The sequence below is a fragment of the Sediminibacterium sp. genome (assembly GCF_030695065.1).
GTDB lineage: Bacteria > Bacteroidota > Bacteroidia > Chitinophagales > Chitinophagaceae > Sediminibacterium.
The window spans coordinates 1-57,671 of the sequence record NZ_JAUYTR010000009.1 but is presented as its reverse complement, the minus strand read 5'-3'; the positions used below and the strand labels follow the sequence as shown (position 1 = coordinate 57,671).

Sequence of the window (57,671 nt, the reverse complement as noted above, 5' to 3'; positions counted from 1 at the left end):
AAATGTTGGCCAAGAACTATATGAAGTAATGGAATACTCATTGGCCACTAAGATAATTGTTGTTGCATTTTTTTAATTCGGTCTTCTAGTTTTTCCGAAGAAAGATTATTTCTATTTAAGCCATCTACCACAATGGGGAAGGAGAGGGGAGTTAGTTTTTTAGGAAAACGCAATACAATGGTACTCTCTTCAATTCTTTTTAAAGCTAATCTTAGCCTTACTTCATCCATTTGTTGATCTAATACTTCATTGTATGCTTGCCTCAATAGAATATTGTTTGGATCAAATTCTTCAAACACTTTAAATAATAATGCGGCAGAGGATTGTAAATGCCTTGCTTTGGTTTTTTCTCCTGGCATACCCTGAAAAATTAGTCCTCCAATTACGGCGATATCCCTGAATTTTCGTTTGGCCATTTCTGTATTATTAATACTCTGCTGAATATGTTGTAATAAATGGTTGGCACTAAATAATTCGTGAACATTACTGTCATCAACAGGAATAGGGGAATCACTTAATAATTCAAATCCATAGTCGTTCATTGAAATGGAAAAACTCATTGGTTGAATTTGAGCAATTCGATATGCTAAAATTGCACTCAATGCTTCATGAACTTGCCTCCCTTCAAATGGATAAACCAATAAATGATATCCATCCTTATCTTCAATTTGTTCAATCAATATTTCATTGTGTTGTGGAATATGTGATAATTGTTTTTGAAGCAAAAATAGTTGCGTTAAACTTTTAAGTTCTACTCCTGCACTGGGTGTTAGGGCTTCAGAAAAAGTTCTTCTTAATACAGCCCCTAAATTTGCAGTCAAACTCATTCTTCCACCCATCCAAGCAGGTATCAATGATTTTTTAGCAGATGATTTTTTAACTAAAACAGTCATCTCTTTTATCATTACTAATTCTACGTTTCTACCAGCTAATGTAAATACATCTCCTGGACTTAGTTTACTAATGAAATATTCTTCTATAACACCAATATATCCCCCACTTAAAAACTTTACTTTTAGCATTGCATCGCTTACAATGGTGCCAATATGCATTCGATGTCGCATAGCAATTCTTCTATTGGTAATTTTATATACGCCTTCAATAGTTTCTACTTTTTTATAATCATCATACGCCTGTAATGCATTCCCTCCAGTTGTAATATGCTGCAATAATTCTTGCCATTCCTGTTCTTGAATATCTGCAAAGCAGTGTGTTGATTTTACTTCTTCAAATATCTTTTTTGCAATAAATCCTTCTCCTGTTGCCAATGTGCATAGGTATTGTAATAATACATCAAAACAAAGAAGTAGGGGAGTCTTACTTTCTACATTGCCTTCTTTAAGTGCCGATTTTAGTGCGGCAGCTTCTACTAATTCTAAACTATGCGTTGGTAGAAAATAGATTTTACTGATTTCACCTGGTCTATGTCCACTTCTTCCAGCTCTTTGTAAAAAGCGGGCAATGCCTTTGGGTGATCCAACTTGAATAACTGTATCGACAGGTCTAAAATCTACCCCTAAATCTAAACTAGCCGTACACACTACTGCTTTCAGCTTCTCAGTATGTAAAGCATCTTCAACCCAAAGCCTTAATTCTTGTTCTATGCTGCCATGGTGTAATGCAATGGCTCCAGCTAATTCTGGTGCAACTGTTAGTAGTGTTTGGTACCAGGTTTCACTCATCCCTCTGGTATTGATGAATATGAGCGTGGTTTTGCTTGCTGCAATTATTGGAATGAGGGTATGCGCAAGTTTGATACCTAAATGGCCTGCCCAGGGGTATTGGTCAATTTCTTCGGGTATAATTGTATGAACTTCAATTGGTTTGTCAATTTTCGCTTTGATGATGATGCCTTCTTTTTTTAAGGGAGCAAGCAAAACATTTTTTGCTTCTGCTAAATTTCCAATGGTAGCACTAATGCCCCATACTTGTAATTCATTAGTACAATGTGCAATTCTGCTTATGGCTAATTCTGTTTGTACACCTCTTTTACTTCCCATTAATTCATGCCATTCGTCTACTGCAAGTATTTTTAAACTACTAAAATAATTTGGATAATTTTTTTGTGTTAAGAGTAAATGCAAACTCTCAGGAGTAATGATCAATACTTCAGGCATTTGCTTTTTTTGCTTTGCTCTATCGGCAGTGGATGTATCCCCATTTCTTATTGCCACTTTCCATTGTACCCCTAATTGTTCAATTACTTCTTCCATAGCCCTCCCAATATCTTTGGCTAAAGCTCTTAGTGGGGTAATCCAAAGTATTTGTAGCCCATTATTGTTTTTCTTTTCCCAATTGATTGGATTTGATTGAATAAACTGTATTAATGCACCTAAGAAAACAGAATAGGTTTTTCCACAACCAGTGGGTGCATTTATTAGCCCGCTTTGGCCATTTAGTATGGCTTTCCAAGCTTGTTCCTGAAATTCGAAAGGAGTAAGTTGATGTTGTTTAAGCCACTGATGTATAATATCATTTCCCTTGTTGGCCTGCATTTCCTTTATTTGAATTTCTGCATCTATCACTACAATATTTTACTTCAGCCCAGCTCTTCTCCCATTTTTTTCTCCAAGTAAATGGCTTGCCACAAGTAGCACAGTTCTTTTGGGGTAAGTATGATTTATTTCCTTTATTTCCTGCCATACTTAATGTAACAGTTTCAACACTAAACAGTTTACTGAATTGATTTAATTACCCCATCTGTTTTTTTGATAAAATATATTCGTTTGTTTTCTAAATAGGCAGGAAGATTTTCGCCGTTGTTTTTTACAGGAACAAAATCGAATTCATTGAATAGCTTAAAACTATTGTCTGATAATTGGGTGGCAATACTATTTTGGTGTTTTATAAGCAACTTTCCAAAATGATACATTGCTTCAAACCCTTTAAATACCATATCAGAGGGTCTTCCAGCTACTTTGTTTCTATAGTTTTGATTAATATACTGTGCCAACTTATCTGTCCTATTGTAGTTATAGGGGGTAGAATAAATAATTTCTGTACCCTTCCCCAAATCTTTAATAGCATCCCAGGTAGGCATACCAACCAGAATTGATTTATAAGTTTTGTTTGCTGCAGCAGATTTAACCAAGTTAATGCCAAAATTTTCATTTAAGCTACCACAAAAAATAATATTTGTTTTAGTGCTATCCATGATTGTGTTAAAAGCAGCAATATTGGTACTGTCGGTTACACTAATAGTTCTGATTTTCAATGGCAATGCTGGAGTTTTTTTATTTAGCTCTAAGAATAAACCCTCAATCATATCTTCTAAGCCTCCAGACTTTTTTACATAAATGATTGGTTCAGTTGGATAGTTTTTTTGTAAGAATTTAAATACCCCTTCTACGTGAGTTGTAAGTGTTGGATTAACCAAAGCAAAGTAAGGATTGTCCTTAACACCGCCATCATTGGGGTAAGTCATTGAAATCAATGGAATCTGTTTATTTAATGCAAAATCTGCTATGGTTTTAACGTCATTCCTATTATTGAAGGAAGCAATAATCATTGAAATATCCTGTAAAGCTTCAGTTGCTAAAATTTGTTTTATAGATTGTGAATTGCTTTTGCTGTCAAAAAATAGAACAGTTAAAGACTGCCCTTCTGCATTCAATGAGTCAATAGCCAATTGTACGCCGTTGTAAAAATCTAAGCCAGGTAAAATAGTCCTTGGTAAATTGTTGTTACCTAAAATATAGTTACTTCCATTGAATACCGTATCTAAATATATAGGCGCAAATACGGCAATTTTCATTGGAGCGGATTGTTGTGCTATTAAGCTATTGCTAGCTACTAGAATCAATAAGCTTACTAAGTATCTTTTTAACCGCATTACTGTTTTAATTATGTTAGACTATTCCCACTCAATAGTTGCAGGTGGTTTACTACTAATATCGTAAACGACTCTATTTATACCTCTTACGTTATTAATAATTTCGTTTGAAATATCAGCTAAGAATTCATATGGTAAATGTGCCCAATCTGCAGTCATTCCATCTACTGAAGTCACAGCTCTTAATGCAACAGTAAATTCATAGGTTCTTTCATCGCCCATTACACCCACACTCTTCACTGGTAAAAGTATAGTACCTGCTTGCCAAACTTGTGTGTATAAACCCGCTTTCTTTAAACCATTTATGAAAATGGCATCAGCTCTTTGTAATAAATCTACTCGCTCTGCATTTACCTCACCTAAAATTCGAATGGCTAAGCCTGGTCCTGGAAAAGGGTGTCGGTTAATCATATCTGATGGTATGCCAAGCTCTAGTCCAACCTTTCTAACTTCATCTTTAAATAAGTACCTCAATGGTTCAACTAAAGAAAGGTGCATCGTGTCGGGCAAACCTCCAACATTGTGATGACTTTTAATGGTTTGTGATGGTCCATGAACACTTACACTTTCAATCACATCTGGATAAATGGTTCCCTGACCTAAAAATGAAATATTGGGTAATTGAAGTGATTCAGATTGAAATACATCAATAAATAATTTCCCTATTGCTTTTCGTTTTGCTTCTGGATCGGTTTGGTCTTTTAACGCCGCATAAAAAAGATCTTTAGCGTCTACCCCTTTTACATTTAATCCTATTGCATTATAGGTTTCTAATACTTGTTCAAATTCGTCTTTTCTTAATACGCCATTGTCTACAAATATTCCATGTAATCTTGGCCCAATTGCTTTTGCAATTAATGTTGCGGCTACAGTACTATCTACTCCACCACTTAAAGCCATGATAACTTGCTTGTTGCCAATTTCTTCTTTTAATTTGGCTACCGTTTCTTCTACAAATGAGGCAGGTGTCCAGTTTTGGCTACATCCACAAATATCTACCAAGAAGTTTTTAATCATTTTTTTGCCCTCTGTTGAATGATAAACTTCTGGGTGAAATTGAAAACCATATAGCGGATGAGTATCGGTGCCATCTTTCTTAAAAGCGGCTACTGGTATGCTTTCTGTTGTTGCTAAAATGGAGAATCCCTCTGGTAAACTTTTAATGGAATCGCTATGGCTCATCCAAACTTGAGACTTTAAGCTAATGCCATTGAATAGTTGGTCTTGCTGTTGAATATCCAATTGCGCTCTACCGTACTCTCTTTTATTTGACTTGTCAACTTTCCCTCCAAATACTTTAGCTGTTAATTGTGCACCATAACAAACGCCCAATACAGGTAGTTGAGTTATAAATGAAGCAATTTCAACCGAAGGTGCATTTTCTTCATTCACACTGAACGGAGAACCGCTTAAAATGATCCCTTTTAAAGAGGGGTCAATGGTAAAAGCTTTGTGAAAAGGGATTATTTCGCAATAAATATTCGCCTCACGTACAGCACGGGCAATTAACTGGGTATATTGACTACCAAAATCGAGAATCAGTATTTTTTCTGTCATGGGGTCAAAGTTAATTCAATTTTACTTGTTCCCATATTTATGCGCTTTTTTGCTACCTTTCGGGTACCATAATTTATTTAATATGAAAAGCAACGTTTTTGCTGCTGTTTTACTATCCATGGTGTTCATTTCCTGTAACTGGATGGGGAAATCTATACATGGCAATGGAAATATTGTAACAGCCGATAGAAAGGTTACGAAAGCTGAAAAAATTGTATTAAAAGGAAATTTCGATATTATTTTAGTGCCGGGTAAAACCACGTCTGTTTCAATTGAAACAGACGTGAATTTACAGAAATATGTGATTCTATCAGAAAGCAACGATGAATTGGTGTTTAAAACCAAGTCTAAATTCAATTTAAAGTCGGATCATGGTATAAAAATTACTATCACTACGCCCATTTTAACCGGGATATTTTTGGCAGGATCTGGTAATGTAAAAGGAACTGACAAGTTTACTGGAAGCGATGAATTAAAAATTGATATAGCAGGGCAAGGTGATGTAGACTTATCTGTAAATACCCCTAAGTTAGAAGTGGGAATAAAGGGATCTGGAAATGTGAATTTGCAAGGAGAAACTAAAACTGCATCTTTTGATATTGCGGGTACTGGAGATTGTAATGCAGAACTACTTAAATCGGAAAATGCTTCCATTAAAATTGCAGGAAATGGAAATGTGAAAGTTTATGCTGATGTTTCACTTAATATTAAAATCATGGGATCTGGAGATGTTTTTTATAAAGGGAATGCAGTAGTAAGTCAAAAAATTGTTGGTGCCGGTAATGTTAAAAAAATTGATTAATGGAAAAAAAATATAAAATATTATTGGCTGAAGACGAAGCTAAATTGGCTAAAGCCATACAAGATGAATTGATAAGGGTTGGTTATGAAGTAGACGTTGCTGAAAATGGACTTCAAGCCGATAAAATGTTTATGGAAAACGATTATTCCATGGCTTTACTCGACATTAATTTGCCTGGTAAAAATGGAATGGCACTTTGTAGTGATATTAGAAAAAGAAGTGCCAATATTCCCATTGTTATGTTAACTGCAGTTGGTGAAATACATGATAAAGTGGCTGCTTTTAATATGGGTGCCGATGATTATTTAGTAAAGCCATTTCATTTTGATGAATTATTTGCCCGGCTTAAAGTATTGTTTAAAAGAACCGATTCTGTTGAGAATCATGAAAAAATAGTTTACGGTGATTTAGAAATTGATTTCAAACTTAAATCGGTAATTCGAAGTGGCGTTATCATTAATCTAACTTCTAAAGAGTTTACCCTATTAACATTATTAGTAAGAACACCTGAGAGAGTTATTTCAAAGCAGGAAATTTTAGAGAAAGTTTGGGATTTGAGTTTTGATACAGGAACCAATACCATTGAAGTGTATATCAGTTTTTTAAGAAATAAAATTGATAAGCCTTTTAATACCAAGCTCATTCATACTAAGCCAGGTTTTGGTTACTTTATAAAGTAATTACATGAATTTAAAACTTCGGTTTGCACTGCTTTTTACAAGCTTTGTTGCTGCCATTTTACTTATTGCCTGTACCAGTATTTATTTTTTGTATTCTTCCTATCGCGAAGATGACTATTACAATCGGGTAGAATCTGAGGGTGACGAGTTATATGACATTTATAGTAATTTAAAACAAAAATCGCCTGTTGTAATTCAAGAAGATATTTTGCGAGTTCATAGGATTGCGTTGGTTAACGAACGATTATATATATTAGATTCAACTGGTTCGCTAATCTTTAGTTTAGGTAATAAAAAAAACATCAATTTCCCAATACTTGATTTTAAAAAAGTAAAAAAACAAGGAGTAACTCGATTTACCGATATAGATAATCACCAGATTATAGTGGCCTATAAGCCAATTCATCAACAATATTTAATTACTACTGCTTTTGATAGAGTTGGTTTAAGGAAACTTAATACCATGAAATTAATTCTTGCAAGCGTTTTTGGAGGATCGTTGTTGCTAACCGCTGTTATGTCTTTTCTATTTGTTCGTCAAGCTATAAAGCCCATAGTTGAATTAAGTAATCAAATGCAAAGAACTAATGAGCTGAATTTGTCTGAACGAATTTTTGTAAAGCCAGCAAAAGATGAAATAAATGCGATTGCACAAAATTTTAACTCAATGCTTGAGCGTATTAAAACTGCTTTTGAATTCAGAAAAAGTTACGTGCATCATACCTCACATGAATTAAGAACACCTCTTGCAGTAATGTTATCTCAAACAGAAGCGGCCTTAAATAGTAACTATGATGTTGAAGGATATAAAAAAGTATTGATGTCTTTAAAAGAAGACCAGCAGAATTTGATTGAATTAACTAATTCTTTGTTATTAATTTCTCAAAATGAGCAAATTGAATTCATGGAAGAATGGCCTTATCTGCGAATTGATGAATTGTTATTTGATACTGTTGCTTATTTTAATAAAAGTTTTCCTGATGCTAAAACTGCTTTTTCTTTTGATAATTTACCCTCTGATGATGAGCAATTGATGGTAAAAGGCAATGAGGCTTTATTGAGAGCTGCGTTTATAAACCTAATGAAAAATGCTTATTTGTATTCAGACGACAAATCGGTGAGTATTCGATTAATAACCGACAATAAAACAGTAAAAATTAAATTTCAAAATAAAGGAGATCAATTAAGTATAGAAGATGCAGAAAAGATGTTGATTCCTTTCTTTAGAGGAAGCAATGTAGGAAAGAAAAAAGGTTTTGGGCTCGGTTTAGCTATAATTAATCGCATCATTATTATTCACAAAGGAAGCTTAACCTATAAAGCCATATCAGAGAAGCTGAATAGTTTTGTGGTAATCTTACCGGTAAAAAAGTAGTTGTCCCTTTTTTAGGGGTTTCAAAATAAAAAAAGCCAATCAATTGATTGGCTTTAACTATTTAATGTAAATGAGCAGTTATGCTAATGCAGTTGCTTTCTTCACTAATTTGCTCTTAAGGTTGGCTGCTTTGTTCTTATGGATGATTCCACGTTTTGCCAACTTATCGATCATAGAAATAACATCAGGGAGTTTTTCTTCGTATCCTTTCTTTTCTGCGCTTGTTTTTAGGTCGCGGATTGCGTTACGGGTAGTTTTACCATAGTAACGGTTACGGTCACGGCGCTTAGCGGCTTGTCTGACGTCTTTCTTTGTAGCTGAGTGATTTGCCATTTTCTATTTTTTTCAGGACGGCAAAGGTAGGGGCTTTCTAACAAATTTCAAATTTAAATTACAAAAAACTAGAAAATTACTGATTTTAAGTAAAATGACTCCTGTGTATAAAATAGTGGGTTTTAGCTTATTTTTTGGTTTATTTTCTGCCCCCAATGACCGATATTTGCGAACAATTTAGATTGAAAAGCTGCATAAATAAGCCAAATGAAGGATTTTTCGTACATCACCAATTCACATCCGGCGTTCATAGAGGGTCTATACCAAGACTTTTTAACCAATCCCGAGAGCGTTGACCCCGATTTGAGGAAGTTTTTTGAAGGTTTTGACTTTGCTGTTGCGGGTAATTATACCGCGGGTCAAGCTTCTGTTGAGGGGGGCGCAACCGCTTCTGCTGATTGGTTGAAAGAAATTAAAGTATATAGGCTTATTCTGGGCTACAGAAACAAAGGACATTTAATTGCTAAAACCAATCCTATCAGAACCAGAAAAGATAGAGGAGCAAATTTAGACTTGTCATTTTTTGGGTTATCTGAGGCAGATTTAAACACAGTTTACCAAGCCGGCAACTTAATTGGCTTAGGAGCTGCAACACTAAAAAACATTTTATCTCATTTGCAAAACACTTATGCCAACCATGTTGGTATAGAGTTTAAATACATAAGTGATCAAAAAAGAGTTGATTTTTTGACAGCCGAAATGGAGCAAAATTTTGCAAAGCCTTTGCCATTAAATAAAAAACAGCGGATCCTTGAAAAATTGAATCAGGGAGTGATGTTCGAAAAGTTTTTACATACTAAATACATTGGACAAAAAAGGTTTTCATTAGAAGGAGGAGAAACAACCATTGCTGCACTAGATGCAATCATAAATACAGCGGCCAACCACGACATTCAAGAAGTAGTTATTGGGATGGCGCATAGAGGAAGATTAAATGTGTTGGCTAATATCATGGGGAAAACCTATGAGCAAATTTTTAGTGAGTTTGAAGGTACAGCTACCATTGATCAAACCATGGGTAGCGGTGATGTGAAATACCATATGGGGTATGGTAGTGAAATAAAAACAATGGATGATAAAACCATTCATTTAAAATTGATGCCCAATCCTTCGCATCTTGAAGCGGTAGATCCAGTTGTTGTTGGTTTTGCTAGAGCAAAAGCAGATCTTATATCTGAAAGTCATTTTGAAAATATCTTACCCATTTTAATTCATGGGGATTCTTCTGTAGCAGGCCAAGGTATTGTATATGAAGTATTGCAAATGAGTAAGCTTCGTGGATATTATACTGGTGGAACCATTCACTTTGTAATTAATAACCAGATTGGTTTTACAACCGACTTTGACGATGCTAGAAGTGCAGACTATTCTACCTCTGTTGCAGCTATGGTTCAAGCTCCTGTTTTGCATGTAAATGGAGACGATGCAGAAGCAGTTGTTAAATGCGCAGAAATTGCTACTAGATATAGAAGAGAATTTAATTCAGATATATTTATTGATATGGTATGCTATAGAAAGCATGGCCATAACGAAGGTGATGACCCGAAATATACTCAACCTCAATTGTATGCACTCATAGATAAGCATCAGAATCCTAGAGAAATATATACTCATTATCTTATTGAAAACGGCACGCCTGATGCTCAAGAATTGGCCAAGGGCATGGAGAAAAAATTCTGGTCCGATTTGCAAGAAAGATTAGATGAAGTAAAACAAAATCCACTCCCATATAAATATCAACAACCAGAATTAATTTGGAAGTCTTTTGTAAAAGCAACTCCTTCAGATTTCGAATACTCCCCTTCAACGGCCATTGATGAAGATCAGTTTGGTTTATTATTTAATGGGTTAATGAAATGGCCAGCCGATTTAAAGCCATTGAAGAAAATTGAGAAATTAATTCAAGATAAAATTAAGTTATTCGAAACCGAAGGAAAAATAGATTGGGCAACTGCAGAATTAATGGCTTACGGTTCTATTTTAACAGATGGGAATATTGTAAGAATGAGTGGTCAAGACGTAAAGCGAGGAACTTTTAGTCATAGACATGCAGTAATTAGGGATGAGGAAACGAACCGCGAATACAATCGATTAAATCACTTTAAAGAAGGCCAGCAACAGTTTAGAATTTATAATTCTTTATTAAGTGAATATGGGGTATTAGGATTTGAATATGGATATGCAATGGCCAATCCTAATGCATTGGTTATTTGGGAAGCTCAATTTGGAGATTTTTGTAATGGAGCTCAAACCATGATTGATCAGTTCATAGCAGCTGGTGAGCAAAAGTGGCAACGCCAAAATGGTTTAGTTATGTTATTGCCTCATGGATATGAAGGTCAAGGCCCTGAGCACAGTAGTGCAAGAATGGAGCGTTTTCTTCAAATGTGTGCAGAGCTGAATATGGTAATTACCAATATCACCAGTGCTGCTAATTTATTCCATGCTTTTAGAAGACAAGTGAGTTGGAATTTTAGAAAGCCTTTAATTAATTTTTCTCCTAAAGCTAATTTGAGAAATCCAGGCACTTATAGTGCAAAAGAAGATTTTACTTCAGGAGGTTTTAAAGAGCTAATTGATGATGCATTTGTTGCAGATGCTTCTGCTGTAAAAAAGGTTTTATTCTGTTCTGGTAAATTATATTTTGAGTTAGCAGATAAGCAGCTGAAAGAAAATAGAACAGATATTGCAATAGTTCGTTTAGAACAAATTTATCCATTGCCTTATCAACAACTTGACTTATTGTATAAAAAATACCATAAAGCAACCTGGTTCTGGGTGCAAGAAGAGCCTTTGAATATGGGTGCAGCCGGATTTTTGCAAACCAATTTAAAAACCATCAATTTTGGTGTAATCAGTAGAAATGCTAGTGCTGCAACTGCAACTGGTTATGCAAAAGTGCATGCACAAGAGCAAGCAGAAATTATTGATACTGCATTTAATATTTAAAGCATTTAATAACTAGAACTATCTATAATACCATATTAATACATCGTTATGATCGAAATAAAAGTACCAACAGTTGGAGAGTCAATAAATGAAGTAACCCTTTTGAAGTGGACTAAAAAAGATGGAGAATGGGTAGAACGTGACGAAGTGATTGCTGAACTAGAAAGTGAAAAAGCCACTTTTGAAGTGAATGCAGAGAAAGCTGGAATTCTTACAACTATTGGTAAAGAAGGGGACACCCTTAATATTGGTGATGTATTAGCTAATATTGATGAAACTGCAGTAAAGCCTGAAGGAATGGCTGCTCCTGTTGTAGCCCCTACAACGGCATCAACTCCTGCTGCCACAGTTAATCAAGCTGCAGTTACTGCAGTTCCAAATGATATCAAAGCAAGCCCTGTGGCTTCTGCTATCATTGCCGATAAGAAGGTAGATACTAAATCAATTACTCCTTCTGGAACTGGTGGAAAAATAATGAAGCAGGATGTATTAGACGCATTAAATAACCCAGGCAAAAAGTCTTTTGCTCCAGATGGGGCATTGTTCAGTAGAAATGTGCGTCAAGAAAAAATGAGTGCATTGCGAAGAACCATTAGCAGAAGATTAGTTGAATCTAAAAATACTACAGCCATGCTCACCACTTTTAACGAAGTGGATATGACACAAATAATGGAAATAAGAAAACAGTATAAGGATAAATTTAAAGAAGGACATGGAGTTAATTTAGGCTTTATGAGTTTCTTTGCTAAAGCATGTGCAATTGCTTTGGGAGAGTGGCCTTCTGTAAATGCTTATATTGATGGAGACCAAATTATTTATCATGATTATGCCGATATAAGCATTGCTGTGAGCACACCAAGAGGTTTAACAGTGCCTGTTATGCGCAATGTAGAGAGCCTTAGCATGGCTGATATTGAAAGAAAGGTTGTAGAATTAGCTGGAAAGGCAAGAGACAGTAAGTTAACAGCAGAAGAATTACAAGGTGGTACATTTACCATCACCAATGGAGGTGTATTTGGAAGTTTAATGAGCACACCTATTATTAATATTCCTCAAAGTGCCATTTTAGGAATGCACAAAATTCAGGAACGCCCAATGGCAATAAATGGTCAAGTAGTTGTTAGACCAATGATGTACTTAGCTTTAAGCTATGATCACCGCATTATTGATGGTAGAGAAAGTGTTAGTTTCTTGGTTCGCGTAAAGGATCTTTTAGAAAACCCTGCTTTATTATTAATGGGCAAAGATCCTGTAAAGGCATTATTAGAATTATAGTGAAGTACGCCGAAAATTATTTACGTTCTGCCGCTGCAATTATTACTGCTTATAACGGAGATACGCCCTTTGCTGGGTATTTAAAAACACATTTCGCAGCAAATAAAAAATTTGGCTCAAAAGATCGGAGGTACATTTCTCAAATATGTTATTCCTATTTTAGAACTGGAAATTCCATGGTAGGAATTGATATGGAGTTGGCTTTAAAAGCTGCTCTGTATCTGTGTAATAATGAACCTGGGGTATGGGCTGATTTATTTGATCAAAATTGGTTAAAAGATTGGTCTTCATTGGTAACTAAGCGGATTGAATTTGTAAAAAATCATCTAGCTTATTTTAATCCAACTCAAATTTTCCCTTTTGTTTCTTACTTGAGCAAATCCATAGACGTTGAGCGTTTTAGTGCGTCACATTTAATTCAGCCCGACTTATTTATTAGAGTCAGGCCAGGTAGAATAGCCAATGTTGTAAATGCATTAACAAGTGCTGATATTGAATATAAAATAGTTACTGAATCTTGTTTTGCATTGCCTAACGGTACAAAGTTAGAAGGTATAGCAGAATTAGACAAAGACTATGTAGTTCAAGATTACAGTTCTCAACAAACGGCTAGCATTATGGAAGCGGGGAAGCAAATGCGAAAAGGAAAAGATGCTTCTGTTGATGTGTGGGATTGTTGCGCTGCAAGTGGTGGCAAATCAATTTTAGCAAGAGACGTTTTAGGAAATATGGAGCTAACTGTATCTGATATTCGTAAAAGTATTATACAGAATTTAGCACAAAGATTTGACAGGGCGGGTATAAGAAAATACCAATCTTTAATTGCCGACTTAAGTAAGCCTATTACAGCTCCTGAATTAGCGGGAATGCAATTTGATTTAATTATTTGTGATGCACCTTGTAGTGGTAGTGGTACCTGGGGTAGAACGCCTGAACAGTTGACACAGTTTGGAAATCAAGAAATAAATGATTTTCAGCAATTGCAGCAACAGATTGTTCGTAATGCTTTGCCTAAACTTCGTAGCAATGGATATTTTTTATATATAACCTGCTCCGTTTTTGAAGCTGAGAATGAAGCAATCATTCCATTTATTGAAATCAGTTTCCCTTTTATGAAACTGATAGAACAATCAGCAATTAAAGGATATGATGTAAAGGCCGACACCATGTTTGCAGCCCTCTTTAAGAAAATTGATTAGCTGTTCAAAATCAGTTCACCTCGCTGAATGATGCCTCCGCCAATTACATCATTGCCTTCGTAAAAAACGGCACTTTGCCCAGGGGCTATGCTCTTTACATTTTCGTAGAATCGTGCACGTATAATACCATTGGGTTCATTGTATAAATTACTAAGTGCACCCTTGTCTTTATAACGAATTCTTGTATTTGCTTCCATTCCATCGGAAACGCCATCGTATTTAATCCAATTTAATTTCCCAACCATCATATCATTTTGCTCCAAATCAGATTCGTCGCCTAATACAACAGTATTGGTATCAGGGTTAATTGAAGTTACATAAACCGGATGCCCCATGGCTATGTCTAATCCTTTGCGTTGTCCAATTGTATAAAAAGGATAACCTTTATGCTGTCCCAGTTTTTTCCCAGATTTGTCTACAAACCATCCCCCTGCAACTTGTTCTTCTAATCCGTCTACTCTTCTTTTTAAAAATCCTCTATAATCGTTGTCTGGAACAAAGCAGATTTCATAGCTCTCACTTTTCTTTGCTAATTCTGGGTATCCCATATCCATAGCCATTTGTCTAATAGCCGATTTGTGGTAACCCCCTAAAGGCATCATGGTTCTACTAAGTAGTTCTTGGTCCAATCCCCAAAGAACATAACTCTGGTCTTTAGTGTCGTCTAATCCTTTACTAATAACATAACGTCCATTGGTATGCTGTCTAATTTCGGCATAGTGTCCGGTTGCAATAAAATCACAACCTAATGCATTGGCCCTTTTTAGTAGTGCCCTCCATTTAATATGCGTATTGCACATTACACATGGGTTAGGGGTTCGTCCAGCTAAATATTCTTCAACAAAGTTTTCAATTACAAAATCACCAAATTCTTCGCGTATATCTAAAATAAAATGAGGGAATCCATGATGAACTGCCGCTTGTCTAGCATCATTAAATGAATCAATATTGCAACATCCTGTTTCTTTGGTACTGCTACCGCTGCTGGCATAATCCCAGGTTTTCATAGTAATGCCAATTACTTCATACCCCTCATGGTGCAGCATTAAAGCCGTAACGGTACTGTCTATACCCCCGCTCATTGCCACCAGTACTTTTCCTTTACGGCTCATTTTAATAATTATTTCTGCAAAAGTAGAACATCAAACCCAAAATAGGGCAGTAGAATGCCCTATAAACAGTTAAAAACAAAAAGGATTTACGGTTAATACGCATTTTACTTAATTTCAATTATTAGACATTGATAAAAAAACAGCTATGATTAAATTAACCGCAATCGGTAATCTGGGAAAAGATGCCATTTTAAATAATGTAAATGGCAAAAATGTGATCAATTTCACCGTTGCACATACCGAACGTTATAAAGATGCTCAAGGGAACCAAAAGGATAAAACCACATGGGTAGACTGTGCTTATTGGACAGAAAGAACAGGCATTGCTCCTTATTTAAAGAAAGGTACTCAGGTATATGTAGAGGGCCAGCCTGATGTTAGAACATATACAACTAAGGAGGGTACCAATGGAGCTACTTTATCATTAAGAGTTAGTAGTGTTCAATTATTAGGAAGTAAAAGTAATGATGCTGCCCCTTCAGCAGGTGGTTATAGTTCAGGCGGATACCAACCTGCACCTGCAGTGAATACAACATCAGCTCCGGCCTCAAACGATATTACAGAGCCGTTTGATGATTTGCCGTTTTAATAAGCATTAAATTGCTTCGTACATTGCAGTTATGGAAAAGGTATTCCAATACGAGCAACTATATTCTTTCACCCATGCTGTATTCATCGGCATGGGTTGTTCTTTAGAGCATGCTACCATTGCAACTAAAGTTTTACTATCAGCAGACTTGCGGGGAATAGATAGCCATGGTGTTGCGAGGTTAAGTGGCTATGTTCGGTTATGGCAAGCAGGAAGAATTAATGCACAGCCCAATATTCGAGTGATTCATGAAACACCTTCTACTGCTGTTGTAGATGGGGATCAAGGCTTAGGCTTAGTGGTAGCCCCCTTTGCTATGACCATTGCTATGCAAAAAGCAACAGCCGTTGGAACTGGTTGGGTAGCCGTACAAAACTCTAATCACTTTGGTATTGCTGGTTATCATGCTATGATGGCATTAGAAAATGATATGATTGGGATGGCCATGACCAATGCAAGTGCGTTGGTTGCTCCTACTTTTTCAGTTGAAAAAATGTTGGGTACTAACCCAATTGCTGTTGCAATTCCTGCTGAACATCAACCTCCATTTGTGGCAGACTTTGCCACAACTACCGCAGCCAATGGTAAGTTGGAAATTTTACAACGAAAAGGCTTAGATACGCCAGTAGGATGGTCGCAAGACCATCAAGGACATATTAGTACCGATGCCAATATTTTAAAGAAAGATGGTGCATTATTGCCATTGGGCTCAGATAGGGAACATGGTAGTCATAAGGGGTACGCATTAGGGAGTATTGTTGATATTCTTTCTGCTGTATTAAGTGGCGCATCTTATGGTCCATGGGCACCACCATTTCCTGCTTATATTCCAATGCCAGCCAATATGCCTGGTAAAGGATTAGGTCATTTTTTGGGTGCCATGCGAGTAGATGCTTTTAGACCAGCAGCGGATTTTAAAAACCATATGGACAATTGGATTAGTCGATTTAGAAATGCAACTCCAATTGAAGGGCAAACAAAAGTATTGATTCCAGGTGATCCAGAACGCGAAATGGTAACAAAAAGAATGGCCGAAGGCATTCCTTTGTTACCTGTGATAGTGGAAGATCTTGATAAAATAGGTGCGCTGTTTGAAGTTACATTAACTAAATAACTCCTTATGAAATCAACACAATATTTATTGTTTCTAGTTTTTGGGTTATTATTAATTCAAGCATGTGTTACTAATAAAAAAGAGGATAATGATTCATTTCCACTTTTGTCTGAAACAGAATGGAATCAGTTGTTCCCGCATATGAATGGTGGTGATAGCTTGGGTAAACTTTTTTATAGTTATACCGCTTTTGTAAAAGCCACTAAAAGATTTCCGCAATTTTTAAATGAAGGTTCTACCCAATTAAAGAAAAGAGAACTAGCTGCATTTTTAGCAACTATTTCACACGAAACTGGAGGGGGTAATGAAAACGATATGGTCCATTTTTATGATTTTGGTTTGTACTATAAAGAAGAGTTAGCGTGTTTAAATGGTTGTGCAAGTTACTCGGATACCACTAGTTTAAATTATCCACCTGCGAAAGGTAAATCTTATCATGGGAGAGGCCCTATTCAATTGAGCTGGAATTATAATTATGGTTTATTTAGTGAAACGGTTCTTGGAAATAAAGACAGTTTATTAAACAATCCTGATTTGTTAACCATAGATCCAGAATTAAGTTTTACTTCCGCTATTTGGTTTTGGGTAACAGCCCAAGAACCCAAACCTTCTTGTCATGATGTAATGTCTGGAAAATGGGTGCCTAATGAAACGGATAGCTTAGCTGGACGCAAACCTGGCTTCGGTGCAGTCATGAATATTGTTAACGGAGGTCTTGAGTGCGGGGGTATTGAGTCTGTTAAAAATAAATTTAGGCTTGAATACTATTTAGCTTTTTGTAAAAAAATGAAAGTTGATCCAGGCCCAAATATTAGCTGTAATTCTCAACAGCCATACGGCCAATAATTCCTTTGATAGCGTTACATTTGCAGCAAATCAGTTGCAATGATGAAAGTTATGAAGTTTGGTGGCACTAGTGTTGGTAAGCCAGAACGTATGCATGAAGTGGCCAAATTAATCACAAGGAATTCTGATAGTAAAATTGTGGTTTTAAGTGCCTTAAGTGGAACAACCAATTCATTAGTAGAAATCAGTAATTTTTTAGCTCATGGAAATAGAGAGGGTGCAAAAAATACTATTGAGAAATTACACCAACATTATAAACAGTTTATTGAAGAGCTGATTCAAAAAGAAGATAGCAGGAAATATGCCAATCAGATTATTGATGAGCATTTTGACTTTCTAAATATCATTTTACGCATTTCATTTAGTGAAGCGCTAAATAAAGACATTTTGGCTCAGGGTGAATTAATGAGTACCAAATTATTCTCTGTTTACTTAACTGAAATAGGCGTAGACCATGAATTACTACCCGCATTAGAGTTCATGAGTATTGACGTGAATGAAGAACCACAGTTAGGTGCTATTCGTATTAAATTGAATGATTTACTTAAAAAGCATTCCAATAAAAAGATATTAGTTACTCAAGGTTATATCTGTAGAAATGTAAGAGGTGAAGTAGATAATTTAAAAAGAGGGGGGAGTGATTATACCGCTTCATTAGTAGCCGCTGCATGTAATGCTTCTGTTTGTGAAATTTGGACAGATATTGATGGGATGCACAATAACGATCCAAGAATTGTAAATAAGACTGTTGCTATTGAACAATTGAGTTTTGACGAAGCTGCGGAGTTGGCTTATTTTGGGGCTAAAATTTTACACCCTACTTGTATTTGGCCCGCTCAGCAAGAAAATGTTCCAGTAAAATTGTTGAATACCATGCAACCAGATGCGCCTGGAACAGTCATAACTAAAGAGGCTGGAAGTGTTGGAGTAAAAGCGGTAGCTGCAAAAGATGGTATCATTGCAATTAAAATCAAAAGTAGTCGAATGCTTTTGGCTTATGGATTCTTAAGAAAAGTTTTTGAAGTGTTTGAGAAATACAAGACTTCTATTGATATGATTACTACATCAGAAGTAGCTGTTTCAGTAACCATTGATTCAGATTTATTTTTAGATGATATTGTTAGAGAGCTAGAGCCTTTTGGAACAGTGGATGTAGATAAAGGCCAAACCATTGTATCAATTGTAGGAAATGAAATTGCGCAGACTGATCATGTATTGCAAAAATTATTTGATGCATTAAATGAAGTGCCTGTTACAATGGTTAGTTATGGTGGTAGTGCACACAATATTTCTTTATTAGTGCCTCAAGACTATAAAACAAAAACTTTGCAGCTATTAAATGCTGGATTGTTTGGGTTATAATTTGCTGAATAAGATTATTTATATCATGGGGGTGTCTGGTTGTGGTAAAACAACCATTGGAACTTTATTGTCAAAACAGACCGGTTATCCTTTTTATGATGGGGATCAATTTCATTCCTTGAGTAATATAGACAAAATGGCTATGGGTATTCCATTAAACGACAATGATCGTATTCCCTGGCTAAACAGTATTAAAGAATTTGCTGAGAAAAAAGTGGTAGACAGTTCTATTATTATTGCCTGTTCTGCGTTAAAACAGCCTTATCGAGATATTCTTTCTAATATTCCTTTCGCCAACTGTCAATTTGTTTTATTACAAGGAGCAGAGGCTTTGTTGCTTGAGCGATTGCAAAAAAGAGTAGGGCATTTTATGCAAGCCAATCTGTTGACTTCTCAACTGAATATTTTAGAAATTCCTTCCAACGCTTTGGTAATTGATATAGACCAAGCACCATCAAAAATTGTTGAGCAAATTATTGAAGAACTACCAATAACTTTAAGTATGCAAGAATTCGGTTTGATTGGGTTAGGTGTTATGGGGAAGAGTCTGAGTAGAAACTTCGCCAACAATGGATTTAAGCTTTCTTTATACAATCGTTATGTAAAAGGCAAGGAAGAAAAAGTTGCTGAACTATTTGTTGCAGAATTCCCAGAACTTGAAAATGCCAAGGCTTTTGAAGATCTCACAGAATTTATTCAATCGTTGTCATTGCCTAGAAAAATCATGTTAATGGTTCATGCAGGCGAAGCTACTGATGATATAATTGAACAACTTATACCGCTTTTGGATAAGGGTGATGTTTTGATTGATGGGGGAAATACACATTATTTAGATACAGAGAAAAGATTGGCTCGGCTTAGCAACTTAGGTATTCACTTTATTGGAGCAGGAGTGTCTGGTGGAGAGGAGGGTGCATTAAGAGGGCCTTCGATTATGCCTGGTGGTTCTTTGGAAGGGTATCTACTGATTCAACCATTCTTTGAAAAAATTGCAGCAATTAATAATAATGGAATCAATTGTTGTAAATATATTGGTGAAGCTGGTGCAGGTCATTTTGTAAAAATGGTACACAACGGAATTGAATATGCTGAAATGCAATTATTAGCAGAGCTTATTCAATTCTTAAAAGTATCTGGAGGGTTTACCAATGATTTAATTGCCTTGCTTTTACAACCATTCCTTCAAACTAATAAAAGCAGTTATTTGTTAGAAATAACAATTCAGATTCTACAAAAAAAACGGGAGGGTCAATATTTAGTTGACCAGATTCTAGATAATGCTGGTAACAAAGGAACGGGTAGTTGGACTACTATTGAAGCAGCTAAATGGGGCGTTCCAATTCCTACACTTACGGCTGCTTTAAATGCACGTTTTATATCTTCTATGTGGGAAGAACGTAGGCAAGCAGCAGCAACCATGTTAACCACTACGCAAAAACAGCCTATAGATATAAATGAGGTAATGGAAGCATATCAACTATGTAGAATCATTAACCACCACCAAGGATTTCAGTTAATTGAATTCGTTTCAAAACAACAAGGCTGGAATATTAATTTGCCTTCATTAGCAGAGGTTTGGACAGCGGGTTGTATTATTCGATCAAAGTTAATGGAAGAGTTAAAAGTGCTGCTTTCGGATTCAAGTAATTTACTATTGCATCCATCTATTGTACAACAGTGTAATGGTGCAGTGGATTCTTTAAAGCAAATGCTTGCTATTGCTTTAGCCACTGATTTACCAATGGATTGTTTTAGTGCCTCAGCCCAATATTTATTTGCTTATAAACAAGCAGAATCTGGGGCGTCGTTAATTCAAGCACAACGAGATTTTTTTGGTGCACATACTTACCAATTAAAAGAAGATCCTAAAGGCCCATTTTATCATACTAATTGGCAGGAAACATGAATTATATATTAATGCTAAGTGTATTTGCTGGAATAGCCTGTTTGCTTATATTGGTATTGTATTTTAAGTTCCCAGCATTCATAGCTTTGTTAATGGCTTCCATTGTTACTGGAATATTAGCCGGATTGTCTGCACAAAAAATGATTGCGACAATTCAAGAAGGGATGGGGTCTACTTTGGGTTTTGTAGCAACGATAGTGGGTTTGGGTGCAATGTTTGGGGCTATTTTAGAGAAGTCAGGTGGAGCAGATGCCATTGCTCGATATTTAATAAATAAGGCTGGGCAAAATAAATCACCACTTGCACTAGGCTTTACTGGGCTGATCATTTCCATACCCGTTTTTTTTGATGTGGCTTTTATTTTACTAATTCCCATTATTTATGCCATACAAAAAAACACCCAAAAATCTTTATTGTTGTATGCAATGCCTTTATTGGCTGGGTTAGCATTTGGACATGCATTTATTCCACCAACGCCTGGTCCAATAGCCGTTGCTGAAATTATTGGGGCAGAAATGGGCTGGGTAATATTGACCTCTATTTTAATTGGCATTCCGACTGTTATTCTATGTGGAGTATTATTCGGAAAATTCATTGCAAAGCGAATTCATATAAAAGCCCCTGAACAAGATTTAACAGTAAGGAATGCGGACAGCATTGATCATACTCATCTACCTTCATTTAGATTAACAATTGGTATTGTTTTTATGCCAATTATTTTAATATTATTAAATACCTGTTTTAATGCAGGCTTGTTTATTATTAACAATACATTCGTCAAGCAACTGATTGCATTATTAGGGCATCCTTTTTCTGCTTTAATTATCGCCAATATTGCTGCGTGGATTTTATTGGGCATTAAAAATGGGTACAGTGCAAGTGAGTTGAGTAAGATTTCTATTCAGTCAATGGCTCCTGCAGGTGCCATTATTTTAGTGACTGGTGCTGGTGGTGTATTTAAGCAAGTTTTGGTGAACACGGGTTCTGGGAAATTATTAGCAGAATTACTTTTGAATGCTGGATTTTCTATTGTCCTATTCGCGTATTTGGCTGCAGCTATTATTCGTCTATTGCAAGGTTCTGCAACGGTAGCAATGATTACTGCTTCAAGTTTATTAGCACCATTATTGGTTGCTGGAATGTATTCTCCCATACAAATGGCCTCGTTGGTTGCTGCAATTGCAGCTGGTGCTTCTATTTTTTCTCATGTAAATGATAGTGGTTTTTGGCTGGTAAAGCAGTATTTAGGATTGACTGAAAAACAAACTTTTCAATCATGGTCATTAATGACTTTACTCCTTTCTATTATAGCGGGAATATTAGCAAGTTTAATTTTTTATATTGGCTCATAATAAAAGTTATTCTATTCCATGATGCGATTTATTTTTATTTGGATAATCAGTTTATCGTCTATTGTTATTCATGCTCAAAAAAGGTTGACTGGGAAAATTGTTGTTGAAGAATCTCAGGTACCAATTGCTTCTGCAAGTATTTTTTTAAGTAATACTTCTGTTGGAACGATTTCAAAAGTTGACGGCAGTTTTATTATTGATCCTTTGCCTGCTGGTCGGTATAATTTGGTTGTTGCTATGTTAGGGTATGAAACCTATATTAAAGAAATCAACTCAAATCAAATTCCTGATTTTTTGTTAATCGCCCTTACTCCAAAAGCTACTGAATTGCAAGAGGTTATTGTTGGTAATTATGAAAAAAATGGTTGGGAGAAATGGGGAGACCTTTTTATGGACATGTTGATAGGAAAAACACCTAATTCATATGACTGCAAGTTGTTAAATAAAAATGCAGTAAAATTCAGGTACAATAAAAAAGAAAACATACTCAGTGCATATGCAGATGAGCCATTGATTCTAGTGAATAGTGCCTTGGGTTACGAGTTGAGTTATGAATTAATAAATTTTGAATACAATTACAAATCCCGCATTTTCTTTTATCAGGGACACCCTTTGTTTAAAGAGAAAAAATCTAAAAATAATCGACAGCAAATTAGATGGGCTTCTAATCGCGCTCAAACATACGAGGGTTCATTAATGCATTTTATGCGGTCTCTTTTCAGAAATAACTTGCAAAACGATGGGTTTGAGTTGCGTAAAATCATAAAAAATAGAACTCCTAATACCAGTATTACCTTAAACGGGCAACACCCCATGAAAGAAGTTGATGTATTAATTGATATTCCATTAACTGGTGATAGTATTGCTTTCGCAATTGATAGCACCACGGCCGGCCTTCAGTTTAAAGACTATTTGCAAGTGGTATATAAGCAGAAAGATATGCCGTCTGCCTATATAAGAGCAAATAGGAATGTGCAAATTGGAGCTCCTATTACTGCCAGATTATTTATGCCCGACTCAAATAAAGTAGTAGCAGTTTTAGCCAATGGAAGTTATTTCTTTGGTAAGGATATACTTACAATGGATTATTGGGCTTGGTCTGAGAAACTTTCTAATTTGTTGCCACTTGATTATCGAAAATGAGGAGTAGCAAAAGTTTTATTTAGTATATTAGGTATTTATTATTGTACCTGATTATGATTAAACACCCCAATACTTTAGCTGGTATTATTGCTTTATTAGTCTTTTGCGGAATTTTTTTGCAATTGGTATTAATGATTCAAGCACCAACAAGTGATTCCATATTTGAAGTTATCATTCGATTCTTTAGTTACTTTACCATTTTGAGTAATTTGATAGTCTTTGCTTATTTTATTTCTAAAGCACTTTCGGCAGAATTAGGCGAAAATGGATTTTGGACAAAACCTGAAACCAGCACAGCAGTAACAGTTTATATAACTGTTGTTGGATTGGTTTATCATATTGTACTTAGTAAGATTCATAACCCTCAAGGTTTAGCTAAAATTGCAGACCATGGATTGCATAGTTTTACACCACTTGTAACACTACTTTACTGGTTTGTTTTTGTTTCTTCTAAAAAAGTAAATTATAATTCAATTCCATATTGGCTATTATATCCAGCATTTTACTTTGTTTATACCATCATACATGGTGCATTAACCCAGTTTTACCCTTATCCATTTTTGGATGTTAATAAGATAGGATTATTGCAATCTTTTTTAAATTGTTTAGTAGTCTTGGTCTTGTTTACATTCTTAAGTCTTTTATTTAGTTTTATTTCTAATTGGCGGTTTAAAAAATCGAGTAAATCATCATGACCAGCGATGCAAAAACAGTAACAGACTATTTAAGTCAAATTCCAACTGAGCAAAAAACGTCCATTGAGCAGTTAAGAAAAACAATTAAAAAGAATTTGCCCGAGGGGTTTAAAGAAGTAATGAATTATGGAATGATTGGCTATGTAGTTCCGCACAGTATTTATAGGGATGGATACCATTGTAATCCAAAATTGCCATTGCCTTTCATGGCCCTTGCTGCGCAAAAAAACTTTATTGCTTTTTATCATATGGGAATTTATGCAGACCCTCAATTATTAAAATGGTTTACCGATTCCTATGTCAAATTAGTTCCCAACAAATTAGATATGGGAAAAAGTTGCTTGAGATTTAAAAAAAATTCAGTTATTCCTTATGAACTTATTGGAGAGCTGGTTCAAAAAATGACTACAGAAGACTGGATCAATTTGTATGAAAAAAACTATAAAAAAGCATCCAAAAAATAATAGACATAAAAAAACTCCCTTCGAATAAAGGGAGTTTTTTTATGTAATATCATTTATTTAAACAATCAATAAGGCATCTCCATAGCTGAAGAAACGGTATTTGTCTTTAATTGCTTTCTTGTAAGCTTCAATGGCTAAATCATAACCAGCAAAAGCACATGTCATAATTAACAAGCTGGTTTTAGGTAAATGAAAATTGGTTACCAAACTGTCCGCCACATTAAATGTGTAAGGTGGATGAATAAAATGGTTGGTCCATCCTTCGCTTGGCTTCAATAATTTTTGTGCAGTAAAACTACTTTCCATAGCACGCATAGTAGTAGTTCCTATTGAACATATACGCTTACCACTTTCTTTTGCTTTGTTTACAATTGCACATGCTTGTTCGTCAATTTGATAATACTCGGCATCCATCTTGTGTTTGCTCAAATCTTCAACTTCAATTGGACGAAAAGTGCCTAATCCTGTATGAAGTGTTACTTCTGCAAAACGGATTCCCTGTATTTCACAACGCTTTATTAGTTCTTTGCTAAAATGTAAACCCGCTGTTGGTGCTGCAACTGCTCCTTCGTGTTTGGCATATACAGTTTGGTAGCGTTCCTTATCTTCTTCATCAGGTTTGCGCTTGATGTATTTTGGCAAAGGCGTTTCCCCTAAGAACTCTAACATTTTTTTAAAACTTGCATCATCATCATCCCATAAAAAACGGATGGTTCTGCCACGGCTGGTGGTATTGTCAATTACTTCTGCTACCAATTCTTCGTTGTCTCCAAAATACAATTTATTTCCAACTCTAATTTTTCTTGCGGGATCAACAATTACGTCCCATAAGCGATTGGGTTTATTCAATTCGCGTAAAAGAAATACTTCAATTTTTGCACCTGTCTTTTCTTTTCTACCATACATTCTGGCAGGGAAAACTTTGGTGTTGTTTACTACAAATACGTCTTTGTCGTCGTAATAATCTAAAATGTCTTTGAAGTTGCGGTTTTCCATGTGGCCGCTTTTGCGATCAACTACCATTAGGCGGCTGTCTTCTCTTCTTTTGGTTGGGTTTTGTGCAATCAGGTTTAACGGGAGGTCAAACTTGAACTGGGATAATTTCATGTAACTAATCTTTTTAGATGATAGCCACAGCAAGTTGTTCAATCCACCGAAGCGGAATAGGATAACTTCATGTTACGGCATGAATTTTGAAAGTTGGCAAAAGTACAAAAAAATAGGCTATAATCCAATTTTAAAAGATTACAAAGGTTGGGTAATTTTTACACATTGCTAAGGTTTATTGGGCTTCTTTCACCTAATTTTGCAACACCAAATAATAGTGCTTTAGTGCATAGGACCGGTAAACAAAAATCAATGATTCGGAAGTATTGGTGGAAAATATTGTCATTTGTGTTGTTGGTATATACCTGCACATATGGTTTTTATGTAAAAGTGCCCCGTTTGGACGATAGAATGAAGGAATCTATAAGAAATTTCTTCTTTCATGTTCCTATGTGGTTTACCATGATGATTCTATTATTGGTTTCAATGATTTATTCCATCCGCTATTTGCGTAATCCTTCTCAAAAGAATGATGCATATGCGGTAGCTTTTGCCTCAACTGGTGTTATTTATGGTATTTTAGGATTGGTAACTGGCGCTATTTGGGCCAACTACCAATGGGGTAGCCCTTGGAGTGGTGATCCTAAGCAAAATGGGGCAGCCATTGCCATGTTAATTTACCTCGCTTATTTTGTTCTGCGCGGAAGTTTAAATGAAGATGATAAAAAAGGCAGAATTAGTGCAGTCTATAATATTTTTGCCTTTTTCATGCTTTTCCCAACACTTTGGATTTTACCTAGATTAACTGAGTCTTTGCACCCAGGAGGCGAGGGGGCAGATGGGAATCCGGGTATTAATGGCAAGGACATGGATGTTCAAATGCGAACCGTTTTTTATCCTGCTGTAATTGGTTGGACACTTTTAGGTGTTTGGATCAGTACTTTAAAAATTCGCTATTCATTATTAGCTGAAAAAAAATACAACAATGATTAAAATGCGCTTATTTATTACCGCAATACTATCAGTAATGATTTCAATAGTTGCGTTTGCACAAGAGAATACTTCAGATATTGGTTTAATGAGAAGTAATGGAAAAATCTTTGTTGTAATGGCTGTTGTATTAACCATTTTGATTGGCTTATTTGCATACTTAATCAGCATAGATAAGAAGATAACCCGATTAGAAAAAGAAGGATCGAATCAATAATTTTTCACCATAGATAATAACCTATAAAACGATTGCCAATGTCGAATCATCAACCGTACAGCTTTTTTCACAGTGTAGAAAGAAGTTTTGATAAAGCTGCCAGTTTTACCAAATGGGAAAAGGGCTTACTAGAACAAATTAAAGCTTGTAACAGTATATACAGTATGCGCTTCCCAGTAAAAATGGACGATGGCCGTATTGAAGTTATTGAAGCGTATCGTGTACAACATTCTCAACATAAGTCTCCATGTAAAGGGGGTATTAGATTCAGTGATGAAGTTAATCAGGATGAAGTGATGGCACTAGCCTCATTAATGACCTATAAATGTGCTATTGTAAATGTTCCATTTGGTGGAGGTAAAGGAGGAATTAAAATTAATCCCAAGAAATATTCTGTTTACGAGTTAGAAAAAATTACTCGTAGATACACCAGTGAATTAGTAAAGAAGAACTTTATTGGACCTGGTATTGATGTTCCAGCTCCTGATTATGGAACTGGTGAGCGTGAAATGTCATGGATTGTTGATACTTATGCTTCTTTAAAGCCAGGTGAAATTGATGCTGCTGGTTGTGTAACAGGTAAGCCAATTACTCAAGGAGGTGTTAGAGGTAGAAAAGAAGCTACAGGGTTAGGTGTTTTCTTTGGTATACGTGAAGTATGTAATATGCCTGATGTAATGGCAAAATTAGGATTAACAACCGGAGTTGTTGGTAAGACAGTGATTGTACAAGGATTAGGTAATGTGGGGTATCATTCTGCTAAGTTTTTCCGTGAGCATGGTTCTAAAGTCATTGCAATAGCTGAATATGAAGGAGCTATATTCAATTCCAATGGTTTAAACGAAGAAGAAGTATTCCAGCATAGAAAAGCAACAGGTTCTATTTTAAATTTCCCTGGTGCTACGAATATTGCTAAAAGTACGGATGCATTAGAAATTGAATGTGATATTTTAATTCCTGCTGCCTTAGAAAACGTAATCAATGGAGATAACGCTGAAAGAGTAAAAGCTAAAATTATTGGTGAAGCTGCTAACGGTCCTTTAACTCCTGAAGCAGACGAAATATTTGCGAAAAAAGGTGTTTTAGTTGTACCAGATATGTATTTGAATGCGGGTGGTGTAACCGTATCGTATTTTGAGTGGTTAAAGAACTTGAGCCACGTACGTTACGGTAGAATGGAAAAACGTTTTACGGAGAACCTGAATACCCATATTCTTACGCAGATGGAAGAATTAACTGGTAAGAAAGTAAGTGATGTAGAACGTAATTTTATTTTGCACGGACCTGAAGAAGTAGATTTAGTACACAGTGGTTTAGAAGAGTCTATGATTGCTGCAACAAGAGAAATCATGGCTATCTGGAAAGAAAATCCTACTATCCCTGATATGAGAACTGCAGCTTATGTTTGTGCTATTAACAAAGTAGGAACTTCTTATACTGAATTAGGAATATTCCCTTAATTCTATTAATTTTTTAAAATGGATTCCGAATTATATAAAAATTCGGGGTCCTTTTAAAAAGTAAATTGTGCCTTCATTAAAATTTGAGTTGGCCTTAAAATAAAAAAATTATTTGTTATAGTATTTGCTGAGAAGGATACTGTTTCAAATTCTTTTACATTAAATATATTTTGCAAGGATAATTCAAGGTCCATTTTTCTCAAAACAGCCTTTTTCCTAATTGCTATATCCCCGAAAAGAAAATTTCGATTTGCTTGTGTTTGCTGATTTAAATGGGAATGTTCAAAAATTAATTTCACAGGCATATTTGTTAAAAAGTTTAAGTGTATTACTGCTGTTTGATTGAATATTTGGGTTTTATTAAATAAGTTATTCTTCAATCCCGAGTACAGAATCTGATATTGTGATGTATACTCAATTGAATGGCTTTTTATATTCGTTAAAATTTTCGAATTAATCCCTACTGTTTTTACATTAAACTCATCTTGTTTATTTGAAATCATTTGAATGCTTGATTTCTTTTGTAAAATTAGTCCTAATGCGAAAGACCCATTTATTGAATGGATATACTTGCTAATATTAGTTGAAAATGCGATGCTCTTGTTAGGATTTAAATTATAAAATGCATTTCTTATTACCAAACTACCAGCAAAATTTTGATTGAATAGTATGTTATCTACATTGTTCTCAATAGCTATGCTGCTATTTATAAATAACATTTTTCGTACTTCCTTGTAATTGGCGCTAAGTGTGATTTTTCTTTGTTTTAAATTTGAAATAATACTATTACGATTCTGTAGAGTTCTATAGTCGGTTAAAATATATCGTTCTGTTGATAAGTATACAGGTAAATACATATCATTAGAATTAAACCTTAACGTAATGGAAAAGTTACTATTCATAATATGTTGCATAGTCATGTCATAATTAAAGAATAATCTATTTATTGATTGACCTTTTTGAGAATTATTATGTTGAACTAAATAGTTTGCAGGAATGCTTAAGCTTATTTTTAGTTTTTTTTCATTAAAATTTATTTTGAAATAATTATAAATGTTTATCTCTTTTCCAGTTAAATTGTTATTTAAACTATCATGAATAATCGTTAAATTATTTAATTCTTCTTTTAATAATTCTGTTTGATAAGATTGTGTTGTAAAAGAAATGCCAAAATTATTTTCAATAGAAAATACACTAATTTTTTTTGCATTGGTGATTGTGAAATTTGAAAACAAAGTTTTTAAAGCAACTTTTTGATTTAAACTGTTATAAGGAATATTGTTATTAAAAAGATTATTGTATTTGCCAGGTTTTATTTCTAATTGTTGTGGCATCCGAGAATAACTTATGAAATATGAAATTCCTTTTAGATTATTTGAATTTGTTTTTAAAAACATGCCTTCATTTGAAACGCTGAAATGTTTTGAAAAAAAAGTTTGATCTGTTTTATCTTTTAGAATAATAGATGCTTCATCCTTATCTATATTGGCTTGAAAATTCAATCGATTAAAATAATATCTCTTTTTTGTATTAGATATATAATTTAAACTTCCTCGGATTAAGAATTCATTTTTTGTTGTTAATTGATTTTCATTAATTCTAATTGTATCAGATGGGAAAAAATTGATAATATTTGTCCCACTATTTTGGTATTTCAAGTTTTTAATAAAATCTAAATTGAATTTCAATTCGGAATCAGCATTAATTTTTCTCAAATTGTTGATTGACAAAGTATGTAGGTTATTAAATAAAAATCGCTGATTACTTGTTAAAGGTATATTTGGAGATGGTATTGAAAGAATTGGATTTTTAAAAATATTCCCCTTTATAAAATTACTTACATTATTGCTATTTAGTAAATCAAGTTCTTTCTCATTATTTAAACCTGTATTGTTATTCTTATAAGAGACAATAGTTTGATGATTTGAACCAAATTGCATTGGAACTAACTCGTTCTCATACATAAATGGGAATCCCCCAATTCCTATTTTTCCTCTCCCAATAATTTTGTTTTTTGCATTATTGTTTAATTTAATGTTTATTCCTGCTTGGTTTGAAATTGTAAAACTGTCAAGCGCTTTTATTGGTTGATGATTTTCTAGAATTTGTATCTGATCTACAGAAATTGCAGGGATATTATTATTTGCTAAAGCATATTTGTCATCCAGAAGATTCATTCCTTCGATGTAATACTTATTTATTTGCTTCCCTTGATATTTTATAACCCCGCCTTCTGTTATTTCAATCCCTGGGAGTCTCTTGATAATATCGGCAATTACTTGATCTTGATTTTTTACAAATGATTTTACACTATAGTTTATTGTGTCTCCTTTTTTAAATATTGGATTATTTTTAACCTTAATTTCCGGTAGTGTCTCTTCTCCTATTTCGAGTGTAGTGAACTGGAAATCATTTAATTCAATTTTTGATTTTTTGAAAATTTTTGATTTATAACCCCATAGAGAATATTTTATAGTTACACTATCTAAGTATTTTTGATTCAATTCAATCATGAATAGTCCTTTTGAATTACTAATTCCATAGGATAGTATTTTTTTGTTTTCAAGATTTGATATTAAAATATTTACGTTAGACAGGCTTTTTCTCTCATTACTACTAACTGAACCCTTTATTATTATTTGTGTATATAGCTTATTTGTAAAAACAATAAGAAATAGTAATATGAATATAATCTTTTCGCTCATTTTGATTTATTCATTTAATTCTATTGGATTATTTATCTGATTTTTTTTATTTTGAGTGTTAGATCCGCTTTTATTCAATTGCATAGCAGTACTTCCATTTTGAGTATTTGATCCATTTAAAGCTGCATTGATGAATCCACTCGGATTTTGTTTTATTGAATTAATTAATTGGTCAAACTCTTTTTTTGTCACTTTTTTAAAAGCTTTTGGCAACTCAATTAGCTGTTCATTTTTTTCTAATGACTCTAATGAAAATTGTATACTATTTGATAAGTCATAGGCTTCTATAATTAATCCAGGTAAACCATTAAGTTTCCAAGGCCCAGCATTTACGGATATTGCAGGACAAAACCATGCTTTATAAATTCTTCCTTTGAATTTTGCTTCTGCTAGTGCACAATTTAATCCTTTAACTTCTTTTGTACTATCTAGTATTTTCCAATCGATTTTATCTATTCTATTTTCGATTACAACTTTATCACCAATCCATGGATGGACAAAATAATATTCATTCTTATCAAAAAAATAGAACAACTCTTCAATTGTCCGTCTTGTATATTTAGTTTGAGTTGAATTTTTAGAATAATCTAATACATTTGACGTTCTTGATTTTGAAATTGAGTCATCAACATAACTTATGTAACTTGAATATTTGTAAGAAAAATTATTAAACATCAATAACATTTTTTCAGTATAAATACTATTTGGTAAGCTTGTATCTCTTAGATGTTTAAAGGTATATATTGCTTTGCCACTAATCGGTGGTTTAGTATTTTGTCCATTCAATGACACAATAATGATTAGTAGGAATATAGTTATTAGATATTTCATTTAATTTATTTTAATAAGCGTTAGGAAACTTATTCTTAACGCTTACTTCGTTAATTAACAAGGATCAATTTCTTCAAGAACTTCAATTACCCAAGCTAACCGTCTTGCTTCATCTTGTGCATTCATGGTTGCCAACATAGCTGCAACTGGGGCTTCGCAATCGCAACACACTGTTGAAGTTGCGGTAAGCATCCAGCAAATACCTTCTATGGTACTTGAACGTGTTGCACAATTTTCAAACTTCAGTTGTGATAGTTTTTTGTTTGTAACTGGAAACTGAGACGATTTGGATGTTGCAACTTTTTTGGAATTGTTTTCTTCGTTGTTAACTAATGGGCTTGAAGAGGCAAAACTTGTTGAGACAGCGCTAATTACAAGAATTGCGCTGAAGACAATTTTTTTCATTTTTAATACTTTAAAAAACTCTGTCTATCGCCTTGAGTTATTATTCGGCGTTCAATTTAGTAGTGTTTTGAAATCACTATCACATTTTTTAAAATTTTACAACCGTTTGTTACTGAAAGAAAAAGAAATCTTTTAAAATTGTGACAATTAAAATTATTTTTTATTAATTATAGTATAAAAAAAATGTATATAAAAAATTCCATATTTTTTTAAATATTTTACTCAACTATTGTATTAACGGTAATGATGATAATCTATAAATTCTGCCTTCTTTAATTAACACTCCAATTGTATTTTTACCATTACTAATAATCATGAAAGGCGCTTTTAATCTTATATTATATATCATTACTTGCTTGACAGTATCTTCATTAATTGAAGTATTCATTTCCTTGCATTCTATTATCATCCAAGGTAAAAAATTTGAAAATACAACTATATCAAAACGTTTTTTGAGTTCACCTAAATGAATTTCTTTTTCAACAGCAATTAATGAAGCAGGGTATTTCATCACTTCAATCAAATAATTCAACCAACTCTGCCTTACCCATTCCTCTTTAGTAAACATCACCCATTTCTTTCTGACTATGCACCAAACCTGTGTTTTTAGGTCGGTTGTTTTTAATTTAGGATGATAGTCAGGAAATGTAATAAACATGGTTAAGCGGTGCTTTGCTGTAAAAATGAGTACTATTTTGTATATTTACAAGTTAAACTGTTGAATATGAAATCAAGAGAAGAAATTGTGAACAATTGGTTGCCTCGCTATACAGGTGAAACTTTAGAAAATTTTGGTAAATATATTTTGCTAACCAATTTTAGTAATTATGTAAAAATGTTTGCAGAATGGAACAATGTTCCAGTGGTGGGATTGGACCGTCCGATGCAATGTGCCACTGCAGATGGAATTACCATCATCAATTTTGGAATGGGAAGCCCCGGTGCTGCAACCATCATGGACTTACTAACTGCCATAGAACCAGAAGCGGTATTATTCTTGGGCAAATGCGGCGGATTAAAGCGTAGAAATAAATTAGGGGATCTTATCTTACCCATTGCAGCTATAAGAGGAGAAGGTACTTCGAATGACTATTTCCCGCCTGAAGTTCCAGCAATGCCAGCGTTTGCTTTGCAGAAAGCAATTTCTACCACCATTCGCGATTACGAAGTAGATTATTGGACTGGTACGGTATATACCACCAACAGAAGGGTTTGGGAGCACGACGAAGAGTTTAAAGAATACTTACAAAAAGTGAGGGCATATGCCATTGATATGGAAACAGCTACCATTTTTACAGTAGGGTTCTATAATAAAATTCCAACCGGAGCTTTACTTTTAGTAAGTGATCAACCAATGATACCAGAGGGCGTAAAAACGGAAGCCAGTGATTCTAAAGTAACTGCTCAATTTGTAGACAAGCACTTAAAGATTGGGATTGATTCTTTAAAGCAATTAATTAATAATGGGCTTACCGTAAGACACTTGCGGTTTTAACTTCTACAGATTAGTCTTTCCAAAGAAAAGGGAATAAAATAATGGCGAGTGCAATAACCATTATATCAAGGGCCCCTAGTAAACCAACCATTTGCCACCACCCGTTTTGAATGGCCGAAGTAAATGCTGCAGCAGAAACTTTGGTTAATAACAATAGTTGAGGAATAATAATGGGGAAGCCCATGATAGCCATCATGGCAGCTTGTTGCTGAGCCTTAGCTGCAATTGCTGCAAGAAAAGTGAATACTAAGCTTAGACTTATACCTCCTAATATACTAATGAGTATGAATTCTCCCATTCGAATAATTGGATTGCCTAATAATAATGTGAAAATGCCAAGGCTCAGTATATTCATGAATAGCATCAATATTGCATTGAACAATAGTTTTGACAACACAAAATGGGTAGGAGAAGCAATAGAGTAGTAGTACAACATTCTGCCCTTGTTTTCTTGTAGAAAACTTTTAGCTACTGCATTGATGCATACAAATAATTGCAGTACCCAAAAAAGGCCATTCCATACTTTTTCTTCTGGTTGACCCATGGTAAGGTACACTACGAAAGTAGTAGAAGCGATATATAATAACACACCATAAAAGCTGTACTGTTGTCTTGCTTCTAACAGTAAATCTTTTTTTACTAGGGCTAATATTAATTTGCTGCTACTCATGAAAACAATTTCTGCAACGGGGTTCGTAGGTTTCTTTTTCTCCCAACAAAACCTGACTTTCCTCGTTGGTTTTTCTATAAGATATATTGGCAATATTGCCACATTTCATACAGATAGCGTGGAGCTTTGTAATGTAGTCTGCGGTTGCCAATAAGTTGGGCATTTGACCAAACGGTTTACCCATATAATCCATATCTAAACCAGCCACGATAACCCTTACCCCTTTTAATGCTAGCTTTTCACAAACCGACACAATTTCCGCGTCAAAAAACTGTGCTTCATCTATGCCCACCACATCAACGTCTTGGGCCATTAACAGTATCGTTTGTGAATTCTCAATTGGGGTAGAAGTAATTACATTGGCATCATGGCTAACTACATCGTTTTCGTCGTATCGCTTGTCTACAGCGGGCTTGAATATCTCCACTTTTAAGTTAGCAATTTTTGCACGTTTGAGTCTTCTGATTAATTCCTCTGTTTTGCCACTAAACATGCTTCCACAAATGACTTCAATCCAACCCCTTCGTTCTCCTGATAAATTTGGTTCTATAAACATGTAACAATAAAATAGCTTAAAATTCGTTTTAGACCATTAGACGGCTCCTTTGGTCACCCCCAAAAGTATTGCTTCCTATGGAAAGAGTAGGCACTTTAATAAATAAATTACAAGAACAGTATAATCAGCAAGCGGATGCGGATAAATTAGCTATTACTGCTCAATTGTTATTGGCCGAATTACAAATGCTGAAACCCATAATTACTAATAAAGCAAAAGTGGCTGTAGTAATGCCCCAAGTGGCAGTTTCTTCTCCAAATGAAATGCCTCAATTTATACATAGTACTCCAAAGCAATCGAACAAAAAAGAGGAAGCATCTGGGTTTTTATTTGGCGAATATGCAGATATTCCTACTTTAATTCATCAGCCGGTTAAAGCAGAAGTAGCAGTTGAACCAGTTAAAGAAATTAATGAGTTATTGGCATTGGATATTCCAGAAATGAATGAGCATTTAAATGAGTATGCTGTGGAGGTTTCAACCATGTTAGACGAAACTCCAGTTCGTGATTTAAAAAAAGCCATCAGTATTAATGATCGCTATTTATTTATTAATCATTTGTTTAGGGGAGATGAGAATATGTATGAGCGAAGCATTAAAACCATCAACAGTTTTAATATTTTTCCAGAAGCCCAATATTGGATTCAACGAGAATTAAAAGTGAAGCTAAGCTGGTTAGAAGACAATCCTACTGTGCAACTTTTTGATCAATTGATCAAGAGAAGATTTGCCTGAATATAATCAAGAATTTTATTGGACGCTCCTGCATTAGTAGAAACATAAAAGGCTCCAGCCTGGCCGGCTTTTGTTATCGCGTCACTATTATTAAGTAATTCATCTAACAAAACTTCCATTTCAAGCGCCGTTTCTGCACTAAAAGCTGCGCCAATTTCAACCATTTCTACTGCTTCTAAATACTTATCATAAACTGGTCCAAATACAACAGGCTTGCCAAAAACTGCAGCTTCAAGGGTGTTGTGAATTCCTTCATTAGTAAATCCCCCTCCAATAAATGCAATGGTTGCATAATAATACAATGAACTTAACATGCCAACATTGTCAATTATAAGGGTTTGAAAATTGTTTAGTTGATTGCTAGATAAAGATTCAAATTCAGAAAGTAGAATAGGCGAAGGATAACGCTGCATGCATTCGGCTAATCTTTCCCGGCTAATTTGATGAGGTGCTATAATGAATTTTGCATTGCGATGGACCTTGGTAAAATGTTGCAATACTTTATCGTCTTCACTCCAAGTACTTCCGGCAATTATAATTGGATGATTGGCACAAAATTGCTCAATGATGGGGAACTGCTTTCTTGCGGTAGCAATGGTAAGTACCCTGTCGAATCTGGTATCACCAGAAATAGTGATACTATTGGGTTGTACAAGGTCTTTAATCAAATCAGCAGAACCTTTATCTTGAACAAAAAAATGGGTAAATTTCAAAAGCATTTTTCGATAAAATCCTCCATACCATTTAAAAAATAACTGCTCTCGTCTAAATATTCCTGATACTAACAGAGTAGGAATTTGATGCTTCTTCAATTCGGATAAATAAAAATACCAGAATTCATATTTGATGAACAAAGCAATAGAAGGCTTTACTGCATTAATAAACTCAACAGCATTGATTGGGCTATCCATGGGCAAGTAAAATACCCAGTCGGCTAATGGATGATTTTTTCTTACTTCATAGCCAGATGGCGAAAAAAAAGTAACCAATAAACGGTGTTGGGGATATTGTTTTTTTATAGATTCTATTACAGGCAAGCCTTGTTCAAATTCTCCGAGGGAGGCAGCATGCATCCAAATTATGGGTTGGTCATTTAATTGCATGGCTGTTTTTATACATGGCATCAACCCTTTTCGCCCCTTTACCCATAATGCCGCTTTGGAATTAAAGGGAGCTAAAAGCTTTGCCATTAAAGGATAAAGCCGAATGAAAAAAAAGTATGCCCATTTCATGCAAGAACAAATGTACACTCAAATCTTTGTTGTTGATTTTGTAGTAATTTTGCATATAAATTTATACTATGCGGCCCATTCAAATGGTAGATACCCATTCACAATACCTTGCCATTAAACCTGAAGTGGATGCTGCCATTCACGAAGTGTTAGATACAGCAGCTTATATTAACGGAAAAGCTGTTCAACAGTTTACCCAATCATTAGGAGCATATTTAGATGTAAAGCATACTATTCCTTGTGCAAACGGAACCGATGCCTTACAAATAGCTATGATGGCGTTGGGATTGCAGCCTGGGGATGAGGTAATCACTCCGTCTTTCACCTATATTGCTACCACAGAAGTAGTAGCATTGTTGAAATTGACCCCGGTTTTTGTAGAGGTAGATCCAAAAACTTTTTGCATAGACCCTGCATCAGTTCGGAAGGCTATTACTCCAAAAACAAAAGCCATTGTACCTGTTCATTTATACGGGCATGCGGCACCAATGGAAGAAATTATGGCCATTGCCAAAGAGTTTGGATTATTTGTGATTGAAGACAATGCACAAGCCATTGGTTGTGAATATACTTTTTCGGATGGTACCAAAAAGAAAACTGGAACCATTGGAACCATTGGGGCAACTAGTTTTTATCCCTCTAAAAACTTGGGGGCTTATGGGGATGGGGGAGCCATTTTTACCAATGATGATGCCTTGGCTCATCAAATGAAAATGATTGCCAATCATGGTCAACAGAAAAGATACTATCATGAAGTAGTGGGTTGTAATTCAAGGTTAGATTCTATACAAGCAGCAGTGTTGAATATTAAGCTCAAAAAATTAGATCAGTACAATGCTGCAAGGCAAGCCGTGGCTGATTTTTACAATAAAGCATTTGCTAATCATCCGTCAATTGTAACACCATTTGTGGCTGATTTTAGTACCCATGTTTATCATCAATATACTTTACAATTAAATGGGGTAGACCGAGAGGGTTTGGTGGCTTATTTGGCGGAGCATAAAATCCCCTCAATGATTTATTACCCTGTGCCTGGGCACAAGCAAGATATGTTTGCCTCCTTTGGCTTAAAAGAAATTTTACTTCCAGTAACAGATGTATTAACAAATTCCGTAATTTCTCTTCCTGTTCATACTGAAATGTCAGCAGAACAATTAAATTACATAAGCACACATGTTTTAAACTTTATTAATAAATAATCAATTATGAAAATTGCAGTAGTAGGAACAGGATATGTTGGATTAGTAACAGGTACTTGTTTCTCAGAAACCGGGAATAAAGTTACCTGTATTGATATTGACCAGAAAAAAGTAGAAAAGCTGTCTAAAGGAGAAATAACCATTTACGAGCCTGGCTTAGAAAAAATATTTTTACGAAATTTAAGAGAAGGCCGTTTAACATTTACCACTAATTTAGCTGAAGGTGTTAAAGATGCGGAAATTGTGTTTTTAGCTTTACCAACTCCTCCCGGAGAAGGCGGCGCTGCAGATTTGCGCTATGTTTTAGGGGTTGCAAAAGACCTTGGTAAAATCATGACCGATTATAAAGTTTTGGTTGATAAAAGTACTGTACCTGTGGGAACTGCAGCGAAGGTACATGCAGCAGTTGCAGAAAACTATAAAGGTGAATTTGATGTAGTGAGTAACCCAGAGTTTTTAAGAGAAGGGGTAGCGGTAGACGATTTTATGAAGCCAGATCGTGTGGTAGTTGGTACCCAATCTGAAAGAGCTAAAAAATTAATGTCTGATTTGTATGCTCCATTTGTTCGTCAGGGTAATCCAGTGATTTTTATGGATGAGAAATCTGCAGAGTTAACCAAATATGCGGCCAACTCTTTCTTAGCTACCAAAATTTCGTTCATGAATGAAATTGCACAACTCTGTGAAAAAGTGGGTGCAGACGTAGACATGGTTAGAAGAGGAATTGGATCGGATGATCGCATTGGTAAACGATTCTTATTTCCAGGTATTGGATATGGTGGAAGTTGTTTCCCTAAAGATGTGCAGGCTTTAATTATGTCTTCTGAAGAAGTGAAGTATGACTTCAAGATTTTAAAAGCTGTTGAAGAAGTAAACGAAGCGCAGAAATTGCACTTGATTCCTAAAATTGAGAAATACTTTAAGGGTGATTTAAAAGGGAAGCATTTTGCTTTATGGGGATTGGCCTTTAAACCTAACACAGATGATATTAGAGAAGCCCCAGCTTTGTACTTGATTGATGCATTGGTAGCAGCAGGTGCAACAGTTACTGCCTATGATCCAGAAGCTATGCCGAATGTGAAAAATACCATTGGTGATAAAATTAAATATGCCGATAGCCAATACGGGGCCTTAAAAAATGCAGATGCCTTGGTTATTGCAACGGAGTGGAGTGAGTTCAGAACGCCTGATTTTGAAGTGATTGATAGCTTGTTAAAGGGCAAAGTCATATTTGATGGAAGAAACTTATTTGAAGTAAAATATATTACCGACATGGGCTATCATTACGAAAGCATTGGACGCCACTAAAAAAACAATTATGTCTCAAAAACGTGTTTTAATTACCGGTGCTGCCGGATTTTTAGGTTCACATTTATGTGATCGCTTTATTAAAGAAGGGTTCAAAGTAGTGGGAATGGACAACCTAATTACAGGGGACCTCCGCAATATTGATCACCTTTTTAAGTTGGAAGATTTTGAATTTTATCACCACGATGTTTCCAAGTTCATTCATGTTCCAGGACCTATTGATTATATCTTGCATTTTGCATCTCCAGCTAGCCCAATTGACTATTTAAAGATTCCTATTCAAACCTTAAAAGTAGGTGCATTAGGAACACATAATTGTTTAGGATTAGCCAAGGCAAAGGGTGCAAGAATGTTGGTTGCATCAACCAGTGAAGTTTACGGAGATCCAATGGTGCATCCACAAACAGAAGAATATTGGGGTAATGTAAATCCGGTAGGACCAAGAGGAGTGTACGACGAAGCCAAGCGTTTCATGGAATCTATCACTAGAGCTTATTATACTTTTCATGGAGTTGAAACACGCATTGTGCGCATTTTCAATACCTATGGTCCTAGAATGAGGCTGAACGATGGTAGAGCACTACCAGCTTTTATTGGTCAAGCATTGCGTGGAGAAGACTTAACCGTTTTTGGTGATGGTAGTCAAACCCGTTCTTTCTGTTATGTTGATGACTTAATTGAAGGGATCTATCGTTTGTTAATGAGTGATTATACTATGCCAGTGAATATTGGTAATCCACATGAAATTACTTTAAAGGATTTTGCAGAAGAAGTATTAAAACTAACTGGATCTTCTGTTAAAATAATTTACAAAGAATTACCGGTAGATGATCCTAAACAAAGAAAACCAGATATTTCCAAGGCAAAATCTATTTTAGGTTGGGAGCCAAAAGTAGAGCGGGCAGAAGGTTTGGCGAAGACTTATGAGTATTTTAAATCTTTACCAAAAGAAGAATGGTCTAAGCAACCCAAAGAATTTTATACAGGTAAATAATTTTAGAAGTTTTATATGAAGCCAATTATTGTAGTTACTGGAAAGAATGGACAACTAGGATGGGAACTGCAACAATTGGCTTCTGCTTTTGAAAATCGGTACCAGTTTATTTTTACGGATAGAACTCAATTAAATTTATCTAATCCTTCTACGATTCATCCTTTTTTTACTGAAACCAAACCGCAGTATTTTATCAACTGTGCTGCATACACAGCCGTGGATAAAGCCGAGACTGATCAAGAAGCTGCAATGACTATTAATGCAACAGTGGTGGGTGAAATTGCTGCTTGTTGCGAGGAATTTAATTGTAAGTTAATTACGATTTCTACTGATTATGTTTTCAATGGAAATGGAACTGCACCGTATAAAGTGGATACTCCTACAGATCCAGTAAATTATTATGGGGCAACTAAAGCCATTGGAGAACAATTGGCCCTTACCAATAATGCCTCTGCTATTATTATTCGAACATCTTGGGTGTATAGTGCGCATGGAAATAATTTTGTAAAAACCATGTTGCGTTTAATGAAGGAACGCCCTGAAATTAAAGTAGTAAACGACCAAGAAGGCTGTCCTACTTATGCTGCTGATTTAGCAGCAGCTATCATGCAAATCATCGAGTCTCTTGCAAAGGGTAATCATGCATCAGGCATTTATCATTACAGTAATACTGGGGCTATTACATGGTTTGATTTTGCTAGGGCAATTAGTGAAGAAGCTGGGTTAACATGTAGTGTTTTGCCTATTCCTTCATTGGCCTTTCCTACCCCTGCCAAACGTCCTGCCTATTCAGTAATGGATGTTCAAGATATTGCTACTGATTTTGGGGTAGTGTTGAAACCTTGGAGAGAGAGCTTGAAAGTTTGTATAGAGAAAATTTAAGTTGATGCATTTTTTGAATTCATCTATTTATAGATTAAAAATTTCCCCCTGCTTTGCTATATTAAACCCTGCTTTAAATATCATTTTTGTTTCTGTACTTTTTTCGTCTAGTAGTGGGTTTGTGTGATTAAAATGGATGAAATGAATTTTTTTCCGCTCTGATTCCTTTAATGAGTTGAACCTTTGCATACTCTCTGTTACCAATGGATGGGGTATTTCACTTATTGGTCTATTATTTATTTCTGTTGCATCAAAAAAAGTGGCGTCAATTAAGGCATAATCAACTTTACCAATCAAAGCATTAATATCTTGATTCCATTTATCCCATTTATCTATATCAGGGATAAAGAGTAATTTTTTTCTTGGACCGCTAATTAGGTATCCCACTGTTTCTGAATATTCATCTCTATGTGGAACTATAATTGGCGTAACCGATAGCGAATCGCTTAAAAATATGGGCTTGTTATTAGTTTGCTCCTTTAGTAAAATATTTTGTTGACTAACCAATTGACTCCATGGCCCATTTTGTTCAAGAAAACTTTTCATTTTAGGCATTGCATACACGGGTAGGTTTTTGGCATTGAGTGCCTCTTTACCAAGAAACATGAGTCCTGTGTAATGCCCTATATGTGCATGTGTTAGAAAAATGCCATTGGGCAAATCGGTTAATGATTTGCTGTTGTTTTTTAATTGACGTAATTGAGCGCTTATATTAGGCGTAGCTTCAAACAAATAACTGGTTTTGGTATCAGCATCAAATAATCCCAACGAAACAACCTGCCTTGAATGATCTGGTTTGATAAATAGGTTTTTGCAACAGTCTTTGGTGCATCCAATTTGTGGGGAGCCCGCATCTTGAATGGTTCCTAAAACGATAATGCTTGGTTGAGCTTGTGTAAAATACGTTGAAAAAATAATGGGTAGGAGCAAACATATTCTCATAGGATAAAGGTATGAGAATAGGGTGGTTGTCTTACGTAGGAATTTAATCGGAAACTATTGGTATTACTAATATAATATTGGATTAGCTAATATTTTAAATCAAAGCCCAATAGAATTCACTATTCGACTTTGATTATTAATTGTTAACCCTTTCGTAAGGCTTTTATTGATTTGGATACCCAGACAATTGATATTACTATAAGAAAATATGCATTATTGTTTTTATGTATAATTATATCCAAAAAAAGGATGATAAATGATAAAATTGAAAGTATCAACTCTATTAAAATGAATCTATTTTTATAATAAATATTTAAAAAACCTACAATAATAAATAGAGTTAATGGTAAGACTAACGTGTATATTTTCATTTTTTAATCAATTAAAAGTACAATACGTGTCAACACATAAGGCTGCACAAATCCAATAAATTACGGGGCCTGTTGTAGTGCAAACTAACAAACATGCTGTATAAGCTACCCAGCGACAGTCAGCTCCAATTTCTTCTGGATTAGTACTAAGCGCAGTTGCTGAGTTGTAATTAATAATTTCATTTCCATCAATTACAGAAGTTGGAATATTATTAACATATGCAATTTGCTTTGAGGTTTCACAACTTTCACAACTTTTACTTGCATTTCTTAAATAATAGTCAACCTCTGGATACTTTGAAGTTAAAAGTAATTTTATTTCTTCCATTTTATTTATTAGTAAATCGAACTCTTCATTGGAAATACCAGACTCTGTTTTTAATTCTGCAATATTCCCATTTTCTAAAGAATTTATTATTGTCTTTTTCTTTATTCCATTTTGTAAAATTCTTTTTGCAATTTGATTTCTTGTTTCTATCAATATTTTCAAATCAGATTTTAAATCTTTTGGTGAGTTTGATAGAATTTTGGTGTAGTTATCTAGTTTGCTAAATAGATCATCCTTTTTTTGATCATCTTTTTTGCACGATGCGATAAATAATACCGATAGCAAAAGGAGGTTTCTTAGATAAATCATATTAATGTTTTGATATTTGAACTTACCTTCAGATTTTGTGCTGTGTCAGAATTTCCACTTTTGGAATTATTCTATTTGTGTTGTCATTTACCTAAAATATTCGCTCTCTTGGCTTGGTAATGTTTCAATAAAATATATCCGGTAAAAGACAAACCTAAAATTCCTTTTCCTTAGAAATCAAGGAACTTCACCAATTGGACATTTTTTTTGTGAGTCTATTCATTTTTTTTATGAAGCAATAATTAACTAAATAGAATGATACTTTTTTGCTATAATTAAATAAGAAAATGATGCTGTTTTTTTAATATTATTCACGATTGCCCGAAGCTAGGACATAAAATTTGCTTTGCTGATCCGCCCCGCTTTGCATTACCCAAGAAACTTCGCACCGCGTGAACGGATTGCCTTCGGCAATGCACTTGGATTAGCTTCTCTGGAGTGGCTTAGCCAAAGGCAAGTAACCTGAACGAGCGTTTAGCTACAATTAATGGTACTCTGTGCTATAGGTTGTGATGTGGTTAATGCAGAAAAAAAACTCCTAATTTTTTAAATTTTAGGAATTATTATGAATATTCAATTGGATAATCTCCAATTAACTCCTAATTTAGTAGAAATTAGGAGTTTTTATGAAAAAGCCAGAAAAAGTGCCTATTGTGTCCAAGAATTTCGATTATGCTGGATTTCTTGAGAGTTTGAGTGGAGATCAGTTCAGGCTTTTATTTGAACTCAATGATACAAAATACTATTACTATGATAAATGGAAGTATTTGGCAGCAGATTGGGGTATAAGCCCTCAGAAGCTTTGGTCTGGTGTTAAAACAGCGCGAATTGGGCAGAAATCATTAAATATATCACCAGCCTTAGGCTTTAATTTCAAAATAAATATCCCTGCAGTTGTACAAGCGCATTTGCACTCATTTGATTTGAACTTAGGAGGCAATCTCCAAAGTGATACTGTGATTCCTTCAGAAGACAAAGATCGCTATTTGATTAGTTCACTGATGGAAGAAGCAATTGCTTCTAGCCAGTTAGAAGGCGCTGCAACTACCCGAAAAGTAGCTAAAGAAATGTTGGAGAACAACCGAAAGCCTCGTAACCAATCTGAACAAATGATTTTGAATAATTACGAGGTGATGAAGTGGATTGTAGCAAATAAAGAGGAGCCTTTTACGATTGAAAGAATTAAAACACTTCAAGCGATTATTACAAAAGATACTATTCATGAAGATGAACCTGGGGCATTTAGAACCACTGATGATATCAATGTTATAGATGTTCAAACAGGAACAATATTATATACACCTCCTGTAGCAAAGCAATTAGATGATCTTATGCATGCCCTATGCCAATTTACAAATGATGAATTGAAATTTTCTTTTTTTCTTCATCCGATTGCCAGAGGTATCATTTGTCATTTCTTGATGGGGTATATTCACCCATTCCCAGACGGAAATGGAAGAACAGCTAGGGCCCTTTTTTATTGGTACTTGTTAAAAAATGGGTATTGGTTAATAGAGTACATGTCTGTTTCGCGAATCATTTTGAATTCCAAAGCTCAATATGCCAAGGCATATTTACATACGGAACAAGATGACAATGATTTAACTTATTTTATTATCTACAATCTTAAATGTATTGACAAAGCCTTGGTTGAACTACGGCATTACATTAAGAGAAAAACAGCAGAAAAACAAAATGCAATAACCCTGCTCAGGCACACAAGTTTTAATGAACGTCAGGTTATTATTTTGCAGGAACTTATGGTAGACTCAACATTGATTTTCACAGTACAGCAAGTACAAAATAAGTTTGGTGTTAGTAATCAAACAGCAAGAAATGATTTAAATGATCTTGCGGAACAAGGCATATTTGAAGAACGGAGATCAGGACACAGGATACAATTTTTGCCGAAACCAGACTTTATGAAAAAGATTATGAAGAAATAGGCGAGAAGGTAAATTGTAGGTTCTTTTCTAAGTTGGATTGCCTTCGGCCATCCGCCAGGCGTGAACGGATTGCCTGCGGCCATCCGCCAGGCGTGAACGGATTGCCTTCGGCCATCCTTCCCGCTTTGCTTTACCCAAACGCCTCTCGTTGCCTGCGGCAACTAGGCTGTTTTATTTTAGTCTCTTAGGCGAATGAATTCGCCACGTTCCTAAAACAAAACAGCCACTCGCTTCGCGAGTGGCGTTTGTTGCCCGACCTGGATTCGAACCAAGACATACTGAACCAAAATCAGTTGTACTACCCTTATACTATCAGGCAATCCGACCCATTCTTTTGGAATGGGCTGCAAAAATAAGACTAGGAGTCAATTGTTCCAAATTTTTTAATTCAAAAAAGCCGTTTTTCTTTCAAAAATCAATTGTTTTTTACACACCTGACTCCCTGTCTTTCAATTCTTTAATCTTATCTAAAGCCCCTGCTACTACATCGCACATGATGGTATAAAGTGCCCCTGGTTTGTAATTGGCGTAAATATGTTCCAATGCCAAATTTTCATTCGCTATAACAGTTTGAGGGATATTTGGGTTCACTGAATTCACCCCTTCCTGTAATAAAGCAATGATTTCTTCTGCGGTTCTACCTCTTAAATTTTTGTCGCAACGAATAATAATTTCGTCAAAATAAGCGGCGGATATGCTCCCTAATTCACGAATATCCTCATCCCTTCTATCGCCTGTTCCACTGATGACTCCTACTTTATAGGGGTAGTCTAATTGCTCCACAAACTGGCAAAGTAATTTTAATCCATGTGGGTTATGCGCAAAATCTGCCAAGAAAGTGAAATGCTTAAAATGGAAAAAATTCAATCGACCTGGTGTAGTAATGCTGCTAGAAATAAAAGTTTGTAATCCTGTTCTGATGTCTTCAATGGTAATGCTCTTAAATAAATAAGTTGCCATTACACTGGGCAGGCAGTTGGCAATATTGTGCACCGCTTTTCCCTCAAAAGTTACTGGGATGTCTTTTACATGGCATACCCTTATTTTCCAAGTTCCTTTTAAAATGCTGATGTATCCATTCTCGTATACTGTTGCTAATCCACCTTTTTTACAATGTTCTTGTATGCGTGGATTGTTCTCGTCCATACTAAACAATGCCACATTGCATTTAAGGTCTTTCTTCATGGCATAAACCAAATCGTCTTCCGCATTCAACACCGCATAACCATGTGGATATACCGTTTCTGGTACCACTGCTTTAACACGGGCCATTTGTTCTACGCTGTTGATGCCACCCAAACCAATATGATCACTGGCTACATTGGTTACGATGCCTACATCACAATGTTCAAATGCCAATCCGTTTTTTAGTATACCGCCTCGGGCACATTCCAACACGGCAAAATCTACAGTGGGATCTTTTAAAACAAACTGTGCCGAAATGGGGCCGGTACAATCCCCCTTCATTAATAACTGATTTTGTATGTAAACCCCATCACTAGTAGTATAGCCTACTTTTTTACCTGCTGTTTTAGAAATATGCGCAGTTAATCGAGTAGTAGTGGTTTTACCATTGGTACCCGTAATGGCAATAATGGGAATTCTGCCATTGCTTCTATCGGGGAACAGCATATCTATTACTGGCTCAGCTACATTTCGGCCCAAACCTTCCGTAGGGTCTATATGCATTCTAAAGCCAGGCGCTGCGTTCACTTCTAAAATGGCGCCTCCATTAGATGAAACAGGTGTTTTTAAATCTTGCGCCATAATATCAATGCCACAAATATCTAATCCAATGATTTTTGCAATGCGTTCGCACATGACAATATTCTCTGGATGTACTTCATCAGTAACATCAGTGGAAGTACCTCCAGTAGATAAATTGGCAGTTGTTTTTAGTAATACCAATTCACCTGTAGGCGGAATTGTTTCAAGGGTATATCCTTTTTCATCCAGCATTTTCATGGTGCTGTCGTCTACGGTAATTTGAGTCAATACTTTCTCATGTCCATAGCCTCTGCGAGGATCTTTATTGGTTTCATCTATTAACCACTGAATAGTATGAATGCCATCTCCAACAACAGATGCCGGTGTTCTTAGTGCTGCACAAATGAATTTATAATTGATCACTAAAATTCTAAAGTCGAATCCGGTAATAAATTTTTCTACAATCACCGAGCGGCCATATAGCTTGGCACTTTCAAATGCTTTCTCAGCTTGATCCCAAGTAGTAATATTGGTAGTATTACCTTTGCCATGATTGCCATCAATTGGTTTAATTACCAATGGGTATCCAAATTTTTCAACAGCTTCTTCTAAACCTGCAATGGTTCTAACAACAGTTCCTCTTGGAACAGGAATTTCAGCAGCCCCTAATAGATTTTTGGTTTCTTCTTTGTCACAAGCAATATCAACTGCAATATTTCCAGTAGTAGAAGCAATCGTTGCACGAATTCTTTTTTGATTTACACCATAACCTAATTGTACTAAACTATGTTTATTTAATCTTAGATGTGGTATGCCTCTTTTGGCCGCTTCTTCTACAATACAACCTGTTGAAGGTCCTAAGCGAGTATCTTCTCTGATTTCTCTTAATTGTTGTATGTCTTCTGTTAAATCATAAGGGGTTCCATCCGTTAATGCTTCAGCAATTTTAACAGCAGCTTTGGCAGCATATACTCCCGCATCTTCTTCTAAATAACTAATGACAACAAAATATTTGCCCGGCTCTCCTGTACCTCTGGTTCTTCCAAAACCTGTATTCATGCCTGCCAATGTTTGCAATTCTAGTGCTATATGCTCAATTACATGGCCCATCCAAGTTCCTTCCGCTACACGTTTAAAGAATCCTCCTGGCTCGCCTACGCTGCAGCGATGCGCATACATGCTTGGGAATAAAGCAGCTAATCGATCTCCAAACCCTTCAATAGTATTGGTGGGTCTTTGTTCCATTTCTTGCAAATCCAATTTCATTTGAATCAGCTTAGTTCTGCGAATGCTCCAATAATTGGGCCCTCTTAGTATTTTTAATTCCTCTATTTTCATATACCATTATTTGGGGAACATTGAATATATTGAATTTTTGTATATGCTGGGGGAAATCAAAACGCTTATTTTTGTTGAACGATAATAGTAAAGCATGCAAATTCCAAAAGGTAAATTAATCGCCATCGGTGGCGCAGAAGATAAAGGGTCAGATTTAGAGAAAGGGGCAATTTTCAGAAACAATCTTAATTTTTTTGAATTAGGCATATTAAGAAGAATTGTAGCAGAAGCTGGGGGATCAGACGCCAATATAGAGGTAGTCACTACGGCTTCTACCATTCCTTACGAAGTCGGCGAAAATTACTTGGATGCTTTTGGTAAAATTGGATGTACCAATGTGCATATCATTCACATTAGAAATAGGGAAGATGCTCAAAAGCCAGAATACATAGAACGCATTCAACAATGCAATTGTGTGATGTTTAGTGGGGGCAATCAATTGAGATTAACGACCATTTTTGGCGGGACTCGGTTTTTAGACATTATTCAGGAAAGATATTTGAAAGAAAATTTTGTAATAGCAGGTACTTCCGCGGGTGCTATGGCTATGAGTAGTACCATGATTTATGAAGGTAATGCCACTCGTGCGCATTTAAAAGGGGAAGTGAAAATCACGACCGGATTGGGTTTTATGGATGGGGTAATTTTTGATTCACATTTTGAAAAAAGAGGTCGATTTGCAAGATTGGCTCAAGCAGTGTCTGCTAATCCTTCCTGTATCGGTATTGGATTGGGTGAAGACACAGGGATGCTAATTACCCAAGGAAACAATATGGAAGCGATTGGAAGTGGTCCAGTGATTATAGTGGATGGCCATGATGTTAAACACAGCAACTTAGCCGATATTCCTGAGGGTAATCCGTTGAGTATAGAAAATTTACATGTTCATTTTTGTGCAAAAGGGAATGGGTTTAAAGTAAAAGAAAGAACTTTTGTAGAATTGATGGGAGAACATACCACTCCTGTAATGACTGATATTTATTAGTAGGTTCCGCACAGTTCAATTAAATTGTACAAAATTATCACCATGAAAAAATGGATTACTTTATCGCTGTTTATTACTTCAATTATATTAATGGGATTCACATTGAATAAAAAGAAGAAAGTCATTTTTTTTGGAGATTCCATAACTCAAATGGGAGCAGGTAACGGCGGGTATATTCGTTTAATGGAAGACTTAATTAAAGCAGAAAATAAATCCGAAGAATTTGAATTGGTGGGTGCTGGAATCAGCGGTAATAAAGTGACAGATTTATACCTTCGTTTAGAAAAAGATGTATTGAGTAAGCATCCAGATATTGTAGTGATTTATGTTGGGATTAACGATATTTGGCATAAGCGCTTAGCAGGTACAGGAACGGATTATGTAAAATTTGGCGAGTTCTATAATGTGATTGTAAAAAAACTTCAAGCTGCAAATATTAAAGTAATGATATGTACTCCATCTGTAATAGGGGAAAGAAAGGATAATTCAAATGAGCAAGATGGGGAATTAAATATGTACAGTAATTGGTTGCGCTACTATGCTAAAACGAATGAATTGCCTTGTGTAGATTTAAGAACCGATTTTCAAAACTATCTAATAGCAAACAACCCTTCCAATGAAGAGAAAGGGTTGTTGACTTCAGACCGTGTGCATTTAAATGCTAAGGGCAATCAGTTTGTTGCAGCGTCTATGTGGAAAATACTAAAAGACCTTAAATAACTTTTAATAAGAAATAGTTTTTCTTTCCTTTTTGCACTAAAATATATTTGTCTTGTAATAAGTCTTGGGCAGTTACCTTTGTTTTGTCTGCAGTCAATTTTTCTTTATTAATGGCTACACCTCCAGCTGCTAACAATTTTTTTGCTTCACCTTTGCTCGGAGTTATTCCTGCGTCTGCCAATAAATTAATCAAATCGTAACCTTCGTTTATTTGAGCACGGGATATTTCTGCAGTAGGAACCCCTTCCATTACTTGCAATAATTGTTTTTCATTCAATGAAGTCAATAATTCAGTAGAAGCATTTCCAAATAAAATGTCTGACGCTTTTACTGCAAATTCATAATCTTCTTTGCTATGCACAAAACAAGTAATTTCTTCTGCTAGTTTTTTCTGTAATGCTCTTGCATGCGGTGCAGTTGTATGCTCTGCAATTAATTGGTCTATTTGTTCTTTAGGCAATAGCGTAAAAATTTTAATCCATTTGGTGGCGTCTTCATCACTGGCATTTAACCAGAATTGATAAAACTGATAAGGCGATGTTTTCTCTGGATCCAACCAAACATTTCCTCTTTCTGTTTTCCCGAACTTGCCACCATCAGCTTTTGTAAGCAATGGACAGGTAAAGGCAAATGCTTCTCCGCCTGCCTTTCTTCTGATAATTTCTGTGCCGGTTACAATATTTCCCCATTGGTCACTTCCACCCATTTGCAACTTGCAATTTTTGTTTTGGTACAGCCAGTAGAAATCATAACCCTGAATTAATTGGTAGGTAAACTCCGTAAAACTCATTCCGGTATTCCCATCCAATCTTTTTCTCACACTGTCTTTACTCATCATGTAGTTCACTGTAATATGCTTGCCTACATCTCTAATAAAGTGTAAAAAACTAAAATCTTTAAACCAGTCATAGTTGTTAACCATTTCGGCCTTATTAGGAGCTTCTCCGGTAAAGTCTAAGAATTTACTCAATTGTTTTTTGATGCCCGCTAAATTGTGTTGTAAAGTTTCTTCACTCAATAAGTTTCGCTCTTCACTTTTAAAGCTAGGGTCTCCAATCATGCCTGTTGCTCCACCTACTAATGCGTATGGCTTGTGCCCTGCTTTTTGTAAATGAACCAATAATAAAATGGGAACCAGGCTTCCAATATGTAAACTGTCTGATGTGGGGTCGAAGCCAATATAGCCAGACACCATTTCTTTATTTAATAATTCCTCTGTGCCTGGCATGATATCTTGGAGCATTCCCCTCCAACGTAATTCCTCAACTAAATTCATTGCATTCAAATTTGAGTCGCAAATGTACAAAAGATACCCGCATGGAATCAATGCCTTAAATTTGTTGGGTAAAATGGTATTTATGTTAAAAGTTGGCGACGGTACACGTGCATTGAATTTTTTTATTGACACTATTTTGTTGACCATTTTAGCAATGCTATTATTCAGGTGGTATAATTTTTATGTTGTTTATTGGCGCTATACCCCTTTACATTTTGGATGGTTCTTTTTTCCAACTATGTTTGGGTATTACAGTTTTTTTGAATTGATTTTTGCAAAAACACCTGGGAAATGGTTCACTCATTCTAGGGTAGTTGCAAAAAATGGAAAGAGAGCTGCTTGGTTTATGATTTTACTAAGAAGTATGATAAGGCTTACCATTGTTGACCTTTTTTTTGGTCCCTTTTTAGGGGGTCCCTTGCACGATTTTGCCAGTTCAACAACCGTTGTTCAAGATCCAACTCATTAATTGATTTCGCAAATCGCAACAACTACGCTGGCCATTTGTAGTATTTTTGTATTTCATTTTTGAAAGGAACATTATGGCTAAAATTGGCATTAATATAGCAACAGGTAGTTTACAACAGGCAGAAGTTATAGTGGGAATAGATTTAGGCACTACCAATAGTTTAGTGGCAATCATCCACCCAGAAAGTAAGCAGCCTGTGGCTTTGAGAGAATTTAATAGTAGTAGCTTGGTTCCTAGTGTGGTGCATTTTGATGCTTTGGGTAATGCTGAAGTAGGTGAACAAGCTAAATTGTATTTAGAGTCTGATCCATCCAATACCATTTTCAGCGCCAAACGATTGATGGGCAAAAGTTATAAAGATGTAAAGGAGAATGCAGGATTTTTCACTTACAAAGTAATTGACGACGATACCGATAGTTTAGTGAAAGTGCAGATAGGAGATCGGTTTTATTCACCTATCGAACTCAGTTCTTTTATATTGAAAGAATTAAAATCAAGGGCCGAACATATTTTGAAAACACCTGTGACAAAAGCGGTGATAACTGTTCCAGCCTATTTTAATGATGCGCAAAGGCAAGCAACCAGAGATGCTGGTAAGTTGGCAGGATTGGATGTGCTCCGAATTGTAAACGAGCCTACTGCTGCCAGTTTAGCATATGGTTTGGGGTTAAACAAAGACGAAGAAAAAACCATTGCTGTATACGATTTAGGTGGAGGCACATTTGATGTATCTATTTTAAAAATTACTAATGGAATTTTTGAAGTTCTTAGTACAAATGGAGACACTTATTTAGGTGGTGACGATTTTGATAGAGCCATTATGGAGTTTTGGTTGAATCAAATTGGGGTTCCTTTTAATGCAGTGCAAAATGATAAGGCTGTTTTGCAATCGCTCCGTTTATTAGCGGAAGAAGCTAAAAAAACCTTGAGTAATGCAGATGAATTTAAATCAGATTGGAGTGGATACACTGTTGCAATAACTAAAGCAGAACTAGAACAATGCTTGCTTCCTTTAGTTATAAAAACCATTGATTGTTGTCGTAAAGCCTTAGCTGATGCAGGTTTGCAGGTTACGGATATTGACGCTGTAATTATGGTTGGGGGTAGCACACGTGTTCCCTTAGTAAAAGAAAAAGTGAGTATTTATTTTAATAGACCCGTGAATGATTCTGTAAATCCTGATGAAGTAGTGGCTATTGGAGCTGCAGTTCAGGCGGATATTTTAGCGGGGAATAATAAAGACTTTTTATTATTAGATATTACACCGCTTAGTTTAGGTATTGAGACCATGGGAGGATTGATGGACGTATTGATTCCAAGGAATGCTAAAATTCCTAACAGAGCGGCCAGACAATATACTACACAAGTAGATGGCCAAGGATCGATGCGTATTTCGGTTTTTCAGGGGGAGCGAGATTTGGTTCAACACAATCGGAAATTGGCGGAACTTAATTTTAAAGGGATTCCTGGCATGCCTGCGGGTATGCCCAAGGTTGAAGTGAGCTTTTTAATTAATGCAGACGGAATTTTGTCGGTTACAGCAAAAGAGTTGAGAAGTGGGGTAGAGCAAAGCATTGAAGTGAAGCCTCAGTATGGATTAACAGATGCCGAAGTAGAGCAAATGCTGATGGATAGTATTACCCATGCCAAAGACGATATGCTTACGCGTGCATTGGTTGAAGCCAGAACAGAAGCGGAACAAATTTTATCGGTAACTGAAAAGTTTATTGCAAAGAATGCTTTATTGCTGACCAAAGAAGAAATGATAACTACAGCGGCTGCGATGCAGAATTTACAGATGGCGTTAACTATGAACGATAAAAATTTGATTCAGACCAAAATAGAAGAATTGAACGAAATCAGCAGACCATTTGCAGAGAGAGCCATGGATCAGGCAGTTAGTGGGGCATTAAAAGGAAAACAGATTTAAAAATAGCTTATTTAAGTAATCATATGTTTACTGGAATTATAGAACAATTGGGGGTATTAGAGTCTGTTACACAAAATGGCTCCAATATTACTTATACTATTAGTGCACCAATGGCTCCCGAATTAAAAGTAGACCAGAGTTTGGCTCATGATGGGGTTTGCTTAACAGTGGAACAAATCAATGGCAATCAATACCAGGTTACTGCTATTGAAGAAACCATTCGCAAGACCAACTTGTCTGAATGGGGCATTGGTAAAAAAATCAATCTGGAAAGATGTATGCAAATGAATGGCCGTTTAGATGGTCATATTGTTCAAGGACATGTAGACTGCACTGCCGTTTGTATTGCAGCTGTAATTTTAGCGGGTAGTTGGGAATACCGATTCGAATTTGATCCTGCATTTGCTGCTTTAATCATAGAAAAAGGTTCTGTAGCAGTAAATGGAACTAGCCTAACTTGTTTTAATGTGAGTGAGTCTGCTTTCACGGTGGCAATAATCCCCTATACCTATGCAAATACTGGTATTCACCAGGTTAAAATAGGGCATAGGGTTAATATTGAGTTTGATATATTGGGTAAATATGTGCAAAGAACAATTGCACTAAAAAATGCATAATTATTTTGTCAATTAATTTAGGCTGCTTATCTTCGCCGCCTAAAAATAACCTGAGGAGGTATATAAGCTATGTTAATTATCGATTCTAAAGACTGCGAAAACATCGACAAGGCACTTAAAAAGTACAAGAAGAAATTCGAGAAAAGTAAGACTTTGTTACAGTTGAGAGAGCGTCAAGCATTTACCAAACCGTCTGTTGTACGTCGTGGTCAAGTGTTGAAAGCTATCTACAAGCAGCAGATCGCCAGCGGAAAGATTGAGGGATAATTTTTTCCCATTCATCATACGATTAAGTAGTCTAGATTCGTTGTAGTCTTGACTACTTTTTTTATGCCCATATACCAATACCCTCCATTGCAAGAATTTTTAAACCATCTTAGGTTTGAAAGAAGGTATTCTGAGCATACCATCATAGCCTATCAAAACGATCTTGAGCAGTTTGCGCAATTTTTAATTAGCCAGTTTGATGCCCCATCTTTAAGTGCAGTAACGGCAACTTTTATTCGATCTTGGTTAGCTGAACTTAAAGAAGACAAGATTAGTTCTAGGACGATTAATAGAAAAATATCTTCTCTTAAATCTTTTTTTAAATACTGTCTAAAAACGGATGCCATCAAGCAAAGCCCGATGGGGTCGATTGTTTCGCCTAGAACCAGCAAGCGTTTGCCGGTGTATGTAGAAAAAAAAGACATGGAACAATTATTTGCCTATTTGCCTTTTTCGGATGATTGGAAGGGTAAAACTGAGCGTTTGGTGCTTTTACTCTTTTACAGTACCGGTATGCGTTTGAGTGAATTGATTCATTTGAAACAATCTCAAATTGATCCTGCTAATGGTCAGTTAAAAGTGCTGGGTAAGGGAAATAAAGAACGAATTCTGCCTATTGCTTCTCCATTAATGGAACAATTAGTTGCCTATAAAAATGAACGGCCTGTTGAATGGGTGTCTGTACCACAATTTTTTATTACTGAAAAAGGGATGCCTTTACAGCCAAGATCTGTCTATGGTTTTGTGAATGCTCGATTAAAGGAAATCACTACCATTGAAAAGAAAAGTCCACATGTATTGCGCCATAGTTTTGCCACTCATTTAATGAATAATGGGGCAGATATTAACGCTGTTAAAGAATTATTAGGTCATAGTAGTTTGGCCGCCACGCAGGTTTATACGCATAATTCTATTGAACAATTAAAGGCAGTGTATAAAAAAGCCCATCCTAAAGCATAGACTGTTAAATCGGGGCAAAAAAAGCAGTTAATTGTTGTTTTTTCTCCTAAATATTATTAACTTAATGGTCTTGTTGAAGTAGTTGATATTTCTTTAACAAGTAGTTCTTTTTAATTAATTGTTTCACCGATTAAATGTTTAACACCATGAACGTTAACATTCAAACAGTCCACTTTGATGCAGATGAAAAACTAGTTGAGTTCGTAAACAAAAAATTGGCCAAGTTGCCTACGTTTCACGACAAGATTCTTAAAGTGGATGTTTTCTTGAAACTGGATAATGTGGTTCACAACATCAAAGACAAAGTAGCGGAAATTAAAGTGCATGTTCCCAAACATGAATTCTTTACAAAAGCTTCTTCTAAGTCCTTTGAAGAGTCCTTTGAAAGTGCCCTAGAAGCACTGATTAATCAAATTAAACGCAAAAAAGAAAAATTAGCCGCCTAATCAAAGGCTCCCAATGGGAGCCTTTTTTATTTGGAACCCTTGTAAACGCTGTATTTTAGGCGTTTTTTTTTATTGTTGATAAATTCTCATCAATTTCATTGAAAAAAATCATTTCAAAATTTTGCCAAATAAAGAATTCCATTACCTTTGCCATCCCAAAAAATAGGGAAGTTCTTTGTTTGCCGAAGTAGCTCAGTTGGTAGAGCAGCTGATTTGTAATCAGAAGGTCCCGAGTTCGATTCTTGGTGCCGGCACCAGAGATTTCGGGATGCCGCGGCGGAAGTCAATTCGATTCGCGGCAAATATGTTTGACAGGAAAGCGCAACACCGGCATAATTAGCGGTTACGTTCGGAGGGGTTCCCGAGCGGTCAAAGGGATCAGACTGTAAATCTGACGGCTCTGCCTTCGAAGGTTCGAATCCTTCCCCCTCCACCAGATTTTAGTGGTAGTAGATTATTGAAGACGGGTTGGACGCTCGTCTTGGTGCTCTTGGCATTATGTCCATTGTTTCGGAACGCGGGTGTAGCTCAATGGTAGAGCAGAAGTTTTCCAAACTTACGACGAGGGTTCGATTCCCTTCACCCGCTCCAGTAAGTGTTAGTGGCACAGGTTTGACGCCCATGTAGCTCAGGGGTAGAGCACACCCTTGGTAAGGGTGAGGTCATCGGTTCAATTCCGATCATGGGCTCCATAAATTTTGTTCTGGATTAGTTGCTTAAAGGAAGTCATCATGGCAAAAAGCAAATTTGAGCGGACCAAGCCGCACGTAAACGTGGGTACGATTGGTCACGTGGATCACGGCAAGACGACGCTGACGGCGGCGATCACCACGATCCTGTCGAAGAAGTTTGGCGGCGAAGCCAAAGGCTACGACCAGATCGACAGCGCACCGGAAGAAAAGGCGCGCGGCATCACCATCAACACCGCGCACGTCGAATACGAAACAGCGAATCGTCACTACGCCCACGTTGACTGCCCGGGCCATGCCGACTACGTCAAGAACATGATTACCGGAGCCGCCCAGATGGACGGCGCCATCCTCGTCGTGTCCGCCGCCGACGGCCCGATGCCGCAGACCCGCGAGCACATCCTGCTGGCCCGTCAGGTAGGCGTACCGTACATCATCGTCTACATGAACAAAGCCGACATGGTGGACGACCCCGAACTGCTCGAACTGGTCGAAATGGAAGTGCGCGAACTGCTTTCCAAATACGACTTCCCCGGCGACGACACCCCGATCATCATCGGCTCCGCCCTCAAAGCGCTGGAAGGCGACCAGAGCGACATCGGCGAGCCCTCCATCCTCAAGCTGGCCGACGCCCTCGACAGCTACATTCCCCAGCCCGAGCGCGCCATTGACGGCGCCTTCCTGATGCCGGTGGAAGACGTATTCTCCATCTCCGGACGCGGCACCGTCGTCACCGGACGTATCGAGCGCGGCATCGTCAAGGTCGGCGAAGAAGTCGAAATCATCGGCATCAAGCCCACCATCAAGACCACCTGCACCGGCGTAGAAATGTTCCGCAAACTGCTGGATCAAGGCCAGGCCGGAGACAACGTCGGCGTACTGCTGCGCGGCACCAAGCGTGAAGACGTCGAGCGCGGCCAAGTGCTGGCCAAGCCCGGCTCCATCACCCCGCACACCAAATTCACCGCCGAGATCTACGTCCTGAGCAAAGACGAAGGGGGTCGTCACACCCCGTTCTTCCAGGGCTACCGTCCGCAGTTCTACTTCCGCACCACCGACGT

General features: G+C 36.0%; 53 protein-coding genes and 5 tRNA genes (1 of these 58 running past the window's edge). 38 read left to right on the top strand and 20 right to left on the bottom strand.

Going from position 1 to position 57,671, the window contains the following annotated elements; all coding sequences use genetic code 11:
- The 5 genes in view from pdeM to guaA are tightly spaced (at most 31 nt apart) and all read right to left on the bottom strand, a layout consistent with a single transcriptional unit that may run on beyond the window.
- On the bottom strand, positions 1 to 41 hold the beginning of the coding sequence (pdeM, locus tag Q8S25_RS02460) for a ligase-associated DNA damage response endonuclease PdeM (RefSeq protein WP_305534526.1). It extends 622 nt beyond the left edge of the window; only the first 41 of its 663 coding nucleotides appear in the window; it begins with the start codon at positions 39 to 41; its stop codon lies beyond the left edge, outside the window.
- Positions 42 to 47: 6 nt separating this feature from the next.
- Complete coding sequence (locus Q8S25_RS02455) at positions 48 to 2,495, bottom strand: ligase-associated DNA damage response DEXH box helicase (protein ID WP_305534524.1); 2,448 nt, start codon at positions 2,493 to 2,495, stop codon at positions 48 to 50.
- A complete protein-coding gene (locus Q8S25_RS02450) occupies positions 2,473 to 2,643 on the bottom strand; it encodes a DUF2256 domain-containing protein (protein ID WP_305534522.1) in 171 nt (56 codons plus the stop codon). The genes Q8S25_RS02455 and Q8S25_RS02450 overlap by 23 nt, the downstream gene beginning before the upstream one ends.
- A 31-nt stretch (positions 2,644 to 2,674) precedes the next feature.
- The gene (locus Q8S25_RS02445; RefSeq protein ID WP_305534520.1) at positions 2,675 to 3,832 is read right to left on the bottom strand and encodes an ABC transporter substrate-binding protein; all 1,158 of its coding nucleotides are present in this window, start codon (positions 3,830 to 3,832) and stop codon (positions 2,675 to 2,677) included.
- Between the two features lie 21 nt (positions 3,833 to 3,853).
- Positions 3,854 to 5,404: a glutamine-hydrolyzing GMP synthase gene (guaA, locus tag Q8S25_RS02440; RefSeq protein ID WP_371131574.1), complete on the bottom strand. Its 1,551-nt coding sequence runs from the start codon at positions 5,402 to 5,404 to the stop codon at positions 3,854 to 3,856.
- A 67-nt stretch (positions 5,405 to 5,471) separates the two neighbouring features.
- Between guaA and Q8S25_RS02435 the strand changes: the two genes are divergently transcribed.
- From Q8S25_RS02435 to Q8S25_RS02425, 3 genes are read left to right on the top strand one after another with little or no spacing between them, the layout of a single operon-like run.
- Complete coding sequence (locus Q8S25_RS02435; protein WP_305534516.1) at positions 5,472 to 6,191, top strand: head GIN domain-containing protein; 720 nt, start codon at positions 5,472 to 5,474, stop codon at positions 6,189 to 6,191.
- Positions 6,191 to 6,871: a response regulator transcription factor gene (locus Q8S25_RS02430; RefSeq protein WP_305534514.1), complete on the top strand. Its 681-nt coding sequence runs from the start codon at positions 6,191 to 6,193 to the stop codon at positions 6,869 to 6,871. The genes Q8S25_RS02435 and Q8S25_RS02430 overlap by 1 nt, the downstream gene beginning before the upstream one ends.
- Positions 6,872 to 6,875: 4 nt before the next feature.
- Complete coding sequence (locus Q8S25_RS02425) at positions 6,876 to 8,246, top strand: HAMP domain-containing sensor histidine kinase (RefSeq protein WP_305534512.1); 1,371 nt, start codon at positions 6,876 to 6,878, stop codon at positions 8,244 to 8,246.
- 78 nt (positions 8,247 to 8,324) lie between these two features.
- On the opposite strand, the gene rpsT is transcribed toward Q8S25_RS02425, so the two are convergent.
- Complete coding sequence (gene rpsT / locus Q8S25_RS02420) at positions 8,325 to 8,579, bottom strand: 30S ribosomal protein S20 (RefSeq protein ID WP_295230815.1); 255 nt, start codon at positions 8,577 to 8,579, stop codon at positions 8,325 to 8,327.
- Positions 8,580 to 8,786: 207 nt separating this feature from the next.
- Here rpsT and Q8S25_RS02415 point away from each other — a divergent pair, with 207 nt between their 5' ends.
- From Q8S25_RS02415 to Q8S25_RS02405, 3 genes are read left to right on the top strand one after another with little or no spacing between them, the layout of a single operon-like run.
- Complete coding sequence (locus Q8S25_RS02415; protein WP_305534510.1) at positions 8,787 to 11,528, top strand: 2-oxoglutarate dehydrogenase E1 component; 2,742 nt, start codon at positions 8,787 to 8,789, stop codon at positions 11,526 to 11,528.
- Positions 11,529 to 11,576: 48 nt separating this feature from the next.
- The gene (gene odhB / locus Q8S25_RS02410; protein ID WP_305534508.1) at positions 11,577 to 12,803 is read left to right on the top strand and encodes a 2-oxoglutarate dehydrogenase complex dihydrolipoyllysine-residue succinyltransferase; all 1,227 of its coding nucleotides are present in this window, start codon (positions 11,577 to 11,579) and stop codon (positions 12,801 to 12,803) included.
- Entirely contained in the window at positions 12,803 to 14,002 is a 1,200-nt protein-coding gene (locus Q8S25_RS02405) for an Fmu (Sun) domain-containing protein (protein WP_305534506.1), read from the top strand. Before odhB ends, Q8S25_RS02405 begins: the two co-directional genes overlap by 1 nt.
- Here the strand turns inward: Q8S25_RS02405 and mnmA are convergent.
- The gene (gene mnmA, locus Q8S25_RS02400; RefSeq protein ID WP_305534504.1) at positions 13,999 to 15,114 is read right to left on the bottom strand and encodes a tRNA 2-thiouridine(34) synthase MnmA; all 1,116 of its coding nucleotides are present in this window, start codon (positions 15,112 to 15,114) and stop codon (positions 13,999 to 14,001) included. The two genes, Q8S25_RS02405 and mnmA, sit on opposite strands and share 4 nt — an antisense overlap.
- A gap of 145 nt (positions 15,115 to 15,259) precedes the next feature.
- Here mnmA and Q8S25_RS02395 point away from each other — a divergent pair, with 145 nt between their 5' ends.
- The 9 genes from Q8S25_RS02395 to Q8S25_RS02355 are packed head-to-tail and all read left to right on the top strand — an operon-like array spanning position 15,260 to position 24,585.
- The gene (locus Q8S25_RS02395) at positions 15,260 to 15,703 is read left to right on the top strand and encodes a single-stranded DNA-binding protein (protein ID WP_305534502.1); all 444 of its coding nucleotides are present in this window, start codon (positions 15,260 to 15,262) and stop codon (positions 15,701 to 15,703) included.
- A 31-nt stretch (positions 15,704 to 15,734) separates the two neighbouring features.
- Positions 15,735 to 16,817: an Ldh family oxidoreductase gene (locus tag Q8S25_RS02390; protein ID WP_305534500.1), complete on the top strand. Its 1,083-nt coding sequence runs from the start codon at positions 15,735 to 15,737 to the stop codon at positions 16,815 to 16,817.
- Between the two features lie 6 nt (positions 16,818 to 16,823).
- Positions 16,824 to 17,663: a chitinase gene (locus Q8S25_RS02385; RefSeq protein WP_305534498.1), complete on the top strand. Its 840-nt coding sequence runs from the start codon at positions 16,824 to 16,826 to the stop codon at positions 17,661 to 17,663.
- Positions 17,664 to 17,702: 39 nt separating this feature from the next.
- On the top strand, positions 17,703 to 19,025 hold the full coding sequence (locus Q8S25_RS02380; RefSeq protein WP_305534496.1) for an aspartate kinase: 1,323 nt from the start codon (positions 17,703 to 17,705) through the stop codon (positions 19,023 to 19,025).
- Positions 19,003 to 20,931, top strand: coding sequence for a decarboxylating NADP(+)-dependent phosphogluconate dehydrogenase (gnd, locus tag Q8S25_RS02375; protein WP_305534494.1), 1,929 nt, complete (start codon positions 19,003 to 19,005; stop codon positions 20,929 to 20,931). The genes Q8S25_RS02380 and gnd overlap by 23 nt, the downstream gene beginning before the upstream one ends.
- Positions 20,928 to 22,283, top strand: coding sequence for a GntP family permease (locus Q8S25_RS02370; RefSeq protein WP_305534492.1), 1,356 nt, complete (start codon positions 20,928 to 20,930; stop codon positions 22,281 to 22,283). The genes gnd and Q8S25_RS02370 overlap by 4 nt, the downstream gene beginning before the upstream one ends.
- Positions 22,284 to 22,301: 18 nt before the next feature.
- Positions 22,302 to 23,426 (top strand): carboxypeptidase-like regulatory domain-containing protein, encoded by a 1,125-nt coding sequence (locus Q8S25_RS02365; RefSeq protein WP_305534490.1) that lies wholly within the window; start codon positions 22,302 to 22,304, stop codon positions 23,424 to 23,426.
- A gap of 53 nt (positions 23,427 to 23,479) precedes the next feature.
- Positions 23,480 to 24,121, top strand: coding sequence for a Pr6Pr family membrane protein (locus Q8S25_RS02360; RefSeq protein WP_305534488.1), 642 nt, complete (start codon positions 23,480 to 23,482; stop codon positions 24,119 to 24,121).
- A complete protein-coding gene (locus tag Q8S25_RS02355; protein WP_305534486.1) occupies positions 24,118 to 24,585 on the top strand; it encodes a DUF1801 domain-containing protein in 468 nt (155 codons plus the stop codon). The genes Q8S25_RS02360 and Q8S25_RS02355 overlap by 4 nt, the downstream gene beginning before the upstream one ends.
- A gap of 57 nt (positions 24,586 to 24,642) precedes the next feature.
- Here Q8S25_RS02355 and queA read toward each other — a convergent pair whose 3' ends face one another.
- The gene (queA, locus tag Q8S25_RS02350; protein ID WP_295230778.1) at positions 24,643 to 25,692 is read right to left on the bottom strand and encodes a tRNA preQ1(34) S-adenosylmethionine ribosyltransferase-isomerase QueA; all 1,050 of its coding nucleotides are present in this window, start codon (positions 25,690 to 25,692) and stop codon (positions 24,643 to 24,645) included.
- 252 nt (positions 25,693 to 25,944) lie between these two features.
- On the opposite strand from queA, the gene ccsA reads away from it, so the two are divergent.
- Genes ccsA through Q8S25_RS02335 form a run of 3 tightly spaced genes read left to right on the top strand, consistent with a single transcriptional unit; the run spans position 25,945 to position 28,299 of the window.
- Positions 25,945 to 26,625: a cytochrome c biogenesis protein CcsA gene (gene ccsA / locus Q8S25_RS02345; protein WP_305534484.1), complete on the top strand. Its 681-nt coding sequence runs from the start codon at positions 25,945 to 25,947 to the stop codon at positions 26,623 to 26,625.
- Positions 26,618 to 26,839, top strand: coding sequence for a CcmD family protein (locus Q8S25_RS02340; RefSeq protein ID WP_305534482.1), 222 nt, complete (start codon positions 26,618 to 26,620; stop codon positions 26,837 to 26,839). The genes ccsA and Q8S25_RS02340 overlap by 8 nt, the downstream gene beginning before the upstream one ends.
- A gap of 38 nt (positions 26,840 to 26,877) precedes the next feature.
- Positions 26,878 to 28,299 (top strand): Glu/Leu/Phe/Val dehydrogenase, encoded by a 1,422-nt coding sequence (locus Q8S25_RS02335; protein WP_305534480.1) that lies wholly within the window; start codon positions 26,878 to 26,880, stop codon positions 28,297 to 28,299.
- 53 nt (positions 28,300 to 28,352) lie between these two features.
- On the opposite strand, the gene Q8S25_RS02330 is transcribed toward Q8S25_RS02335, so the two are convergent.
- The 4 genes from Q8S25_RS02330 to Q8S25_RS02315 all read right to left on the bottom strand — a co-directional run bounded on the left by Q8S25_RS02330 (position 28,353) and on the right by Q8S25_RS02315 (position 32,808).
- Positions 28,353 to 31,004 carry a hypothetical protein gene (locus Q8S25_RS02330; RefSeq protein ID WP_305534478.1) on the bottom strand — a complete coding sequence of 884 codons (2,652 nt, stop codon included), beginning with the start codon at positions 31,002 to 31,004 and terminating at the stop codon, positions 28,353 to 28,355.
- A gap of 6 nt (positions 31,005 to 31,010) precedes the next feature.
- Positions 31,011 to 31,835 (bottom strand): GLPGLI family protein, encoded by an 825-nt coding sequence (locus Q8S25_RS02325; RefSeq protein WP_305534476.1) that lies wholly within the window; start codon positions 31,833 to 31,835, stop codon positions 31,011 to 31,013.
- 54 nt (positions 31,836 to 31,889) lie between these two features.
- Positions 31,890 to 32,240: a hypothetical protein gene (locus Q8S25_RS02320; protein ID WP_305534475.1), complete on the bottom strand. Its 351-nt coding sequence runs from the start codon at positions 32,238 to 32,240 to the stop codon at positions 31,890 to 31,892.
- A gap of 226 nt (positions 32,241 to 32,466) precedes the next feature.
- On the bottom strand, positions 32,467 to 32,808 hold the full coding sequence (locus Q8S25_RS02315; RefSeq protein WP_305534473.1) for a type I restriction enzyme HsdR N-terminal domain-containing protein: 342 nt from the start codon (positions 32,806 to 32,808) through the stop codon (positions 32,467 to 32,469).
- 156 nt (positions 32,809 to 32,964) lie between these two features.
- Here Q8S25_RS02315 and Q8S25_RS02310 point away from each other — a divergent pair, with 156 nt between their 5' ends.
- Entirely contained in the window at positions 32,965 to 33,735 is a 771-nt protein-coding gene (locus Q8S25_RS02310; RefSeq protein WP_305534471.1) for an AMP nucleosidase, read from the top strand.
- A 10-nt stretch (positions 33,736 to 33,745) separates the two neighbouring features.
- Here Q8S25_RS02310 and Q8S25_RS02305 read toward each other — a convergent pair whose 3' ends face one another.
- Positions 33,746 to 34,405, bottom strand: coding sequence for a heme exporter protein CcmB (locus tag Q8S25_RS02305; protein ID WP_305534469.1), 660 nt, complete (start codon positions 34,403 to 34,405; stop codon positions 33,746 to 33,748).
- Positions 34,398 to 34,961 carry a thymidine kinase gene (locus Q8S25_RS02300; RefSeq protein ID WP_305534467.1) on the bottom strand — a complete coding sequence of 188 codons (564 nt, stop codon included), beginning with the start codon at positions 34,959 to 34,961 and terminating at the stop codon, positions 34,398 to 34,400. Before Q8S25_RS02300 ends, Q8S25_RS02305 begins: the two co-directional genes overlap by 8 nt.
- A 77-nt stretch (positions 34,962 to 35,038) precedes the next feature.
- Here Q8S25_RS02300 and Q8S25_RS02295 point away from each other — a divergent pair, with 77 nt between their 5' ends.
- Positions 35,039 to 35,695 (top strand): hypothetical protein, encoded by a 657-nt coding sequence (locus Q8S25_RS02295; RefSeq protein ID WP_305534465.1) that lies wholly within the window; start codon positions 35,039 to 35,041, stop codon positions 35,693 to 35,695.
- Here the strand turns inward: Q8S25_RS02295 and Q8S25_RS02290 are convergent.
- On the bottom strand, positions 35,668 to 36,885 hold the full coding sequence (locus tag Q8S25_RS02290) for a 3-deoxy-D-manno-octulosonic acid transferase (RefSeq protein ID WP_305534463.1): 1,218 nt from the start codon (positions 36,883 to 36,885) through the stop codon (positions 35,668 to 35,670). The two genes, Q8S25_RS02295 and Q8S25_RS02290, sit on opposite strands and share 28 nt — an antisense overlap.
- Before the next feature lie 110 nt (positions 36,886 to 36,995).
- Between Q8S25_RS02290 and Q8S25_RS02285 the strand changes: the two genes are divergently transcribed.
- From Q8S25_RS02285 to rfbD, 4 genes are read left to right on the top strand one after another with little or no spacing between them, the layout of a single operon-like run.
- A complete protein-coding gene (locus Q8S25_RS02285; protein WP_305534461.1) occupies positions 36,996 to 38,126 on the top strand; it encodes a DegT/DnrJ/EryC1/StrS aminotransferase family protein in 1,131 nt (376 codons plus the stop codon).
- Positions 38,127 to 38,132: 6 nt separating this feature from the next.
- Complete coding sequence (locus Q8S25_RS02280) at positions 38,133 to 39,434, top strand: UDP-glucose/GDP-mannose dehydrogenase family protein (RefSeq protein ID WP_305534459.1); 1,302 nt, start codon at positions 38,133 to 38,135, stop codon at positions 39,432 to 39,434.
- Positions 39,435 to 39,444: 10 nt separating this feature from the next.
- On the top strand, positions 39,445 to 40,428 hold the full coding sequence (locus tag Q8S25_RS02275) for a UDP-glucuronic acid decarboxylase family protein (RefSeq protein ID WP_295186152.1): 984 nt from the start codon (positions 39,445 to 39,447) through the stop codon (positions 40,426 to 40,428).
- Between the two features lie 15 nt (positions 40,429 to 40,443).
- A complete protein-coding gene (gene rfbD, locus Q8S25_RS02270; protein ID WP_305534457.1) occupies positions 40,444 to 41,310 on the top strand; it encodes a dTDP-4-dehydrorhamnose reductase in 867 nt (288 codons plus the stop codon).
- A gap of 27 nt (positions 41,311 to 41,337) precedes the next feature.
- Here the strand turns inward: rfbD and Q8S25_RS02265 are convergent, their stop codons facing one another.
- Both Q8S25_RS02265 and Q8S25_RS02260 read right to left on the bottom strand, forming a co-directional pair.
- Positions 41,338 to 42,252, bottom strand: a complete 915-nt coding sequence (locus Q8S25_RS02265; protein ID WP_305534455.1) for an MBL fold metallo-hydrolase — start codon at positions 42,250 to 42,252, stop codon at positions 41,338 to 41,340.
- Between the two features lie 378 nt (positions 42,253 to 42,630).
- Positions 42,631 to 43,260, bottom strand: coding sequence for a hypothetical protein (locus Q8S25_RS02260; protein ID WP_305534453.1), 630 nt, complete (start codon positions 43,258 to 43,260; stop codon positions 42,631 to 42,633).
- Between the two features lie 626 nt (positions 43,261 to 43,886).
- Between Q8S25_RS02260 and Q8S25_RS02255 the strand changes: the two genes are divergently transcribed.
- A complete protein-coding gene (locus Q8S25_RS02255) occupies positions 43,887 to 45,206 on the top strand; it encodes a Fic family protein (RefSeq protein WP_305534451.1) in 1,320 nt (439 codons plus the stop codon).
- A 248-nt stretch (positions 45,207 to 45,454) separates the two neighbouring features.
- Here the strand turns inward: Q8S25_RS02255 and Q8S25_RS02250 are convergent.
- Together Q8S25_RS02250 and cphA are read right to left on the bottom strand one after the other, a co-directional pair.
- A tRNA-Gln gene (locus Q8S25_RS02250) sits at positions 45,455 to 45,525 on the bottom strand.
- 107 nt (positions 45,526 to 45,632) lie between these two features.
- A complete protein-coding gene (gene cphA, locus Q8S25_RS02245) occupies positions 45,633 to 48,251 on the bottom strand; it encodes a cyanophycin synthetase (protein WP_305534449.1) in 2,619 nt (872 codons plus the stop codon).
- A 94-nt stretch (positions 48,252 to 48,345) separates the two neighbouring features.
- On the opposite strand from cphA, the gene Q8S25_RS02240 reads away from it, so the two are divergent.
- On the top strand, positions 48,346 to 49,236 hold the full coding sequence (locus tag Q8S25_RS02240) for a cyanophycinase (protein WP_305534447.1): 891 nt from the start codon (positions 48,346 to 48,348) through the stop codon (positions 49,234 to 49,236).
- A 42-nt stretch (positions 49,237 to 49,278) separates the two neighbouring features.
- Entirely contained in the window at positions 49,279 to 49,956 is a 678-nt protein-coding gene (locus Q8S25_RS02235) for a GDSL-type esterase/lipase family protein (protein ID WP_305534445.1), read from the top strand.
- Here the strand turns inward: Q8S25_RS02235 and tyrS are convergent.
- A complete protein-coding gene (gene tyrS, locus Q8S25_RS02230; RefSeq protein ID WP_305267279.1) occupies positions 49,949 to 51,232 on the bottom strand; it encodes a tyrosine--tRNA ligase in 1,284 nt (427 codons plus the stop codon). The genes Q8S25_RS02235 and tyrS overlap by 8 nt on opposite strands.
- 22 nt (positions 51,233 to 51,254) lie before the next feature.
- On the opposite strand from tyrS, the gene Q8S25_RS02225 reads away from it, so the two are divergent.
- The 11 genes from Q8S25_RS02225 to tuf form a co-directional block, all read left to right on the top strand.
- Entirely contained in the window at positions 51,255 to 51,701 is a 447-nt protein-coding gene (locus tag Q8S25_RS02225; protein WP_305534443.1) for an RDD family protein, read from the top strand.
- Positions 51,702 to 51,774: 73 nt separating this feature from the next.
- A complete protein-coding gene (gene hscA / locus Q8S25_RS02220) occupies positions 51,775 to 53,631 on the top strand; it encodes a Fe-S protein assembly chaperone HscA (protein ID WP_305534441.1) in 1,857 nt (618 codons plus the stop codon).
- Between the two features lie 23 nt (positions 53,632 to 53,654).
- Positions 53,655 to 54,248, top strand: a complete 594-nt coding sequence (locus tag Q8S25_RS02215; protein ID WP_305534439.1) for a riboflavin synthase — start codon at positions 53,655 to 53,657, stop codon at positions 54,246 to 54,248.
- Positions 54,249 to 54,317: 69 nt separating this feature from the next.
- Positions 54,318 to 54,515: a 30S ribosomal protein S21 gene (rpsU, locus tag Q8S25_RS02210; RefSeq protein WP_026752269.1), complete on the top strand. Its 198-nt coding sequence runs from the start codon at positions 54,318 to 54,320 to the stop codon at positions 54,513 to 54,515.
- Between the two features lie 63 nt (positions 54,516 to 54,578).
- The gene (locus tag Q8S25_RS02205; RefSeq protein WP_295186122.1) at positions 54,579 to 55,475 is read left to right on the top strand and encodes a tyrosine-type recombinase/integrase; all 897 of its coding nucleotides are present in this window, start codon (positions 54,579 to 54,581) and stop codon (positions 55,473 to 55,475) included.
- 146 nt (positions 55,476 to 55,621) lie between these two features.
- Positions 55,622 to 55,921, top strand: a complete 300-nt coding sequence (hpf, locus tag Q8S25_RS02200; protein ID WP_295186120.1) for a ribosome hibernation-promoting factor, HPF/YfiA family — start codon at positions 55,622 to 55,624, stop codon at positions 55,919 to 55,921.
- Between the two features lie 181 nt (positions 55,922 to 56,102).
- A tRNA-Thr gene (locus tag Q8S25_RS02195) sits at positions 56,103 to 56,178 on the top strand.
- 94 nt (positions 56,179 to 56,272) lie between these two features.
- Positions 56,273 to 56,357: transfer RNA gene (locus Q8S25_RS02190), tRNA-Tyr, on the top strand.
- 81 nt (positions 56,358 to 56,438) lie between these two features.
- Positions 56,439 to 56,512, top strand: a tRNA-Gly gene (locus Q8S25_RS02185).
- Positions 56,513 to 56,538: 26 nt separating this feature from the next.
- Positions 56,539 to 56,613, top strand: a tRNA-Thr gene (locus tag Q8S25_RS02180).
- Between the two features lie 39 nt (positions 56,614 to 56,652).
- Positions 56,653 to 57,671, top strand: a 1,019-nt coding sequence (gene tuf / locus Q8S25_RS02175; protein ID WP_305534436.1) for an elongation factor Tu, incomplete at its 3' end; no start/stop codon positions are given.

Coding starts and splice junctions, on each gene's coding strand:
- Q8S25_RS02455 (WP_305534524.1), bottom strand. CDS start 2,495: ATGCAGGCCAACAAGGGAAATGATATTATACATCAGTGGCTTAAACAA.
- Q8S25_RS02450 (WP_305534522.1), bottom strand. CDS start 2,643: ATGGCAGGAAATAAAGGAAATAAATCATACTTACCCCAAAAGAACTGT.
- Q8S25_RS02445 (WP_305534520.1), bottom strand. CDS start 3,832: ATGCGGTTAAAAAGATACTTAGTAAGCTTATTGATTCTAGTAGCTAGC.
- Q8S25_RS02435 (WP_305534516.1), top strand. CDS start 5,472: ATGAAAAGCAACGTTTTTGCTGCTGTTTTACTATCCATGGTGTTCATT.
- Q8S25_RS02430 (WP_305534514.1), top strand. CDS start 6,191: ATGGAAAAAAAATATAAAATATTATTGGCTGAAGACGAAGCTAAATTG.
- Q8S25_RS02425 (WP_305534512.1), top strand. CDS start 6,876: ATGAATTTAAAACTTCGGTTTGCACTGCTTTTTACAAGCTTTGTTGCT.
- rpsT (WP_295230815.1), bottom strand. CDS start 8,579: ATGGCAAATCACTCAGCTACAAAGAAAGACGTCAGACAAGCCGCTAAG.
- Q8S25_RS02415 (WP_305534510.1), top strand. CDS start 8,787: ATGAAGGATTTTTCGTACATCACCAATTCACATCCGGCGTTCATAGAG.
- odhB (WP_305534508.1), top strand. CDS start 11,577: ATGATCGAAATAAAAGTACCAACAGTTGGAGAGTCAATAAATGAAGTA.
- mnmA (WP_305534504.1), bottom strand. CDS start 15,114: ATGAGCCGTAAAGGAAAAGTACTGGTGGCAATGAGCGGGGGTATAGAC.
- Q8S25_RS02395 (WP_305534502.1), top strand. CDS start 15,260: ATGATTAAATTAACCGCAATCGGTAATCTGGGAAAAGATGCCATTTTA.
- Q8S25_RS02390 (WP_305534500.1), top strand. CDS start 15,735: ATGGAAAAGGTATTCCAATACGAGCAACTATATTCTTTCACCCATGCT.
- Q8S25_RS02385 (WP_305534498.1), top strand. CDS start 16,824: ATGAAATCAACACAATATTTATTGTTTCTAGTTTTTGGGTTATTATTA.
- Q8S25_RS02380 (WP_305534496.1), top strand. CDS start 17,703: ATGATGAAAGTTATGAAGTTTGGTGGCACTAGTGTTGGTAAGCCAGAA.
- gnd (WP_305534494.1), top strand. CDS start 19,003: ATGCTGGATTGTTTGGGTTATAATTTGCTGAATAAGATTATTTATATC.
- Q8S25_RS02370 (WP_305534492.1), top strand. CDS start 20,928: ATGAATTATATATTAATGCTAAGTGTATTTGCTGGAATAGCCTGTTTG.
- Q8S25_RS02365 (WP_305534490.1), top strand. CDS start 22,302: ATGATGCGATTTATTTTTATTTGGATAATCAGTTTATCGTCTATTGTT.
- Q8S25_RS02360 (WP_305534488.1), top strand. CDS start 23,480: ATGATTAAACACCCCAATACTTTAGCTGGTATTATTGCTTTATTAGTC.
- Q8S25_RS02355 (WP_305534486.1), top strand. CDS start 24,118: ATGACCAGCGATGCAAAAACAGTAACAGACTATTTAAGTCAAATTCCA.
- queA (WP_295230778.1), bottom strand. CDS start 25,692: ATGAAATTATCCCAGTTCAAGTTTGACCTCCCGTTAAACCTGATTGCA.
- ccsA (WP_305534484.1), top strand. CDS start 25,945: ATGATTCGGAAGTATTGGTGGAAAATATTGTCATTTGTGTTGTTGGTA.
- Q8S25_RS02340 (WP_305534482.1), top strand. CDS start 26,618: ATGATTAAAATGCGCTTATTTATTACCGCAATACTATCAGTAATGATT.
- Q8S25_RS02335 (WP_305534480.1), top strand. CDS start 26,878: ATGTCGAATCATCAACCGTACAGCTTTTTTCACAGTGTAGAAAGAAGT.
- Q8S25_RS02330 (WP_305534478.1), bottom strand. CDS start 31,004: ATGAGCGAAAAGATTATATTCATATTACTATTTCTTATTGTTTTTACA.
- Q8S25_RS02325 (WP_305534476.1), bottom strand. CDS start 31,835: ATGAAATATCTAATAACTATATTCCTACTAATCATTATTGTGTCATTG.
- Q8S25_RS02320 (WP_305534475.1), bottom strand. CDS start 32,240: ATGAAAAAAATTGTCTTCAGCGCAATTCTTGTAATTAGCGCTGTCTCA.
- Q8S25_RS02315 (WP_305534473.1), bottom strand. CDS start 32,808: ATGTTTACTAAAGAGGAATGGGTAAGGCAGAGTTGGTTGAATTATTTG.
- Q8S25_RS02310 (WP_305534471.1), top strand. CDS start 32,965: ATGAAATCAAGAGAAGAAATTGTGAACAATTGGTTGCCTCGCTATACA.
- Q8S25_RS02305 (WP_305534469.1), bottom strand. CDS start 34,405: ATGAGTAGCAGCAAATTAATATTAGCCCTAGTAAAAAAAGATTTACTG.
- Q8S25_RS02300 (WP_305534467.1), bottom strand. CDS start 34,961: ATGTTTATAGAACCAAATTTATCAGGAGAACGAAGGGGTTGGATTGAA.
- Q8S25_RS02295 (WP_305534465.1), top strand. CDS start 35,039: ATGGAAAGAGTAGGCACTTTAATAAATAAATTACAAGAACAGTATAAT.
- Q8S25_RS02290 (WP_305534463.1), bottom strand. CDS start 36,885: ATGGCAAAGCTTTTAGCTCCCTTTAATTCCAAAGCGGCATTATGGGTA.
- Q8S25_RS02285 (WP_305534461.1), top strand. CDS start 36,996: ATGCGGCCCATTCAAATGGTAGATACCCATTCACAATACCTTGCCATT.
- Q8S25_RS02280 (WP_305534459.1), top strand. CDS start 38,133: ATGAAAATTGCAGTAGTAGGAACAGGATATGTTGGATTAGTAACAGGT.
- Q8S25_RS02275 (WP_295186152.1), top strand. CDS start 39,445: ATGTCTCAAAAACGTGTTTTAATTACCGGTGCTGCCGGATTTTTAGGT.
- rfbD (WP_305534457.1), top strand. CDS start 40,444: ATGAAGCCAATTATTGTAGTTACTGGAAAGAATGGACAACTAGGATGG.
- Q8S25_RS02265 (WP_305534455.1), bottom strand. CDS start 42,252: ATGAGAATATGTTTGCTCCTACCCATTATTTTTTCAACGTATTTTACA.
- Q8S25_RS02260 (WP_305534453.1), bottom strand. CDS start 43,260: ATGATTTATCTAAGAAACCTCCTTTTGCTATCGGTATTATTTATCGCA.
- Q8S25_RS02255 (WP_305534451.1), top strand. CDS start 43,887: ATGAAAAAGCCAGAAAAAGTGCCTATTGTGTCCAAGAATTTCGATTAT.
- cphA (WP_305534449.1), bottom strand. CDS start 48,251: ATGAAAATAGAGGAATTAAAAATACTAAGAGGGCCCAATTATTGGAGC.
- Q8S25_RS02240 (WP_305534447.1), top strand. CDS start 48,346: ATGCAAATTCCAAAAGGTAAATTAATCGCCATCGGTGGCGCAGAAGAT.
- Q8S25_RS02235 (WP_305534445.1), top strand. CDS start 49,279: ATGAAAAAATGGATTACTTTATCGCTGTTTATTACTTCAATTATATTA.
- tyrS (WP_305267279.1), bottom strand. CDS start 51,232: ATGAATTTAGTTGAGGAATTACGTTGGAGGGGAATGCTCCAAGATATC.
- Q8S25_RS02225 (WP_305534443.1), top strand. CDS start 51,255: ATGTACAAAAGATACCCGCATGGAATCAATGCCTTAAATTTGTTGGGT.
- hscA (WP_305534441.1), top strand. CDS start 51,775: ATGGCTAAAATTGGCATTAATATAGCAACAGGTAGTTTACAACAGGCA.
- Q8S25_RS02215 (WP_305534439.1), top strand. CDS start 53,655: ATGTTTACTGGAATTATAGAACAATTGGGGGTATTAGAGTCTGTTACA.
- rpsU (WP_026752269.1), top strand. CDS start 54,318: ATGTTAATTATCGATTCTAAAGACTGCGAAAACATCGACAAGGCACTT.
- Q8S25_RS02205 (WP_295186122.1), top strand. CDS start 54,579: ATGCCCATATACCAATACCCTCCATTGCAAGAATTTTTAAACCATCTT.
- hpf (WP_295186120.1), top strand. CDS start 55,622: ATGAACGTTAACATTCAAACAGTCCACTTTGATGCAGATGAAAAACTA.